This is a genomic window from Flavobacterium sp. IB48 (assembly GCF_016405855.1).
GTDB classification, from domain to species: Bacteria; Bacteroidota; Bacteroidia; order Flavobacteriales; family Flavobacteriaceae; genus Flavobacterium; species Flavobacterium ginsengisoli.
On sequence record NZ_JAEFCA010000002.1, the window covers coordinates 678,044 to 735,714 of the forward strand.

The following is a 57,671-nucleotide window of genomic DNA, read 5'->3' on the forward strand; positions in this document are numbered from 1 at the left end:
TTTATGTTTTTAACTGCAATTGCAAAATTTTATTTCTCTCGCAGATTTGGCAGATTATGGAGATTTTTTCTTCTATTTATAAAAATTTAAATCTGCTCAATCTGCCAAATCTGCGAGAGAAAATCTTTTAGATGAAACACTTTGAGGTTAAGGAAAATCTATTGCACCTCTAAAAGCTCTTTAATTTTAGCTTCTAACGCCTGTCCGTGAATGTTTTTTGCTAAAATAATTCCGTTCTTATCAATTAAAAAGTTTAATGGAACAGATTGCAACATATAATCGCTAACAACTGGAGATTGCCAGTATTTTAAATCACTAACATTTGTCCAAGGCAACTTCCCTTTTGCAATTGCTCCAGTCCATAATGGCTTTTTCGTATCCATCGAAACTCCGTAAATCGATAATTTATCTGGATAAGCATTATTCAATTTTATTAATAATGGCTGTTCTTTAATGCAAGGCCCACACCAAGAAGCCCAAAAGTCAATTAAAACTAAAGTTCCTCTTAAAGAAGAAAGTGCAATTTTTTCTCCTTTTGTGTCCGGAAGATCAATTTCTGGTGCAATATTTCCAACATCTACGCCTACAACTTGAGCTTTAGAATTGGTGATTACACAGCATAAGAATGCTAAAATAAGTACAGTTTTTTTCATAATAGATTAAGTTTTGTTTGTTTGAGGATTATTTTAATCTCATAATCAACACAATAGTTTGTCATTTCGACGAAGGAGAAATCTTCGCAAGTAACTCCGCAACGAATGTCTAATCTTTGTCGAGCTTCTCGTGGAGATTTCTCCTTCGTCGAAATGACATAAAATGAGAATAAAACTCTGCGTTTTTCTTTGATTAAAACTAAAACAAATATAATTTTTCTTTAATAAAATCTCTTTGCGTAACAAAAAGTTTCTTCCTCCCTAATCATAAAATTATCCTAAATACTTTTCTTTAAATCCATATATCGGGAAAAGTCGATATATTTGCATCATGGAAACGATAGAAATATTTAAAGCATTATCCAACAAGTCCAGATTACAAATGCTGGAATGGCTAAAAGAGCCCGAAATTAACTTTCCGGGACAGCTAGAACATGCCGGATTTGAGCATGGTGTCTGCGTTGGGCAGATTCAAGCCAAAGCTGGTTTGACGCAATCCACAGTATCCGAATACCTGTCTATTTTGCAGCGTGCTGGTTTTATTGAAGCCAAGCGTGTTGGTCAATGGACTTATTATAAACGTAACGAAGGTGCCTTTGAAGCACTTAGTAAATTAATTCAATCTAATTTGTAAAATTACTATGAGTACAAACAACCTCTTTTCTGAGTTTAACTTAAAGACGTTAAATCTGAAAAACCGAATCGTAATGGCGCCAATGACGCGCTCTTTTTCTCCTAACGGAGTTCCAACTGATGAAGTCGCAGCTTATTACCAAAAAAGAGCTGAAGGTGAAGTTGGTTTAATTTTATCTGAAGGAACTGTTATTGACAGAAAATCTTCTTCTAATGATGCTAATGTTCCTCACTTTTATGGCGATTTGGCTTTAAACGGATGGAAAAAAGTTATTGATGAAGTTCATGCTGCTGGTGGAAAAATGGGACCGCAGATCTGGCATATGGGAATTATGGACAATCACCACTCGGGATGGGTTCCGCCGGTTCCTTTTGAAGGTCCGTCTGGATTAAACCGTCCTGATTTTAGAAATGGTGTTGCCATGTCTGAAAAAGATATTGAAGAAACTATTCTTGCTTTTGGTAAAGCAGCTGCTGATGCTAAAAGATTAGGTTTTGACACTGTTGAAATTCACGGTGCACATGGTTATTTAATTGACCAATTCTTTAGAGCTGAAACAAATTTACGTGAAGATATCTATGGAGGAAAAACACTTCCTGAACGTAATCGTTTTGCTATTGAAGTGATAAAAGAAGTGAGAAAGCAAGTTGGAAATGACTTTGCTGTAATTATGCGTTTTTCTCAATTCAAACCTTCTGATTACAACTATAAATTGGCTAAAAATCCGCAAGAATTAGAAGCTTGGCTTACTCCTCTTGTTGATGCTGGAGTTGATATTATTCATGCTTCACAACGTCGTTTCTGGGAACCAGAATTTGAAGATTCTGATTTGAATTTTGCAGGATGGGCTAAAAAAGTAACAGGAGCGCCAACTATAACAGTTGGTTCTGTGGGACTTTCTGGCGATTTCTTTGGAGCATTTGCTGGCGAAAGTTCACAACCAACTTCTCTAGACGAATTAAACAGACGTTTCGATAGAGGCGATTTTGATTTGGTTGCTGTTGGAAGACCTCTTTTATCTGATCCAAATTGGGTGGCAAAAATCAAAGCAGGAAAAACTGACGAATTAAAAGGTTTTACTAAAGAGGCTCTAGGTCAATTGGTTTTAGAATAATTTTTTTTGAGGTACTAAGTACTAAGCTACTAAGATTCTTAGGCACTAAGTTTTTTTTGAATACCGTAATTAAAAAATTTATCTTTGCATTCGATATGAAATTCTTGAACAGCATATTACGTCTTCCTTTTTTCAGCACTTATTATTATGCAATAATATCTGCTCGGATAGGCTATGCATATAATTCAACGTATTCACGACTGTAAATTAAATAGATAAATTATATAAACCTTAAAGCCCGGGCATTTCGTCCGGGCTTTTTTATTTTCAAAAAAATGGAAACAATTCAAAAATTAAAAGAAAATGCTGCCATCTTTCTTCCCGAAAATGGCTTAGAAGAAAAATTAAACCTAGCTAAAAAAGAAAACAGAAAATTAATTATTAAACTGGGTTTTGATCCAACTGCTCCAGATTTGCATTTGGGGCATGCTGTTGTGCTTAAAAAACTGAAACAATTTCAAGATTTAGGACATCAAATTGTAATTGTTGTTGGAAGTTTTACGGCTAGAATCGGTGATCCGACTGGAAAAAACAAAAGCCGAAAACCTTTAAGTATTGAAGAAGTACAGCACAACGCAGAAACCTACATTTCGCAATTGTCTAAAATTATTGATGTTGAAAAGGCCAAAATTGTTTTCAACTCAGAATGGCTTGACGAACTTCCTTTTTCTGAAGTGATTCAGATTATGTCAAATGTGACGGTTGCACAATTGATGCATCGAAATGACTTTAATAAGCGTTTTAGCGAGAATACGCCAATTGCAATGCATGAATTGGTTTACCCAATTTTGCAAGGTTTTGATTCGGTTAAAATTAATGCTGATATCGAAATGGGCGGAACAGACCAATTATTTAACTGCACCATGGGGAGACAGTTACAGGAAAGTTTTAAACTTTCGGGACAAATTGTAATGTGTATGCCTTTACTTAAGGGATTGGATGGAAAGGAAAAGATGAGCAAATCGCTTCATAATACAATTGGTTTAATTGATGAACCAAATGAAATGTTTGGTAAAACGATGTCAATTCCTGACGCTCTTATTTTAGAATTTTTAGAATTGACAACCAATTTTTCATTCGAAGAAAAAGAAGAAATCAAGAAAAGATTAGAGAAAGAAAATCCGATGGATATTAAAAAACTAATTGCTAAAAATATTATCAGCCAATACCATAATCAAAATGAAGCAGAACAAGCAGAACAATTTTTCATTAATCAATTTCAAAGTAAAAATGCAGCATCAAAATCATTTATTCCTGTTTCGATTTCTTCTTTAGAAAATCAAACCAATAAAATGACTTTGATTGATCTTTGTGCAATCATTAAAAATGATATAACAAAATCAGCTAATAGAAGATTAATTGAAAGTGGTGCAGTTCAAATCAATAATGAGAAAATTATAAATCCAAACGAATTGATTTTATTAGAAAAAGAAACAAAAATCAAAATTGGAAAGAGAAATTTTTATGAATTGCAATAATTGAATCATTATTGTTTGTAAAGAGCGAACCTCTGCAATTTAATTTTACATTTCTATATTCGGGTTTCAAAAATAAATAAGAAAGGGATAAACAATTAAGTTTATCCCTTTTTGAATATCTATAACTAACAAAATTTAGAAATTCATTATTTTTAGGTTCGAGTTGCAAAGGGACAAAGTTTTTCAGCTCTGCACCTTATCTCTTTAAGCCTTTGCCTCTTTTTACTGTAAAGAAACTTTTCTTTTTTGGAATTTATTTACAAGCCATTTTCTAACTGGTTCATCGTATAATTTTAAGCATACGAAAGCTAATATTATGGTCACAATTAAAACTCCAATTCCTTCTAAATATCCATTTTCCATACTAACTTTATTATCTACGACCCAAGCTGTAAACCAATAAATTAACGGATAATGTGTAATGTAAATTGGATACGAAATGTCTCCTAGAAGTTTACAGATTTTTAATGAAAATTCATTTTTAATCTCTCCTCCTGCTCCAATTGCCACAATAAGCGGAAAAATTAAAATAATACAGATTGATTCGTATAAACCATTTATCCAAAGACTATTTTCGTCTCCAAATCTTGGCAGTGCCAAAACAATCGTGATTAAAATACTGCAAATCCAAAAGGCGTTTTTTACATGAATAAGTTTTCCTAGACGGCAAAGTAATACTCCAGCAAAAAACGGATATAATAAACGGGTAAAACCGACATTCATTTGCTCCAAATTCAATGACCAACCGCCAATTACGTCTCCTTTTGATCCGAAAACTGTATAATTAATTAGCAATCCAGCAAATATTAATACAAAGACCGACATTACTTTATTCGAAAATTTACGAAAGATTAAGGCGTACAAGATGTTTGCAATATATTCGAAAAAAAGCGACCATGCCGGCCCATTTAAAGGATGCATTTCTCCCCAACCTCTAATTTCTAATGAAGGTGGAATTGGCAAAAGTGTAAAACCTATTACCATAGTTAAAATAACTTTCCAGACTTCCATTCCCGCAATCATTGGAAATAATGCGTCTGAAGCTTGAAAATAGTAAAATATAGCCCCAATGATCATTCCTAGAATTACCATTGGCTGCAAACGAATTAAACGGCGTTTGTAAAATTCCCATTGTCCCATTTTACCCCAACGGTCGTCATATGCATAAGCGACAACAAATCCTGATAAAAGGAAAAAGAAATCTACCGCAAGATATCCGTGATTTATAATTTGTTTAAAACGGTTTCCGCCTGCAAAGGCTTCAAAAATATGGAAAGCAACAACTAAAATAGCTGCAACTCCACGCAGTCCGTCTAGAATTTCGTAATGTTTTTTTGGTTTAATATCAGATGAAATTGAACTCATTTGTTTTTGGTTTAAGGTTAAGTTAGATTGATAAAATTTTAGATTGATTGTGATCTAAAATTATTTTTTGAGTTTGGATTTTTAGATTGAAATTTAGCTTATTGATGATTTTTTAGCCATTCTGCTCTTCTCTGGTCTGGTAAATGTTTTACAGAGAAGTTTTCAAATTTTGCTTCAAAGCCTTTTCCGTCAGGAGAAGCAGCCATTAAACCTACCATAACTGGTGCGTTATCTTGTAAAGGCGCATTTCTGGTCATGATATAGTTTTTATCATCAAAAGAATAGAATATTTCAACGGCATCTAATCGTCGTACGGCTTTAATCCAAATAAAAGGAGGCACTTTATCTAAAGTTGTTACGCTCCAATCGCTTTTGTCGTGTGTTACAACGGTACTGACATTAAATTTTCCGTCTACAAACTCCACTCCTGTTTTGATGTAATTTTTCTCGTCTATACGAATCATCAAACCCATCTGGTCAAAACGAGCGATGTAGTTTCCTGTCAATTTTACTTTTGCTTCAAACTCTCCACCATAATTGGCGTAGTAAAAAGGCGCATCATCCACCGTGAATCCATAGTGCGAAATTCTCCAGTAATCGCTATTTGCGGTGACATTCATAATCAATGCATTATTTTTAATTTCCCATTTTTCAGGTTCATTAAACCATTGCATTTTGTTCAGACTCTGTGCTGAAAGGTTCTGGAACATGACAAAACCAAATGTAAATAGTAGTATTCGTTTCATTTTCAAAATTTGATTTTTATTATTAAAGCAAAACTTCTAATATTTTGTTTGTACATCTAAAATTTTAAGACAAAAGCAAAGCTGCAAATTTTTACACTTGCAGCTTTACAAACCAACCAATTTTAGAAATAAAAAAATTATTTAAGTGAGAATTTCACTTTAGATTTTATATCTGTTGATGAAGCACCAATAATTGCTTCGAAATCACCAGGTTCTGCAACCCAGTCATGTTTTTTATCATCGAAGAAACTTAAAGCCGTCTTATCAATTGTAAACGTTACTGTTTTTTCTTCTCCAGCTTTAAGAGCAACTTTCTCAAAACCTTTTAATTCTTTTATCGGACGAGGCAATGAAGATTTCACATCAGTAATGTACAATTGTACTACTTCAGATCCTTCTCTGCTTCCTGTATTTTTTACGTTAACTGAGAATGTAATTTTATCTCCTTCGTTAATTTGTTTTTTGTCAGCTGTTACTTTTCCGTAAGCAAAAGTAGTGTAGCTTAAACCGTGTCCAAAAGAGAACAATGGTTTGATTTTGTTTTTGTCAATCCAACGGTATCCAACAAAAATTCCTTCGTTGTATTTTACGTCATCGCCACCTGGAAATTCTCCTAAGGCATGAGCTCCGTTATCAGATAATTTTACTGGGAAAGTGAAAGATAATTTTCCAGAAGGATTTACATCTCCAACCAAAACATTTGCTAAAGCATTTCCTGCCTCAGTTCCTAAAAACCATCCCTGAACAATTCCTGGAACTTCTTTAATCCAAGGCATTGCAATTGCATTTCCAGAAATATTTACAAAAACAATGTTTTTATTTACTTTCGCTAATTCGCTAATTAATTTATCCTGACCATAAGATAAATTCAACTCTTTACGATCATGTCCTTCGTCATCTTGATTTTCGCTTTTGTTCAATCCTCCGATAAAAAGAACAATATCAGCATCTTTAGCTACTTTTAAAGCTTCTGCAGTCAATTCAGCTGGAGAACGTTTTTCTTCCAAACTTACTTTAGCAATAACTCCATTGTAATTACTTGTAGGATCTCCTACATAACCTCTTGCATAAACAATTTCAGCTTGGTTTCCGATTCTTTTCTTTAAACCTTCAAGTGGCGTGATTTCGTATCTTGCTTTAAGCGAAGAACTTCCTCCACCAACTGTCATCATTTTGATCGCATTTTCTCCAATTACAGCAATCTTTTTGGTTTTAGAAAGATTGATTGGAAGAATATTGTTGTTGTTTTGCAATAAAACGATTCCTTCTTCAGCAATTTTACGGCCAGCCAAAGCATGCTCTTCAGTTCCAAAAGATCCAAAAGGACGGTTTCTATCCATTGTAGTTAGGAAAGATAAACGTAGAATGCGACGTACTTTTTCGTCCAATTCTTTAGTTCCAACTTCTCCTTTTTTGATCATTTCTGCATATGGTTTTGCTAAATAGTAGTTATCATATGCATTACTTGTTCCCCAAGAAAGTCCATTTGTCCAAGAACCGAATTCCATATCCAAACCATTGTGAATAGCTTGTTTAGTATCACTAACTCCACCCCAATCTGAAACTACAACTCCTTTGAAGCCCCATTCTCCGCGAAGAATATCGTTTAATAAATATTCGTTGTGGCAACATTGCTGTCCTTTGTATTTGTTGTAAGCTCCCATAATTGACCAAACATCACCTTCTTGAACTGCAGCTTTAAAAGCAGGAAGATAAATTTCGTACAATGCACGGTCGTCAACGATTACGTTAACCGAGTTACGATTTGTTTCTTGATTATTTAAAGCAAAATGTTTTACGCAAGCTGCAACTCCATTTGCTTGAACACCTTTAATATAAGGAACAACCATTTTAGATGCCAAAAACGGATCTTCTCCCATATATTCGAAGTTACGACCGTTTAATGGGCTTCTATAAATATTTACACCAGGTCCTAATAATACATTTTTGTTACGGTAACGTGCTTCTTCTCCAATAGATTTACCATATAAAGAAGCCAATTCTTTGTTCCATGTAGATGAAAGTGCCGTAAGCGCTGGAAAAGCAATACAAGAATCGTTTGTCCATCCAGCTTGATCCCATTCGTCCCATTTTACCTCTGTACGAATTCCGTGTGGTCCATCAGTCATCCAGTTTTCGGGAATTCCAAGACGTTTAACACCTGGAGAACTAAATTTAGACTGCGCATGAATCATGGCAATTTTCTCATCAGTTGTCATTCGTTTAAGCGCATCTTCTACGCGCTCTTCAATCGGTTTTTTATCATCTAGATAAACTGGAACTTTATTCTGAGCATTTGCTCCCAAAGAACTCAGTAAAAGTAAAACAACAATTGTTTTAACGTTTTTTAACATAACAGTAATAATTAAAGCATTAGTTAGATAATATTATAAAGTCTATATAAAAACTTTTCTATCATATTGTAAAACTAAAACGTTATCGTACAAGTTACATTTTTAGACAGAAAAAAGTAGTGGTTTAAAAAATTAATACATTGATTTTTAAATATTTAAAACAAAAAACACCTTAAAAAAAGTAGTGATTTTGAAATAAACATTTACGCTTTCAAAGCCATTGAGCCAATTTTCATGACCATTTCTTCGAAATCATTTCGCGAAACTGCGGCCTTATTTCGAGCTCTTGTGCGATAGTTGTAAATTGTGCTTAAAGAATAACGCAAAAATGCTGCTATTTTAACACTGTCCGTAATTCCGAGTCTGATTAAAGCAAAAATTCGAAGTTCTGTATTTAGTAATTCATTTTGCTTTAAAACGATTTGCTCTTCTGGAATTAATAAAGCATTGAAATCTTTGACAAATGTTGGATATAAGTTTAAAAAGATAATATCGAAGTTTTTGTATAATTCTTCTAGCTCATTATCAACCAAAGTAGTTGATTTTAATATTTTGTAAATTTCATCGAATTGTTTTGCTGTTGCTTTCTTGTTTAAACTAATGCGATAATTTTCTAATTTGTTAATGTAAGTTGAGCAAAGACTGAAGAAATGTGCAATATATTCTTCTTTAACCAAATTAGATTCAGACAATTGCAGATTACTTTCTTGCAACTGCTTGTTTGTTTCAGTAATATCTTTATTTAACTCTGCTAGTTTCTGGCTGGTTTCATAAAGTTCGCTTCTAATTCTAGAAACCTTTTTCATTTGTTTGTAAACGTAAATAATTGCAACTAGTAAAAATAGAGAAAGCAAACTGATGCAAAGCAAATAAATCTGTAATTCACTTTTTCGTTGCGCTTCACGTTCCTGATAAACTGTATTAATAATCGAATATACTTCTGACATCAACAAAGTTCGAAACTGAACATTGCAATATAATGCATCTTCAATCGCAGATTGTGTGAGTTTATAAGCCATATCAACATCTCCAATTTCGTAAAAAACTAAAGCCAACTCTTGGAGTGAAGCATTGTCTTTATTGGCATTTTTAATATCTGAAGTGGCAGAAAGTGCATAGTATCTTTTTCTAGCTTCTAAGTCATGCGTAGCTTCACCTATTTTTCCTAACAAATAGGTAATCATTGCATATTCTGGACTTTCTTCTTTTGTTTTATTCAATAAAGCTAATAACTGCTTTTTGGGATCATTGTATTTTTTATCAATAAAAATATCTTGCTGGATTCTATTAATTTGATATTCTAATGTATTTGGTTTTAGAATACTTAATAATGAATCACGATAACTCCCAATCTGTTTTCTGTACTCAGGACTATAACTATTAGCCGCATAATGTTCAAAAAATTCACGATACGAAATATAATAATTTGGAAGTAAAGAAGCAGGAAGACTTTTTTTATTAATGCTTTTTAAAATTGCTTCAGATTCACGGTATTTTCCAGAAGAAGAATAAAGTGTTACCAGTTGCAATTGCGCTAAATCTAAAAGTTCTTTATTTTGAAGTTCTTCGGCAATTTTGATGTTCTTTTTTACGTATTGAATTGCAGAATCTGAGTTTAGTTTCTGATATTCAAAATAAAGTGTTTTGTTATAATTATACTCCTGCTCTTTCGTAAGATTATCCGATTTTATCTTCTTGAAATTCAGAATTCGCTCTTCTTTAATCTTTACATAATGCTGTTTATTTTTAATCGCTTCGTTTAATTCTTTCAAAATAACATCTGTACTCTCCGATGCAAAAAGTGGAAGGTTTAAAATAAAAAACAGAAATAAGTAATATTTTTTCAAAGCGATTTTAATATAAAGGAATTACAAATATAGCAAAGCGAAAATATAAAAAATGAATTATTTTGAGAGTGGTTATAATTAACCAAAAATGATATTGCAGTATTTTCTACTATAAATAATACAATGACAAAGATATAATTACTATAAATAAATTTATTAGAACAAAAGCTTTGTGAAAGTTTTTAAAATTTCACAAAGCTTTGCTATAATATATAAAACTAAAGCGCAATAGGCGCCGCTAAACAACTTTCTGGAATATTGAAAGCATTTACGAGAGCCACAGCATCTGGACGAATATCCCAACAAAGCTGATTTACCATTTTACGGACTGCTTTGGTTTTTACCGCTTCCATATAACCGTCTTCAAGATACCAACCTTTGTTTTTTTCTATCTGCGAAAGCGCATATAACTGATTCAATTTCGTCAAAATAACTTTCGAAGATTCGTCTTCAACTGCTTTTATTGCGATTTGAAATTGCTCTAAGACTATTCTTTCCAAATATGCTTCGGCCACATCAATCATTTGATGCTGCACAACGTTGAAAGCATCATAAGGTTCTAATCCTCCATCAATCAATTTTTTGATACGTCTAGCTGCTGAAGCCAAAATTGTTTTTTCTCTATGAACAAATGCCTGAAGATGAAATTCTCCATCTAACAAATGTTCGTCTTCTGTTCTACGGGTTGCAATTGGGTTTTTCTCCGCAATTGCTGTTTTTGCATTTTCGTATACATAATTGATAATTCCCAACGAACCCATTTCTCCAAATGACTTTCTGAATTCTGCTAATCTGTTTTTAGCTACTAATTGCATTAAAACGGTATTATCTCCTTCAAAAGTGGTATAAATTTCAGTATCATTTTTAAGCGCATCTATTCTATTTTCAGACAAATAGCCTTTTCCTCCGCAAGCTTCTCTACATTCTTGCAGAATATCTCTCGTGCTCCAAGTAGAATACGATTTCATTCCTGCTGCCAATGCTTCGATTTCTTGCATTTCAGCTTCGGTTCTGTTTAAAAATCTACTCGTTAAATATTGAAGTGCAAAATGAACGGCATACGTTTTAGCTAAGTGTGGCAATAATCGACGCTGATGCATTCTGTAATTTAAAATAGGAACTTCAGAACCTCCTTCTGGACCAAATTGTCTTCTTTGATCGCTGTAGCGAATGGCAATTGTTAATCCTGATTTAGCTGCAGCTAAAGCCGAACGCGGAATTCCGATTCTTCCTCCAACCAAAGTTCCTAACATCGTAAAAAATCGTCTATTATCACTCGGAATCGGGCTTTCAAATTCGCCTTTATCATTTACTGAAGCAAAGCGATCCAGCATATTGTCTTTCGGAATCACCACATTATCAAAACTTATTGTTCCGTTATCTACGCCATTTAATCCCATTTTATGACCGCAATCGCCAATTGTTACTCCGTTTAATACATTTCCGTTTGGATCGCGTAACGGAACCACAAAAGCATTTACGCCATAATCATGATCGTCAATAATTAATTTAGCAAAAACAGTTGCCATTTGTCCATGAACAGCTGCGTTGCCAATATATTCTTTTTGAGCATTTTTATTTGGCGTATGAATGGTAAAAGTCTGATCGTTATGATTGTAAGTTGCTGTTGTTTCTAGACCTTTTACGTTCGATCCGTGATGTGTTTCGGTCATGGCAAAACAGCCTGGAAGTTTCAACGAGCCAATATCTTTTAAATATTTAGCATAATGTTTTTCAGTTCCTAACGATTGAACACTCATTCCCCAAAGTCCAAACTGAACACCAAATTTAATTACCAAACTTAAATCGTGATAACTCAGCGTTTCCATGATGGCGAAATAATCTTCAATATTTCCTCCTCCGCCATATTCTTTTGGATAAGCCATGCTTCCTAAATTTTCATCGGCTAGAATTTTGCACCATTTGTAAACGGTTTGTCTAAAAACATTAATATCAGTAGACGTTTCATATGCAAATTCAGGTCTCGAAATCACAGATTTAACTCTTTCAATTATTGCAGCTTCTTTTCCGTCTAAAAGTTGAGTGATTTTCTGAATGTCAAAACTAGCATCTGTATGAGAATTGGCTGTAAAAGAATCCGCTTTGGTTTTAAAGTTTTGAAGCGCTTCTTCGCCTAAAATCCCTAAATCATTTTCTAGTTTTTTGAAATCGGATTCGATTGGTGTTAAATCCAAATCGGTTCCCGAAAGTGCTCTTGCAATATCAAAAATCGACTTAACAGAAGATTTATCCTGAATGCTTTTTTCAATATCCAATTTCCATTGTGTGAGTTCATTTCGCGAAGGCGGATTTGAAATATCTACTTTAGAAAGCAAATATTCTTTTTCTTCTTGAGACAAAACATTTAGCGAATTTATAAACTCTTTTAAGGTTGTAAACTCTTTTTGTGTCAGTAAATCATCTGACCACACTAAATAAAATAACGGAGTAAAGGCTTGAAGTTTGGTATTTTTCATATCAACAGTATTCGGTTTGGAAATAGTTTTTTTTAGCCACAGATTTCACAGATTTAAACGATTTTTTTTTCGCCACGAATTCCACTAATTTTCGCAAATTTTATTCCCTATTCTAAAAATAATTTAATTCGTGAAAATTAGTGGAATTCGTGGCGACACTTTTTTTGTACAAAGAATATAATCCTTTTAATCTGTACAATCTGTGGCTAAATATTTTTTTCAGTTTATCGCAAAAAAAACAGGAATGAAAAATACTCATTCCTGTTTAAACATCCTGTTAAGGTTCTTATAATTTTCGATTTTAAACCAATAAAAAATATGAAAACTAAGAAATTAAGAACCCTTGGATATTGAGGTCATTTTTTGCTTTATGGCAAAAATATGATGCGAATTAAAAACTAACACTGCGGTAAAAATGATACCGTATGCTGTAATCTGCAAAGGCGTAATATTTTCTTTGAAAAAAAAGGCCGCCAAACCAAATGCAATCATCGGATTAATGTTTAATAACATTCCAACTGTTGAAGAGTTGATTCCTGAAAGTGCATATAAATTGAGAAATAACGGAATTATAGTAAATACAATTGCAATGGTTTCAATGCAGAGATAAAACTTAAATTCCGTTGGAACCGGTCCCCCAAAAACCGGATAAAACGGTAATAAAAACAAGGCTGACAATGTGATATGAAAAGTCAAAACAATAAACTTATCAAAACCTCTGTTAGCACGTTGGCTTACTAAATAAGCAGCATAAGTAAGCCCTATAATAATACTGAAAAACATATCCATTATATCGGTGTATGAGAGCAATATGCATCCCGAAATACTTAATCCGACAGAAAGCCATTGTGTTTTTAGCAGTTTTTCTTTCAGTATAAAATAAGCCAATAAAGTTGTTAAAATTGGACAAACCAAATATGCCAAAGAAGCTGCTTTTACACTCACATGATTAACCACATAAATAAAGGTGAACCAGTTTGCCATCAAAAAAACACTTCCGCCAATATTCAGCAGAACCGATTTTCTTTTTTCTGATTTTGATAAAGCTTTAAAAATCTTAATCGTTTCTTTTATTTGTTTTCTTTTAAACAAAAAAGCAATTAAAAGCATTAAACCAGCACAACTGAAAACACGAAAAAACAAAATATCTAACGAAGGATATTCATGAATTGGCTTTAAAACCAAACTGAAAAGTCCCCACGTAATAAAGGCTGAAATCGCCGCGATATAATACTTTGTTGTTTTCACAAAATTGCTTTTGAATTGTTTTCTTTTGATGACGCAAATTTCTTAAAAATAAAACAGCAATACAGATACAGTTTTTGTAAATTGCAGCATAACAGTTTTATTTTTATGAAAAATTCGAATTACTTATATCTTCAATTTGCTGACCTCATCGAAAAACAGATCAAATCGGGACTTTTAAATGTAGGCGACAAACTGCCATCTATACGAGAAGTCTGTGCTGAAACAGGTTATAGCATGAGCACGGTAAGTAAAGCATATTACGAAGTTGAAAGTCGTTCTTTGATCGAATCAAGACCACAATCGGGTTATTATGTAAGTAATATTTCGGCTAGAGCAATTCCAGAACCATCGGCAAGCAAACCGCTTTTAACGCTTGAAAACATTGAACGCGAGGATTTGGTGGATTTGGTTTATGGCGATATGCGTAAAAAAGATATTACGATGCTTTCGCTTGGTTTTCCGTCAAATGAATTACTTCCGATTGCGAAACTGAATAAAGGAATGGTTCAAGCCATGCGTCAACTTCCAAACAGCGGAACGAGTTATGAGGAAATTGAAGGAAATAGTAATTTAAGAAAAGAAATTGCGCGTTGGTCGTTTACTTGGGGCGGTTCCTTGACTGAAGATGATATTATAACGACTCCAGGTTGTATTTCGGCCATTTCAGATTGTTTATTAACGCTGACAAAACCAGGAGACACTATCATTACTGAAAGTCCAGTCTACTTTGGAATTCTGCAATTGGCGAGATCATTGGGTTTGTACGTAATGGAACTTCCAACCAATATGACAACAGGAATTGAAATTGAAGCAGTTAAAAAAACGCTTTCTACAAAGAAAGTAAAAGCCTGTGTTTTGATGAGTAATTTCAGTAATCCGTCGGGAAGCATGCTGCCAAACGAACATAAAAAGGAAATCGTCCGTTTAATGGATTTTTATAATGTTCCGCTAATTGAAGATGATATTCACGGTGATTTGTATTTTGGAACAAGCCGTCCGACAAACTGTAAAACGTATGATGAAAGCGGTATTGTTTTGTGCTGCAGTTCGGTTTCTAAAAGTCTGGCGCCAGGTTATCGCGTGGGTTGGGTTTCTCCAGGGAAGTTTAAAAAAGAAGTTCTGAGAACCAAATTGTACCATACGATCTCCAATTCTACCATTACACATGAAGTTGTTGGAGATTTCTTAAAAAATGGCCGTTACGAAAATCATCTGAGAAAAATTCGCCAAATTTTGAATCGAAACTGTACCAATTACATCAATACGGTTTTAGAGTCTTTTCCTGCGGGAACTAAAGTGAGCCAACCTCAAGGTGGATTTTTTCTTTGGGTCGAATTGGATAAAAAAATCGATACAGCCGCTTTTTACCATTTAGCGCTTAAACATAATATTAGCATCGCTCCGGGAAGGATTTTTTCCTTCCAAAATCAATTTTCAAATTGTATGCGATTGAGTTTCGGACTGCCTTGGTCTAATGAATTGAGAACTGCAATTCAGACCTTGGGAAGGCTGACGAAACAACTCTAGACTCTAAAAAATCAACGCAATATTGTCATTTCGACGTAAGGAGAAATCTCTGCGAGAAGCTCAGCAAAGATTGGAAAATTGTTACGGAGTTACTTGTGGAGATTTCTCCTTACGTCGAAATGACAAACTATGAGGTAATCTATTCTTTGTAGAATTTCTTGTGTGATTTCTCCTTACGTCGAAATGACAAGACTTTGCGGTAATTTCTACATGATTAAATTTCATAAAAAAAAATTGGACAGCGCAACTACTCACTGTCCAACCAACAATTAACTCAAGACCAAAATTAAATAGTTATAAGACAAAATAAGCGTCCTTTTCGACTTTCTTAGGTTCGTCTTTTAAGTCAAATTCTTTAAGAATATCAAATTCACTTTGATATTCGTTTAGCATTTGCTTGATATTTTTTTCAATTGTATTTGCAATTGAAGTAACTGGCGTATCTGTAGGTCTGTTTTCGAACGGATCTTGCAAATGAATCGCCATTCTTTCGATTAAAAAGAAAGCAGCACCAATTGCCGTAATCAAAGGAATCGCAAACCAGCTCAACACACTTGTTAATCCGAAAGGCAATAGGAAAATAAACAAACACAAAGTCAATCTAATGTACATACTATATGTTGTTGGGAAAATCGTGTTTTTAATTCGCTCACATTTCCCCATTTCATCACATAATCTAGATAAAGTATTATCGATTTCAACCTGCTGATACATGTTGATTTTCTTTTCGTTTTTAGCCGTTCTTAAATCTCTTGCATGTAGCATCAAAATTGCATTTGGAACGTTCTGATGATTTTTGATGTATCTGATTTCTTCTTCGCTAATTAAGCCTTCAATCGGCTTTATTGCATCTCTATTTCTAAGCGACTCTCCTAAACTATAACACCATGCAATTTGTCTTTTAGCAAAATTTTCTTTGAATTCACTTGCTTCAACAGAGAAATCTGGATCGTCGTAAAATGTTAAAACCTGACGAATCAAGGTTCTAGAATCGTTTACAACAGCACCCCAAACAATTCTGGCTTCCCACCATCTGTCATAAGCCTGATTGGACTTAAAGGCTAATAATAAGGAAATAATGGTTCCGATCATGGTCGGAATGGCAATCGGGATATCTACAGGCAAATTGATGAAATAATGATGAAAAATTTCAAATAGTATGGTATAAGCCAACACTAAAACAATTTCTACTTTAATTTTCCCGAGAACGTACTTCATTGGTATTCTTTTCTTTAATAACATATTTTCGGTTTTAAATTAATAATTTTTGAGAGGCTAAGATTCTAAGTTTCTAAGGTGCTAAGAATTAAAAAACTTAGAAACTTAGTGTCTTAGTAGCTTAGAATCTCAGACTCTTAAACCATCTCTTCGTACAATGAAAGAACAGGAAGTCCTAATTTTTCATTGACATTTTCTTTTTTTGATTTTTTAAATTTGATTTTCTCGCCTTTTCTCGTTTCTACCAACATATCAATATTATGTTTAGAAATGGCTTCTGATAAAAATGGAGCAACGTTTTCGTAGTCGTCTTCAAAACTGGCAGTTTGGCTTACGATTTCGAAAGAGAAATTGGCGCTTAAGAAATCCTGAACGTCTTTTACATGAATGTTCACGCTCGAATTTTCTACATAAAGTGCTTTATGGAAAACCTCTTTATTAGCTTCTGTACTTAAATGCAGAATCGGACATTTCTGATTTCCTGCCAATTGCACTAAATATTGATGAATTCTTTTTGTTTCTTGTTTATAAGAATGAGTAAGAATGACCAATTTTACTGAAAAGACATCTATCAGTCTTTTAAAAATTGGTGCTGAAAGTCCGTATTGATTATGGACTTTTAATTTTATGTTTGAAGTGTGTTCAACAATATATCGGCAGGTTTCTAGAACTTCTTCCTGACTTCTGGTAAGTCCAGATTTCATTTCTCTTAAAAAACCAGAAGAAGAAAACGTATCAGGCGCTTCTGAAACTAATACTAAAATAATTTCTGATTCAGTATTTTTAGACTGATTTACCGCAGATTTAACAGCCGAGATTGTATCATCTTTTAAAGTCGTAGGTATAAGAAAATTTTTCATAAGTATATCTTTTAGTTTATACTTACAAAATAACTATCCGGAAATTAGACCTTTATTAATCTAAAATTAGAATTTTCTAAAATTAAACATTAGATTTTTTAATGTTGCCTTTTTTAAAAATGATCGTAACGATAGTTCCTTTATTTTGCTCAGATTGCACTTGCAGCTCTCCATCATGCATTCTAATGATTTTAGAAGCTAACGGAAGTCCTAAACCGTAACCAATGTATTTGGCAGCGATTTTACCTCTAAAGAAAGGCTCATATAAATGCGGAATATCTTCAGGCGGAATACCGATTCCGATATCATTGATCGTGATTTTAATCATTTCTTTATTAGCAGAAAGATTCACAAACACTTCATTATTATCAGAATACTTTACTCCGTTTGTAATAATATTATTGATTGCCAATTCTAAAAGCGGTTTATTACATGGCAACAATAATAAATTAGAATCTTCTGGAGCAAAATTAAGTTTAATGCTTACTCGATTGTCTGGATAAATCTTATCAAGATCAGATTTCACATCCAATAATAACTCATCCATTCGGGCAATGTCAGACACTTGTTTTTGTCCGTCATAACCTGTTTGAGTCAATTTTAGCAAGCTTTCTGTTAAGTTTCCTAATCTTGAAGCCTGACTGTATATATTTTGTAGAGATTCTACATATTCATGCTGTTGTCTTTCTTTAAGCAACATAATTTCTGCTTCGGCAATAATTGTTGTTATTGGCGTTTTTAATTCGTGAGAAGCATTATTAATAAAGTTCGCTTGAATCTCAAAAGAGGTTTCCAAACGATCCAGCATATTATTAAAAGTATTGGTCAAATCTGAAATTTCATCAGAATTTTTGACTTCTGGAAGACGATTATGCAGATTAGAAGCACTAATTCTTTTTACTTCTTTTGTAATTCTTGCTACAGGATCGATAACTCGTTTTGCTAAAAATCGTCCTAAAAGAAACGCTAGAATCACAAAACCGATTCCGCCAAAAAGCATAATTTTGACAATATAAACGGTTGTGTCTTTCCCTTTACGATCTCTCGCGCTAACAATTACAATATACTTTTGATTGTTTTCTTGAAAAATCTGTCCTAAATAATATTTATTATCTCTTTCAAAAGAATCTTTTCCTGTTTTTAAAATATTGGTGTAAAACGTATTCGGAAGATTCAGATTTGTATTATAATCAAAACTGTTATGGCTATTTATTTTTAATACATATTCTTCTTCTTCAATTAATTCCTCAAGACCATTTTTTTGAAGATTTTTATAATATTTAATTTTCTCTGGGTCTTTTTGAAAATGAATTGAAGCGACAATTTTTGCTCTATCATCTAATCGCTTTAAAAAGTGATATCTATTGTTTTCCCTAAAAAGAAAAAACACGATAATACACAATAGCGAAGTACTAAAGGTAGAAAGGGCAACATAATTGAAAGTGATTTTTTTTCTAATATCCATATTATGGCTTAATTACATAACCTAAACCCTTCATGGTATGAATCAGTTTGGTTGAAAAAGGCTTATCTATCTTTCTTCTTAAGTACGTAATATAAACATCGACAACGTTGGTATTCATGTCAAAATTAATATCCCAAACATTATCCAAAATCTGATCGCGCGAAACGATTCTGCCAGTATTTTTAGCTAAATAATATAATAGTTTGAATTCTTTGGCAGTTAAAACAATGTTTTCTCCATCTCTTTTAACCGTTTTGGCACGTCCGTTTATTTCTAAATCGGCAATTGTGATAGTATCTATTTTTTCTGTTTCCTGTTGCGATCTTCTGTAGAGCGCATTTATTCTGGCATCTAATTCGCCAAATTTAAACGGCTTTACCAAATAATCATCAGCTCCAGCGTTTAATCCCGTTACAATGTTTTCTGAAGTTCCTAAAGCTGTTAATAACAAAATAGGTACAAAGTTTTTTGCTGCACGAAGTCTTCTGCAAATTTCAATTCCGTTGACATCAGGAAGCATCACATCCAAAATTACTACATCGAAGGTATAATTATGAATCATTTCCATAGCCGTTTTACCGTCCATTGCAACGCTTACTTCATTATTATTTTCTGCAAACCCTTTACGTAATATCGATAATAGATTTGGTTCGTCTTCAACTATCAGTAATTTCATCTTAAGAAGTGTGTATATACAACAAAAATAGGAATACAATTTAACATAATTTGACACAACATTACAAATTATGATTTAATTATGAAGAATAAAAAAAGCAACCCTTACAGCCTGCTTTTTCATATTTTTTTAGGGTTAAAGCTTATTAATCTTAATTTTTGAAATAAAAGAGAAGTGTTGCGTTTAAACTAAATTGTAGTTTTTATTACATTTAAAAAGTCTCTCCAGCATTCAAATAGAATCCTTTAGAATTATTTCCCCACGCATAATCTGCAATAAGATTGGTTCTAGTTGCTTTATCAATTAAAATACGGAGTCCGAAACCGAAAGCTGGTTGAACATATTGAAAAAGTTTTGTATTAGTGTCTGGATTACTTGTTGTTACGAAGTTTGTAAAAACCGTTCCGCTGAACATTTGATCGCAACTAAGCGGAAACCTAAATTCTGTTGCTAGATAAATTAAATTTGTTCCTCTAAATAATCCCTGTGTATATCCCTCACCGCTTCGACTACGCTGATCCCAACCAATTGCTGGCAAATTCAAGTATGGAACTTTTCCTTTGGTTACAAATTGTCCATAAGTCCAAAGCGCTAGAATGTATCGTTTATCTTTTTGCGAAACCGGAATAAAATTTCGATATTCGGCATACAAAACATTACTTACTTCTTGATTGTCAAATATCTCTGGATTAAAACGGTAATTTATATTAGCAAACCAGCCGTGCGTTGCATTCACCTGATTATCTCTTGAATCGTAAACCAAATTTAGACTCACACCGTTTAAAAAATATTCTGATTCATCAAATCCATATTTCTGATTATAATTATAATGGTAAGTAAATTTTCCATTTGCAACATCAAGGTCTTTATCAACAATACTCGAATACCAATCAATATTGACACCGCCGCCGACGTAAAAATTTGGATGAACTTGAAAGGAAACTGATTGATGAAATTTAAAATAATTATAATCCATTGGTTCAGCAATAGAATCAATGCTGAAACCAGGCTCCTGATTGCGACGAGGCGGAATAATATTTGTTCCTAAACCGTAATTAGGTTGCGAAAATATATACAAACGATAATCACCACTCAAAAATATTCTATTATTTTTCAATAGAATATTATTCTTAACGTTTACAAGCCATTGCTTTTTTGTTGTGTATGTTATTCCGACATTGGCTATTGAATATTTATCGGCTTTTTCTTTTCCTTTAAAAGTATATTGAGCTACAGCGCCATAAAAGAAACCTGTGGCAGGTTGAGAGCCGATTGCTGGAATAATTAAGAAGAAGCTGTTTTTTATTGGTTTTACAACATAAATAGAATCCTTTTTTTTGAAGATTTCTAATATTGTTCTAGGAGGACAAATTTTAGAACTGTCAATCTCGGTTTGGGCATTCAAATTAAGTTGAATAAAAAAAAGCAACCATAAGATTTTAAATTTATTCTGAAAATAATTATTTTTTAAAAATTTTACCATGCGAAAGTTTTAATTTTTTATAACAATAATCAATTCATATGTAAATATATAGCTTATTTTCAACATTTTAGACTTACAATCCAATAAAATTAAAATAAAAAAAGCCGTCAGATAAATGACGGCTTGCTATTATATTTTTTATGGGAATCCTTATTTTGTGATAAATTTTGGATGAATCAGATTCTCTAGAGAATAAATTTCGTCCCATTTTTCTTGTGTAATCAGCTTTCTTTCTAAAACTGCAACTTGATGCACACTTTTACCTGTTTTTAAAGCTTCTCCAGCAATACTAGCACTTTCTTCGTAACCTAAAATTGGGTTTAATTGCGTTACAATTCCAATACTGTTCATTACCATATTATAGCAATGATCTACGTTTGCTGTAATTCCGTTAATACATTTATCGATTAAAGTCTGAATCGCATTTGAAAGATAATCCAACGAAGTAAACATTGCGAAAGCAATTACAGGTTCCATTACATTTAATTGCAATTGTCCCGCTTCTGCCGCCATTGTAACCGTTAAATCCTGACCAATTACATAAAAACAAGTCTGATTTACCACTTCTGGAATTACCGGATTTACCTTTCCTGGCATAATAGATGAACCTGGCTGACGTGCTGGAAGATTAATTTCATTAAAACCTGTTCTTGGCCCCGAGCTTAATAAACGTAAATCGTTGCAGATTTTAGAAATCTTAACTGCAGAACGTTTTAAAGTTCCCATAATCTGCACATAAGCTCCTGTATCGACCGTTGCTTCGATTAAATCTGGTGAAAGTGTCAGCGGAATTCCCACCTCATCTGCCAGATATTTTACGCAGATTTCCGGATAACCTTCTGGAGCATTTACTTTTGTTCCAATGGCTGTTGCTCCCATATTGATTTCTAACAACAATTCCTGAGCATTTTTTAAACGCTGAATGTCTTCTCCGATTGTTGTAGCGTAAGCTTTAAATTCCTGTCCTAAAGTCATCGGAACCGCATCTTGCAATTGCGTTCTTCCCATTTTTAGGACTTCTTTAAACTCCTCTCCTTTTTTAGCAAATGCGACTTCTAAACCAGCAAAAGTTTTAATAAAGCTTTCCATTTTCAAATACAAAGCAATTCTAAAAGCCGATGGATAAGCATCATTTGTCGATTGAGAACAGTTTACATGATTGTTTGGATGAAGAAAATTGTACTCTCCTTTTTTATGACCTAAATATTCTAGTCCAATATTGGCAATTACTTCATTGGCGTTCATGTTTACAGAAGTTCCTGCTCCGCCCTGAATTAAATCGCTTACAAATTCCTGATCAAATTTGCCAGCAATAACCTGATCGCTTCCGTAACAGATTGCTTCGGCAATTTTAGAATCAATTGCGCCACAGTCTTTATTGGCTAAAGCAGCAGCCTTTTTTACATATCCTAAAGCTTTGATGAATAAAGGCTCTTTTGAAATCGGAATTCCTGTAATGTTGAAATTCTCTACAGCTCTAAAAGTTTGGATTCCGTAGTATAAATGATTTGGAATTTCTAATTCTCCTAGAAAATCATGCTCTTTTCTTGTTGATTCCATATAATAAAATTGATCTGTTTTAACTTAAAAAATAAGTGTAAAGCTACATTAATTTTTTATTCTAAAGTCGTTAATAATTTCAAAATGATTCCGATTTTCATCGAAAATTCTATAGCAAATTATTAACTTTTCAACCTCAAATAATTATTGAAAAAGAATTGAAAAAAGAAAGCGAATATTTTCTTGATAAAGAATACAATACGATTGTTTACGCCAAAGACGATTTGAATTTTAAAGACTTTGAATCTTGCGTTTTTAACAATTGTAACTTTTCTGCATGCACGTTTTTAGCCGTTACTTTCATTGATTGCGTTTTTAATGACTGCATTTTCAGCGAAGCAAAAATCAATTATGTGGCATTGAGAACCGTTACTTTTAATCGATGCAAAATTAAAGAAGTGAATTTCGCTATGTGTGATAAACTAATTTTTGAAGTTCATTTTAATGATTGTGTTCTCGATTTTTCTAAGTTTTATACTTTAAAATTGAAAGGAACTCCGTTTACCAATTGCAGTTTAATTGCAGTAGATTTTATGGCCGCAGATTTAACCAGCGTAATTTTCGATAATTGTGACTTATATCGTTCTGAATTCAACAAAGCCATTGCCAACAAAGCCGATTTTAAAACCAGTTATAATTATACTATTGATCCTTCTAAAACTAAAGTGAAGAAAGCCATTTTTTCTTTGAAGGAAGTGAAGGGATTATTGTTTGCGCATGATGTGATTGTGAATTAGTTATAATCGTTTTTTTCAATATTCTTTTTCTGTTTTTGCGGGAAGAACAGAATTGGGCAACAGGAATAAAATAAGCAATACACTTGTTAAGCAAAGCAAATGAATTAATGTGCCATAGAAAAAAGCATTATAGAAATCTATATAATCTGTTTTTCCTTTTGCAAAATAGTAAAATACACCTCCTGTTAAGGTAATGCCCAATGCACCAAACAATTGCTGCAATGTAGAATAAACTCCTGATGCATTTCCAATCCTGTTTTGGGGTAAATCTTTCAGCGCAATATTAGCAAATGAAGGCAGAACCAAGGCTACACCAATACCGTGCAAAAACATGACAAAATATCCCTTGTAATCGATTGATTGATAATAAAAAAGGACCAGCTGAAAAATAAGAGAAAACATAAGAAGCAACACTCCAAAAATCAATACATTTTTACCATACTGAAGCACCAATCTAGCCGCAAAAAATGATGCTAAAATAAAACCGCATCCTTGAAATACAATAAAATATCCTGCTTGCATAGGAGAAAGTCTAATACCGTCTTGCAGAAAAATTGCTAATACAAAAAAATAAGCATCGAGCATTAGCATAAAAAGAGCAGAAGCCGAAACCGCAATATTGAAATTCTTGTGTGTAAAAAGCTCCATATTCAATAATGGCTCTTTTTTCTTTAATTTTCTTTTGATCTGTCTAAACATAAAACCTATCAGAAATACTATAGAAATTGTCAGCGTAATTGCAACCAAATCTTTTTGTTCTAATCCCACAGCCATCGAAAAAACTAGTAAAGCAAGCCCTATGCATAATATAACTGCGCTCCAATAATCCATTTGTAAAGAAGAATTGTCTCTGGATTGATTGAGATAACGAATGGCTAGAAAAATCGTTATTATACAAATAGGAATATTGATAAGGAATATATACCTCCATGATTTATCGATTAAAAATGGTTGGAGTTCTACAAGAAAACCTCCTAAAAACTGCCCCAGCATTGTACCAATTCCAATTGCAATTCCGTACCAGCCCATTGCATAAGTGCGTTCCTTATGACTGACAAAGAGAATTTGAATATAAGATAGAACTTGTGGCGCCATTAAGCTTGCACTTATACCTTGAAAAAACCTCAAAGCAATAAGCTGATTTGTAGTGGCAGCAAACCCGCATCCCGCAGAAGTGACCATAAACAAAAACAGTCCTAGAATAAAGATTTTTTTTCTTCCAAAATAATCTCCCATTTTTCCGCCAATTATCAAAAAAGAAGCAAACCCAACCATATACATAGCTACAACTAACTGAATTTTTCCATTACTTGAACCAAGCCCACGCTGAATTGATGGAATAGCAACGTTTACAATAAATATATCCAAAATAGTAAGCAAATGTGCAAGCAGCAATATAAGGAGCGAAATGTATTTTTTATTTTTCATAATATATAGAACAGTCTATCTATTTTTGGTTAAAAAAAATCAGAAAAACTGATTTATACTTTTTTTTACGGTTTTTAGATCATTCGTATTTCCGTTTATACCTGCCGAAACTACAGCTCCTTCAATCATCAAAAAAATACTGTTTTGCAGTGCTTTTTTTTCTATTAAAAGCGTTTTTACTGTACTAATTTCATCAACTAATCCATTAATATACTCACGCTGGCGCTCTTTATGTGCCTGAACAAACTGTTCTATTTTTTTATCTTCTCTACCTATTTCAGCATTTATTTTTATGAAATGGCATCCAGAAAAATTTGATTCTTCCTGAAGTTTAATACGGTAATCTATTAATTTTAGAAGTTTTTTTAAGGGAGGTTTCTCGTCTTTTAAATAGTCATTGAGATTGGCAAAATATTCTGTTTCCTGCTGTTCAAGATAATGATACAACAAATCACTTTTAGACTCATAGTGTTTGTAAAGCGAACCAATTGCAATATCTGCCTCAGCAATAATCTGATTAATTCCTGTGCTATTAAATCCCTGATGATAAAACAGACGGGATGCTGTATCGAGTATTCGTTCTTTTACACTGCTTTTCTGTTTCATTTTTTCTTTTTGCCAAAGATAAAACAAAAATAGATAGAGTTATCTATTTATTTCAAAATAAAAAAAATCACAAAAGCCGTGATTTTAAAATTCGTTAATATAAATTAACTACAAACCTTTTCCCATTACGTAATCTTCCATCAAATATCCATTTCCTATTTCGATATCAACGGTTTCTTTAATTTCGAAACCAAGTTTTTTATAGAAATTTAAAGCGGTATTAAAGCGATTTACGTTCAATAAAAGTTCGGTTGAGTTACTTTCCAAAGCCATTTTTCCAATTTCTTCAAAAACTATTTTGCCATAACCTTTCCCTTGTGTTTCTGGCATAAGATAAATTTTATGGATTTTAGTAATAGCTTCTCCTTTATAATTGTGTTCAATTCCGATAAAACCAATAACCGATTCTGAATCTGAAATTAAATAAAACAACTGTTCTTTATTCTGAATTTGCTTTGATAATGCTTCATTAGAATAAATTAGATTTAACATGTACTCTAATTGTTCCGCAGTTAGAATTTCGCCATAAGTAATAGGCCATGTTATATGTGCGATTTCTTGAATTTTAGCAATATCTTCAACAAATGCTTCTGTAATTTTAATCATATTTATTTAGTAAAAACTTGATTTTCTTGTTCGCTTACGCGGATAAAAGTCGTTCGTTTAGTCAATTCTTTTAATCTTGAAGCGCCAACATAAGTGCATGTGCTTCTTATTCCACCTAAAATATCTAAAACAGTATGAATCACATCTCCTTTAAACGGAACTTGAACTGTTTTTCCTTCGCTTGCTCTGTACTCTGCAACTCCGCCAGAATGCTTCTCCATTGCAGTTTTCGAGCTCATTCCGTAAAACTGTTTGAATTTTTCTCCTTTGACTTCTATTAGTTCACCGCCGCTTTCTGTGTGTCCCGCGAGCATTCCTCCCAACATTACAAAATCGGCTCCTGCACCAAAAGCTTTAGCAACATCGCCCGGAGTAGAACAGCCACCATCACTGATAATATGACCACCTAAACCATGAGCTGCATCGGCACATTCAATAATAGCCGATAACTGCGGATAACCAACACCTGTTTTAACACGAGTTGTACAAACAGAACCTGGTCCAATTCCGACTTTTACAATGTCTGCTCCAGCTAAAAGCAACTCTTCAGTCATTTCTCCTGTCACCACATTTCCAGCGATAATTATTTTGTCTGGATATTGTTTACGGGTTTTCTTTAAAAACTGAACAAAATGTTCTGAATAGCCGTTAGCAACATCAATACAAATAAATTTCAGTAACGGATTTTCTGCAATTATTTTTTCAATCTTCTCAAAGTCTTCTTTTCCCGTTCCAGTGCTTACAGCAATATAATCGTAGAAATCTGGAGTTACATTTTTTAAGAAATCATTCCACTCTTCTAAAGTGTAATGTTTATGGATTGCTGTAAAAAGCTTTTCTTTTGCCAAAACCTTTGCAATTTCTAAAGTTCCCACAGTATCCATATTGGCTGCCATAATTGGAATTCCTGTCCAATTTGAAGTACTGTGTAAAAACTTGAAATTTTGTTCTAGGGAAACTTCAGATCTGCTTCTTAGCGTTGATCTTTTAGGTCTAAACATTACGTCTTTAAAACCCAGTTTTAAGTCCATTTCTATTCTCATAATTCGAGATTTTGGTTACTCTCAAATGTAAGGAATTTTAGATTGTAGACTTTAGATTTTAGATTAACAAAAACTTGAACTTTTGAACAATTCAGAAATTGATTCGCTTTTGCTAAAACGCTGATTAAACGTTTTTTTGAAACTGAAATCTACTTTGCGTGGGCTTCGACTTCGCTCAGCCTGACAAAACCTGAAACCTGAAACTTGAAACAAAAAAAACTATCCGTGAATTGTTTCTCCTTTTCCGTAATTAGTAATAATTGACTCTTCAAAAGCCAGCCATTCTCTCCAACGTTTTTCAACGTCTATTCCTGTACCATATTTACGAGCGTAAGTAATAAAAGTGGTGTAATGCCCTGCTTCGCTTTCCATTAATTCTCTATAGAAAAGCGCCAATTCTTCGTCTTTAATATTTTCTGAAAGTACTTTAAAACGTTCACAGCTTCTAGCCTCGATCATTGCAGAAAATAGTAATCGTTCTACAAGACCAGAAACACGGCTTCCGTCACCGCTTCTTTTCATGTATTGATACAGTTCGTTTACGTAATCATCTTTACGCTCACGACCTAATTTTAATCCTCTTTTGATAATAATGTTGTGAACTTGCTCAAAATGATCGATTTCTTCTTTGGCTAAAGCCAATAAATCTTTCACTAAATCTTGATGCTCAGAATTGTTTGTGATAATTGTAATCGCATTTGTTGCCGCTTTCTGCTCGCACCAAGCGTGATCTGTTAAGATTTCTTCAATGTTCTTCTCAACAATATTTACCCATCTTGGGTCGGTTGGCAATTGTAATCTTAATACGCCCATTTTTTTAAGTCTTAAAGTTTGAAAGTTGAAAGTCATAAAGTCTTTGGAAAACTTTAAAAGAAAAATCGAAGATCAAAAACTAAATATAGAAATTTACTTCCATTTTTAGACTTTCGACCTTCGACTTTATGACTTTTGACTAATTTTTAATATGCAAAAATTGGTCTTTCGCTCATTAATTCGTTTACTTCTTCAGCAACTTCTTCGATAACATCCTCATTTGTATGATTAGTTAATACTTTATCGATAAGCGCTACAATAGTTTCCATATCTTTTTCAACTAAACCACGAGTTGTGATTGCAGCTGTTCCAACACGAATTCCAGAAGTGATAAATGGAGATTTATCGTCAAAAGGAACCATGTTTTTGTTTACTGTAATTTCAGCTTTTACTAATGCATTTTCAGCTTCTTTTCCAGAAATACCTTTGTTTCTTAAGTCAATAAGCATCATGTGGTTGTCTGTTCCTCCAGAGATAATGTTGTAACCTCTTTTTACGAAAGCATCAGCCATTGCATTTGCATTCTTTTTTAATTGCATTGCATAAGTAAAGAAATCATCTTTTAATGCTTCACCAAAAGCAACTGCTTTAGCAGCGATAATGTGCATTAAAGGTCCACCTTGATTTCCAGGGAAAACAGCTAAATCTAATAAAGAAGACATCATTCTGATTTCTCCTTTTGGAGTTGTTAATCCTTGTGGATTTGGGAAATCTTTACCCATTAAAATAAGACCTCCACGTGGTCCTCTTAATGTTTTATGAGTTGTTGTAGAAACAATATGGCAATGTGGAATTGGATCATTCATTAGTCCTTTTGCAATAAGACCTGCTGGGTGAGAAATATCAGCAAATAAAATTGCTCCTACGCTGTCAGCAATTTGTCTGAAACGAGCAAAATCCATATCACGAGAATAAGCCGAAGCTCCAGCGATGATTAATTTTGGCTGTTCTTTAGTTGCAATTTCTTGAATTTTATCATAATCTAAACGACCAGTTTCAGCATCTACACCGTAGAATACCGGACGGTATAAACGTCCAGAGAAATTTACAGGAGAACCGTGAGTTAAGTGACCTCCATGAGATAAATCGAAACCTAAAATAGTATCTCCAGGATTTAAACAAGCATGGTAAACCGATGTGTTTGCCTGAGAACCTGAGTGAGGCTGTACGTTTGCATATTCAGCGCCAAATAATTCTTTAGCTCTGTCAATTGCAATTTGCTCAATAACGTCAACTACTTCGCAACCGCCGTAGTATCTTTTACCAGGATAACCCTCTGCATATTTATTCGTTAAAACAGACCCTGCTGCTGCCATTACTTCATCACTTACAAAATTCTCAGAAGCAATAAGCTCTAATCCGTGAATTTGTCTTTCTTTCTCCTCTTGGATAAGATCAAAAATTTGTTCGTCGCGTTGCATTTTTTTGTTTTTCGTTAATTTCACGCAAAAATACAAAAAAACGTTTGTCAAACTGCTAGATTATGATATATTTGACATGTAATTTTTCAACAAATAATTAACATTAAAACATGCCAATAACCGCCAACGATACCAGTAGAAAATCATGGTTAGAAGTACCAGAAAATAGCGACTTCCCTATTCAGAATATTCCTTTTGGTGTATTTCTTACGAAAGAAAATGTCGTTACTGTAGGAACTAGAATTGGCGATTACGCCATAGATTTAGGGGCTTTACAGCAATTAAACTATTTTGAGGGAATAGAATTAACTGATGATATGTTTATGCAGGATACGCTAAATGATTTTATTTCTGACGGAAAAAAAACATGGCGTTTAGTTAGAAATCGTATCGCAGAGATATTCGACGAAACTAATCCTCAGCTAAGAGATTCAACAAAACACCGCGATATTGTTATATTTAAGATCGAAGATGTAGAGATGCAATTACCAGTTTTAATTGGTGATTATACTGACTTTTATTCAAGTAGAGAACATGCTACAAATGTAGGTAAAATGTTCCGTGACCCAGAAAATGCATTACTGCCAAACTGGCTTCATATTCCAGTTGGATATCATGGAAGAAGCTCTACAATTGTACCATCTGGAATTCCGGTTCACAGACCAATGGGACAAACTTTACCAGCTGGTCATGACACACCTGTTTTTGGTGCTTCGCGTTTAGTAGATTTTGAATTGGAAACGGCTTTCATTACAACAGACGTTAATGTAATGGGAGAAAATATTTCAACTTACGAAGCTGAAGATTATATTTTCGGAATGGTTTTACTAAATGACTGGAGTGCGCGCGATATGCAAAAATGGGAATATGTGCCTCTTGGACCATTCTTAGCAAAAAACTTTGCTACTTCAATTTCACCTTGGATTGTAACTATGGATGCTTTGGAACCTTTTAGAACTAAGGGACCAAAACAAGATCCTTCACCACTTCCTTATTTACAGACAAAAGGAAAAAAGGCTTTTGATATTCATTTAGAAGTTTCTTTACAACCAGAAGATCAGGAAGAAACTGTGATTTCAACATCTAATTTCAAATATATGTATTGGTCTATGGCTCAGCAATTGACACACCATACATCAAACGGATGTCGCGTGAATTCTGGTGACATGATGGGTTCTGGAACAATTTCTGGTCCAACTCCAGATAGTTTTGGTTCTATGCTAGAATTAACTTGGGGTGGAAAAAATCCGCTTAAATTAAAAGACGGAAGCGAACGCAAATTTATTGAGGATAATGATACTGTAATTATTCGTGGTTTCTGTGAAAATAAAGAAGTAAGAATTGGATTTGGAGAAGTTTCAAGTCAATTATTACCTCCTTTTACAAGACAATGAAGAGCAGATCAATCTGAAGAGATATAAAAAATAAAAAACCTTGGTCCATAGCCAAGGTTTTTTTATGCTTTTATTAAATGAAAGAAAAAGTTACTTATTCTAAAATTACTTTTACCCAAACCAAACGATGATCAGAGCTTGACTCTCGTTTTTCGACTAATTCTGACATTGGCTCACCCTTTGCAGGCCAGAACACACCACTTTTAACAATCTTAAAACCAAGTCTCGATGGCAATACATAATCTGCACGCATTCTCCAAAAAGCGGTATGATTAATTCCAAAAGGATTTTCAGGACTAAACTCAGCACCACCTTTACTAGCAGGCGTAAAGTCGCTATTAATTTTCGGACTCTCTACTAAAGACTTTATGCCTTCTCTAATAGCATCTCCTTCAACTGGCGAAGCGTTTTGATCGCCCATTATGACAAATCGAGAATTTGGAGGCAATCCGCCTTTTAAACCTTTATCATCATAAATATACGAAGCCAAATTGTCTGAAATATAATCTCTCCAGAATCTGATTTCATCGTGATTTCTTTTCCCATTGCGGTCTTCAGCACCATCAAAAGTGGGAGGAGTTGGATGACTAACTAGAACATGAACTGTTTTATTACCAATTTCTACAGGAACATCCCAGTGAGATTTTGAAGATAATGGAAATTCTTTCCATGCTTTCTTGCTATACCAATCCGATCCATCTGCTTTTTTGGTAATTAATGCTTCTGGCATATCTTTCCATTTAAAATGTTGAAAAGTACGAATTGCATTAACATCAATAGGATATTTAGACAAAAGCATCATCCCATATTGCCCAGGATACATACCAAATGCCCATGCATCATTTCCTGAATTACTCAACTTTCCGTCATTGTTCAAATCATAAGGGCTTGGCTGGCCAGTATTCACTGTCGAATAATAGTAGTAAGGATAATCGATGGCTGCTGCTCCGCCTTGGCTCACATTCAAATAATTTTTTATAAATGCCTTTACGCCAAGTTCAGGATCTTTAATATAATCAAACTCGTTCAGCAAAATTACGTCTGGTCTAACGGTCTGAATAATCTGGGCAATATTTCTGATTTGAGCATTATGCCCTGAACTAAGTTGATTAATTAACATCTGCTCCGATTTTCCCATTGCACCTTTGGGAGAATAATTATCAGATTCCATACTTACATTGTAGGTAGCAAAGGTAAGTTCATGTTTGTCTTGTGAATCGGACTGTGAAAAAAGAGCTCCGGAAGAAAGCACGGAAAGGATAAAAAATATTTTCTTCATATAAAATTAAATCTGCATTTCTGCATTATTGAACATACGAATATAAGAAGGATGTTGGGACACATGGCAAATCTGTCTGTTAAATATACAACAAAAAAAAGCTGCCACTTTTGGTGACAGCTTAAATAATACAAGAAAGTCTCTGTATATCTGATAATTTTATCACAGATTAAAAAAATCAAAACGATTATTTTATAATCTGCGACTACTATTTTTATGCAGGAATCTGCTGACTTAAACAATGTAAAGTTCCGAATCCCCAGATAAAATCGATACAGCTAATACCGATTACTTCACGATCTGGAAAACATTCTGCTAATATGTTTAAAGCAACTCGGTCGTTGCTATCGTTGAATGTTGGTACTAAAACGCAATTATTCAAGATTAAGAAATTAGCATAACTTGCCGGCAATCTTAAATCTTCAAAATCAACACGTTTTGGCATTGGTAATGCTACAATAACTGGCGATTTTCCGTTTTCTAGTTTTGCATTTTGCAGACGTTTCAAATTATCCTGTAAAGGTTTGTAGTTTGAATCGTTTTTATCTGTTTCTACAATCGTTACAATTGTATCTTCATTCACAAATCGGCATAAATCGTCGATATGTCCGTGCGTATCATCTCCTTCTATCCCGTCTCCAAGCCAAATTACGTTTGTAACTCCAAGATACTCTTTAAAAACAGCTTCATAATCTTCTTTTGTAAAACCAGGATTTCTTACTTGAATTGTTGGGTGCATCAAACACTCTTCAGAAGTCAATAAAGTTCCTTTTCCGTTTACATCAATCGCTCCACCTTCTACAATTACTGGTTTTCCTTTGTACATTACTTGAGTTAAAGGAACATCAATAAAATCTGCCACTTTACCCGGAACGAATTTGTCTAATTGGTAGTTTTTATATTTTGCCCATCCATTAAAGTTGAAGTTTAACGCTTCTCTTTTTGAACCATTTTTTACAATAATTGGTCCTGAATCGCGCATCCAGCTTCTGTTTGTTTTATGAACAATATAAGAAACGTTTTCAGTATTAACGCGAGCTCTTTCAAGCATATCAGCAACTTTTTCTTTTAGTTTTTCATCGGCAACCACCAAAAAAACAGTTTCAAAAGTCGCTACTTTTTTAATAAACTCTACAAAAGCCCATTGAACAGCTTCATATTTTCCTGGCCAATCGTTGCCATTATGCGGAAAACACAATACAATTCCTTGCTGTTTTTCCCATTCTGCTGGAAATCTTCTATTATTTGTTGACATAAATACGTTCTAATTTAGAAAGTGCAAAGATAAGCATTCGTTAGGATTTTAAAACAACTGAGCAAAAATCATCTCTAATTTCACAAAAAATATCTTGCAAAAATTAAGTTAAAGATTAAATAATACCTACTTAATATTTAACAGAAGGCTCAGAATTACTTTTGCCAAAACTAAAAACTAACACATGAAAAATTTATCAATCTCATTATTGGCTGCCCTTTTTATATTGGCAAGCTGTAACAATGACGAAAATTCAAACAGCACTCCCGAAGTTGGTGCAAATGAAAATCCTGGAACTTTTAAAGAAATTGGTTCTATTACAATTGGCGGAGAAGCCGCTGCAGAAATCTCGGCTTACTGCGAAAAAACAAAAAGACTTTTTACCGTAAATAACAGCGATGTAAATCAAATTGATGTTATCGACATCTCTGATCCGACAAAACCTCTTAAAATAGGACAAATTAATTTGGCTACATATGAAGGCGCAGCAAACAGCGTTTCTGTTTTTGACGGAAAACTTGCTGTAGCTTTAGAATCTACAGTAAACAAACAAGGAAACGGTAAAGTAGTTATTTTCAACACTTCAGATTATAGCTTAATTAAGCAAGTTACAGTTGGTGCATTGCCCGATATGATTACTTTTTCTCCTGATGGAAAATACATCATGACCGCTAACGAAGGTGAGCCAAATACTGATTATTCGCAAGATCCAAACGGAACAATTTCGATCATTGAAACTAGTACTTATAATGTAACAACTTTAGATTTTAGTTCGTTTGCAGGTCAGGCAGAAGCACTGAAAAAAGACGGATTTAGAATTTCAAAATTTGCTAAAACTAGTTTCGCTCAAGATATCGAGCCAGAATACATCACCATTTCTGACGATTCTAAAACGGCTTGGGTAACTTTACAAGAAAATAATGGTGTTGCAAAGGTCGATTTAACTTCTAAAACTATTACAGCAATTTACCCTTTAGGTTTAAAAGATTACAATACTGCTGAAAATGCAATTGATGTTAGCGATAGCGACAATAAAATTGCATTCAATCCATGGAAAGTAAAAGGTCTTTATATGCCAGACGCCATCAGCCATTATACTGTAAACAATGTTCCTTATTTTGTAACCGCTAATGAAGGTGATGCAAGAGAATATACTGCTTACACTGATGTAAAGCGTATGAAAAACATGACACTTGATGCAACGGCTTTTCCAGATGCTGCTACTTTAAAATTAGATGCTAACATGGGAAGATTAAACCTTGTTGCTGATATGGGAGATACTGACGGAGATGGAGATTTGGACGAAATGGTAAGTTTTGGAGGTAGATCATTTTCTATTTGGAATGGAAACACTGGAAAAATCGTTTTTGACAGTAAAAATGATGTTGACAAAAAAACAAATGAAATTGGCACATACGATGACAAAAGAAGCGATGACAAAGGTTCTGAGCCAGAAGCTGTGGTTGTAGCTAAAATGGGAAATCAAAATATTTTATTTGTTGGTTTAGAAAGATCTGATGCTTTTATGGTTTATGATGCAACAAACCCAACTTCTCCACAATATTTACAAACAGTAAAAACAGGAGATGCTCCAGAAGGTTTATTATTTATTCCAGCTTCAAAGAGCCCAACAAAAAGAAGTTTATTAGTAGTAAGCAGCGAAGGTGATGGAACTGTTAAAATTTATCAGCCAGATTTGAAATAATTAATATTTTTTCAGGATAGCAAAAGGACAAAATGTGAATTTTGTCCTTTTTTTTTGCTTTCTATTAGACTAATTTTAACGGATTTACATAATTAAAAGCCAAAAGATGGGAATTATGTAAGAGTATATACAACACATTCTAAGATTCGACTTCTAATTTTGTTCATGAGTTTAAAATAAAAACAATTTAATTTTTGATATCATGAAAAAGAAATTAGTATCAGCCTCTCTATTATTACTATCTTTTGCGGCAGGCGCACAAAATATGGCTACGACTTCTACAAAACCTAATGTAGAGCAAGAATACAACAAATGGTCGATTGAACTTAATGGTGGTGTTAACAAACCAACAAGAGCTATGACTCCAGGTTATACTACTGAATCATTAAACTTTTTTCACGGTGATCTAGGAGTAAGATATATGTTTAATCCAAAATTTGGTTTGAAATTAGATGTTGGTTACGACCAATTTAAAGAGAAAAAAGATACTCCAGATTTTGAAAGCCGCTATGTTAGAGCAAGTTTACAAGGGGTTATCAATGTTGGACGTGCATTAAATTTTGAAACTTGGACAAACACAATTGGTCTTTTAGCACATGGAGGTTTTGGAGTTTCTCAAATTAGCACTGAAACAGGATTTGGAGGTCAAGATTACATGGCTCACGGAATTGCTGGTTTAACTGGACAAATTAGATTAAGTGACCGAGTAGCTTTAACAGGAGATCTTACTGGAATTATAAACGGAAGACAAAACTGGAACTTTGACGGAATGGGAAACACAACAACTGGTTCTTTTGACGGTATTTTACTGAATGCTTCTGTTGGTTTAACGTTCTACTTAGGAAAAAACCAGAAACATGCTGACTGGGTTGGTGAAGAAGATAGAATTGGCGAATTGGAAAAAAGAGTGGACTTAATCGAAACTGGTCTTATCGATTCAGACAAAGATGGAGTTGCTGATTTATACGATTTAGAACCAAACTCTATTGCTGGAGTTGCTGTTAATACAAAAGGGCAATCTATTGATAATAATCAAAATGGTGTGCCAGATGAGCTAGAAAGCTATTTGGATAAAACTTACGAGAAAAAAGGCGCTGGAACAGCTACAAACAATACTGTTGAAGAATTAATTAACGGTGGTTATGTAAATGTTTATTTCGATTTCAACTCGTCTAAACCTACAAACGCTTCTTTATCTGGTGTAGATTTCTTAGTGAAATATTTGAAAAACAATCCTGGAAAATCAGCAGATATTATTGGATATGCTGACGAAATTGGAAACTCAAACTACAATGTTGAGCTATCAAGAAAAAGAGCTGAAGCTGTTAAAAAAGTGGCTGTAAATGCAGGAATTGATGCTTCAAGATTGAATGTAATTGCTAACGGAGAAGATACTTCTGTTAACAAAAATTCTAAAGAGGCACGTCAGATCGTGAGAAGAGTTACTTTCCAAGTGAAGTAATTTATATAAAGCTAAAAGCAAAAAAGGAGCTATTTCAATACGAAATAGCTCCTTTTTATTATAAAACAGTGTTTTAAAAAAATTAGATTTTGAATACTTATTTAAAGCTTCGGAGAAGCGAAATATTTATAGCAAATAATATACGTTTACGATATAAAGCTCCAGCGGAGCGAAATGTTCTTTTACAATCTAATACATGTCGCTCCGCTGGAGCTTTTTCATTTTGTTTTATTGAGGTGCTATAAATATTTCGCTTCTCCGAAGCTTACAAAAAAAAGGACAAAATGTATATTTTGTCCTTTTTTATATTTTAGATAAACCTAATTATTTATCAATTGCTCTTTTTGTAATGTCTCCAAAAGCATCAATTCTTCTATCTCTGAAGAATGGCCAGTTTTGACGAACATTTTCTTGTAAATCTAAATCAACCTCAGCAATTAAGATTTCTTCTTTATCGTGAGAAGCTTGAGCCAAAATTTCTCCTTGCGGTCCAGCAATAAAAGAAGCTCCCCAGAACTGAATTCCTTCTGTTCCTTCAAGATATTTTTCTAAACCAATTCGGTTAGCTGCCGCTACGAAAACGCCATTAGCAACTGCATGACCTTTCATAACATTCATCCAAGCGCCATATTGGTTTTCTCCGTATTGTTCTTTTTCTTTAGGATGCCATCCGATTGCTGTTGGGTAAAATAAAACCTCAGCACCTTTAAGAGCTGTAATACGAGCTGCTTCTGGATACCATTGATCCCAGCAAATTAAAGTTCCAACAGTTCCTTTTTTAGTTTCAATAGCCTGGAAACCTAAATCTCCTGGTGTGAAATAGAATTTCTCATAGAAATGTGGATCGTCTGGAATATGCATTTTACGATATAAACCAGCTTCAGTTCCATCAGTATCAATAATGTAAGCACTATTATGATAGATTCCAGCCATTCTTTTCTCAAAGAAAGGAACAATAATTACTACTCCTAATTCTTTTGCCAATTCGCTGAATGCAATAAATGAAGTGCTGTACAATGGCTCTGCTAATGCAAAATTATCCACATCTTCACTTTGACAAAAATAATGACTGCTATATAATTCAGGCAGTAAGATAACTTCTGCACCTTGACTTGCAGCATCTCTTACCCAACTGATACATTTTTTAAGATTATTTTCGGCAACATCATTCAGATTTAACTGAATAACCGATATTTTATACTTTCTTTTCGCCATGACATAAAATTTAGAGTGCAAAAGTAGTAAATTTTAAAGGAATGTCAAAGTTTGCAAATCGGTCTAATATTAAATTAAAGATCATTTCACGTTAGCGAATTCTTCTAACTGTAAACTAACATTCTCATTCTATTTGTTCTTCTGCAACTTCATTTTTATAAAATCGAAAAAGCCACTTTTCATCGATTTAAAATCTATGAAAAATGGCTTAATTTAAGATTATATTGTTTAAAACCGTTACTGGATAACTAATGTTTTAACCAAGAATTCTGTTTCTGATTTTTTGAATTTAATTTCGAAAGTTCCTTTTGACTGCGGTGAAAATGTATAAACAGTATGCAGTGCAGTTGGCGTTTGATTAGCACAAGTTTCCTTCGGATATTTAACCTCTATTTGAAATCCGCTCTCTTTACCAATAGATATATCACTAATTCTATCAAACTGCCCACAAGCGTTCTCAGCTATAAAAGAAATTTCAAAATTAATATCAACCCCTACTTTTCCTGTAGATGGACCTGAAATAGCAGTAACATCTGCAGCTTTTGAAATAGTTTGCGGTGTTTCTTTCTTATCATCATCGCTACTGCAAGCAACCAAAGAAACAGCTAAAAATAGCACTGCCAAAACTGATTGTAATCTAAAAATTCTCATATAAGTAAATTAATTGTTTTATTATGTAGATGGTGCTAAATTACAAAGGTTGCTTGAAATAATGCAAAATAATTTTAGTTTGTCAAAAAAAAGCCATTTTGCATTGATTAAAAGTAATCTTAGCAAAATGGCTTTCAACCTAAAAAAATATCAACTAAGCTTGTTGTTAGTCTATCACTACTTTTTGAGTAAGGAATTCTGTTTCCGATTTTTTAAATTTAATTTCAAAAGTTCCTTTTGCAGCAGACTTAAATTTGTATACAGTCTTTTTTGGTTCTGGCACTTGTTGCGTGCAAACTTGTGAAGGGTATTTTGCAATTACTTGTAAACCTTTTACAGACCCAATTGTTACTTCTGAGATTTTATCAAATTCTGCGCAAGCGTTGTCTACTACATACGTCACATCGTAGCTTAATTCATCATTTACTTTACCTGTTGCTGGACCTTTAATTTCGGTTACTAAAGCAGCTTTTGATGTAGGAGCTGGTGTTTTGTTGTCATCGTCATTACTGCATGAAACAAATGCAATTGATAAAAATAATACTACTAAAACTGATTTTAATCTAAAACTTTTCATATAAAATAATAATTAATTGTTAATTACTATGAAGACGGAACAAGGTTGCAATGGTTGCTTTAAGAAAAATGTTAAAAATTTCACCAAAACACTAAACAACTATAAATCAACATCTTATTCATGTAAAAAAAAGTCAAGATTTACCGATATTTCTTATATAAAATAAATATTTCTGGTTTACTTCTTATAGAAACAGCATCATTTTTTGAACATCTCAAAAGCTATCGGGACTCAACTTGATCTGAAAATATTACCTTCTGCCACAAAAAAAACATCAGCCTTTCGACTGATGTTTTTTATTAATTGGAAGCAATTTTTAAACTGCTGATTCTTTCTTTTTAAATATTTTTTTGAAAAGATTTACTATCGCCAATACAATAAACCCTATGATAAGGCCAATTGCAAATTCTTTTATAATAGAAGGAAAATTTGGTAGAAGGTGATGAAAAAATTCAATATTATGAACGAATAATCCGCCTGAAACCATAATCAAAGCAATTGTACCAATTATGGTTAAAGCTTTAATCACTTTTGGAAGGGCTTGAACTAATACATTTCCAATACTTTTTAAAAGGCTTTTTTCTTTTTTACTACTCTGAATCATTTTAAAACCTACTTCATCCATACGCACAATAATCGCTACGATTCCGTAAACTCCAATTGTTGCTATAACAGCGATGATGGAAACGGTTATAATTTGTGATACTAATGGTTTCCCTATTACAGTTCCAAGAGCAATGATCACAATTTCTACAGAAAGGATAAAATCAGTTACGATTGCCGATTTTACTTTTTCTTTTTCAACTAGCAAAATTTGTTCTTCGGTAAGCACTTCATCAGTTATTCCTTCAGATTCTTCGTGTCCGTGAGGAACTATAAATTCGTAGATTTTTTCTGCTCCTTCGTATGCTAAGAACAATCCCCCTAATACTAAAATTACCATAATCGCAATTGGAAAAAACGCGCTTAACAAAAACGCAATTGGAAGAATAATAATTTTATTTAATAAAGAACCTTTACTAATTGCCCATAAAACTGGAAGCTCTCTAGATGAAGCAAACCCTGAAGCTTTTTCGGCATTTACTGCTAAATCATCGCCTAGAATTCCGGCTGTTTTTTTTGCAGCAACTTTACTCATTACTGCCACATCATCCATAATTGCAGCGATATCATCTAATAGAGCGAAAAAACCTGAACCCATTTTTTTAAATTTATTTTTAGTGATGCGAATCTAGACATTTTGACTTAATTTGCCCAATAATATCGTATCAAAGTTTGAGTTTTTATTCGTAATTTTCTGTAATGTGCCTTTAATTGCACTGTCCTAAAAGAACCCATAAAATAATAAAAACTATGATTGTCCCGAAGCAGCCTCCTCCTAGTTTTTTAGCGCCATATCCTGCTAATAACCCTCTAAATATATTGTTCATAATTTCTAGTTTTAGTTAATAAATTGCTGATTTTTATTAATTTAAAATTGGTTCTTTTTTTCGAATTTCTTGTTATATCAAATGGCTAAAAAGTTTCAGAATTTTAGGCAAAAAAAAAAAAGCATCAGTAAAAAACTGATGCTTTTTTAAGATTAACATGAAAAAAATTAATTAGCTGTTTGGTTTCTAAAAACCAACTTGCCATCGAAAGCATCCAATAAAATGATGCTATCTGTTGTTATGGTTCCTGCCAAAATTTCTTTTGACAATTGATTTAAAACTTCTCTCTGAACAACTCGTTTTACTGGTCTTGCACCAAACTGAGGATCATAACCTTTGTCTGACAAGTATGCAATAGCTTCTGGAGTTGCATCCATTGTAATGCCTTGCAGAGCCAACATTTTGGTAACGCTCTTCAATTGTAAGCTCACGATTCTTGAGATGTTATCTGCCGTAAGCGGCGTAAACATTACGATTTCGTCAATACGATTTATAAATTCTGGACGAACCGTTTGTTTCAACAATCCTAAAACTTCATTTTTAGCCGCTTCTGTTGCTGCTTCAACACCGCCCTTTAGATTTTCGAATTTCTCCTGAATAATTTGGCTTCCCATATTAGAAGTCATAATGATAATCGTGTTTTTGAAATCGGCCAAACGTCCTTTGTTATCTGTTAAACGACCTTCATCAAGAACTTGCAATAAAATATTGAAGGTATCTGGATGCGCTTTTTCGATCTCGTCTAACAAAATCACAGAATATGGTTTTCTACGAACAGCTTCTGTCAATTGTCCACCTTCATCATAACCTACGTATCCTGGAGGTGCACCCACTAAACGGCTCACGCTGTGACGTTCTTGGTACTCACTCATATCGATACGTGTCATTGCATTTTCATCATCAAAAAGATATTCGGCCAATGCTTTTGCCAATTCGGTTTTACCCACTCCGGTTGTTCCTAAGAATAAGAATGTTCCAACAGGTTTTTTCATATCCTGTAAACCAGCGCGACTTCTACGTACTGCATCACTCACTGCTTCTATCGCTTCTTCCTGACCTACTACACGTTTGTGTAATTCATCTTCCAAATGCAATAGTTTTTCTCTTTCTGTTTGAAGCATTTTTGTAACAGGAATTCCTGTCCATTTTGCCACAACTTCTGCAATGTCTTCTCTAGTTACTTCTTCTTTAATTAAAGAGTTTCCAGATTGAAACTCTTGCAATTGTTTTTGCAATGTTTCCTGACGTTCTTGAGCTTCTTTTATTTTTCCATAACGAATTTCGGCTACCTTTCCATAATCACCATCACGCTCAGCACGTTCAGCTTCATACTTGAAGTCTTCTATTTCGTGTTTTACAGCCTGAATTCCATCAACAATATCTTTTTCTTGTTTCCATTTTGCATAGATTTCGTTTCGCTCTTCTTTCAAGTTGGCCAATTCCATACCTAAAATCTTAAGCTTGCTTTCTTCTTTTTCACGCTTAATGGCTTCAATTTCAATTTCTAACTGCATGATTTTACGATCCAAAACGTCTAATTCTTCTGGTTTTGAATTGATTTCCATACGTAGTTTAGAAGCAGCTTCATCCATTAAGTCAATCGCTTTATCTGGCAAGAAACGATTCGTAATATATCTTTGCGAAAGTTCAACTGCTGCAATAATTGCTTCGTCCTTAATTTGAACTTTATGGTGTGTTTCATATTTCTCTTTAATTCCACGAAGAATTGAAACCGCACTTTCTGTATCTGGTTCGTCAATTAACACTTTTTGGAAACGTCTTTCAAGCGCTTTATCTTTTTCAAAATATTTTTGATATTCATCTAAAGTTGTAGCACCTATTGCTCTCAACTCTCCACGAGCCAAAGCTGGTTTCAAAATGTTTGCTGCATCCATTGCGCCTTCACCTCCACCCGCTCCTACAAGCGTATGAATCTCGTCAATAAACAAAACAATATCTCCTTCTGCTGATGTAACTTCTTTTACAACCGATTTTAAACGTTCCTCAAATTCTCCTTTATACTTCGCTCCGGCAATCAAAGCTCCCATATCTAGTGAGAAAACGATCTTTTCTTTTAAGTTTTCTGGAACATCTCCATCCACAATTCTATGTGCTAAACCTTCTGCAATAGCTGTTTTACCAACACCTGGCTCACCAATAAGCATTGGGTTGTTTTTGGTTCTACGAGTTAAAATTTGCAACACACGACGAATTTCTTCGTCACGGCCAATAACTGGATCTAGTTTTCCTGTGCGTGCTAATTCGTTTAGATTTTTTGCATATTTATTTAACGAATTATATGTCTCTTCAGCAGAAGCCGAAGTTACTCTTTCGCCTTTACGTAATTCTTCTATTGCTGCTTTTAGACCTTTTCCTGTTACCCCTTGATCTTTTAAGATCTGAGAAACTTTACTTTTTGAATCAAAAATGGCTAAAATTAAATGTTCGATCGAAACATATTCGTCGTTCATTTTTTGTGCAATGATTTCTGCTTCATTCAAGGCTTTGTTTGCATCTCTCGAAAGCATAACATCACCTCCTGAAACTTTTGGAAAACTCTGAATTGTAGCATCTAAAAGCTGTAAAAATAACGGCACATTTACATTTAATTTTTTCAGAATAAATGGTGCAACGTTTTCATCAACTTCAAAAATAGCTTTGAAAATGTGTTCATTTTCAATTTGCTGCTGGCCATTTCGTTGCGCTAATTGCTGCGACAACTGAATGGCTTCCTGCGATTTAATAGTAAACTTATTTATATTCATATTTTTTCGATTTGATTGATTTAACTGTTTGAAAATTATAGGATTAAAGTTACGATTTATTGAGCTAAGTTTTTAACTCAAAATAATTTAACTTTGCATTGAAATAGACAAATTATATTCCACAGTAAAAAAACAGACAAAATGACATTTAAAATCAAGTTTTTCTTGTTTTAGCATGTCAAAAAGTCATAAATAACGCCAAATATGAGTTTTTTAAATTCAATCTTCGGAAGTTCAGAGAACTCAGAAGCATCAAAAAGTAAAGTAAACTGGACAGAATTAACAGATATGCTTCAATTAATGGAAATAGAAGCTATTTCTAATGAAAAACCAGTTGTAATTTTTAAACATAGCACAAGATGCAGCATTAGCCGAATGGCCTTAAAACAATTTGAAAGAGAATATGACCTTGAAAATGTTGTAGACGCGTACTTTTTAGACTTAATTGCACACAGAGATATTTCAAACGAAATTGCAAGCAGATTTGGAGTTTATCACGAATCTCCTCAGTTGATATTAATCAAAAACGGTAAAGCGGTTTACGATGTTTCACACAGTGATATTGATGCTGAAGCATTGAAAAGCAAAGTGTAAATTTACTTTTATGAAATGTAAAATGTGAGAAGTAAGATATTTAAATACAAATCATTACCTCTCACATTTTACTTTTTAAATTTTACCATATTAAAAACTTCCTCCGGAACCTCCTCCACTAAAACCTCCGTCTCCAAATTCCATTGGAGAAGCTTGCGGTTTTACCTCTGGTTTTATTCCGAATGTAGAAGCCACAACTAAGGCTTCAGCATTTAAAAGTGTATCTGAATGATTGATCCTATCTGGCTTAAAAGTCAAACCGCTTTCTTTTTCTTTCAGTTTTTTAATTGAAAAATAAGCTATTGCAAATAAAACCAATCCGCCAAGTGTAAGCGCAACTTCCACAGGCAAAACTGAATGATAAAATCGAATGGTATAAATTGAAAATGCAATGGCCAAAAAACTAATCCAAAGCATTATTCTATCTTTTGTTTTTAAAGCCTTAACCAGATAAAACACCGGAACTACAAAAGTGAAAGCATAAAAGAAAAATGCAAACGGAATATCGGTTCCTGGCTTTACCTCTTCTCCTAAAAGCTCTGCAGAAAGTTCTCTAACAACCAAATAATTACAAGAAAGATAAAAGAGAACTAAACAAAAACTATTTGCTAATAATAATCCATTGTAATAGTGACTTTCAGCTAAACGGTCAATTATTTTTTTAGTTATAAAATAAAAAATACCAGCAAAAATCATTACTACAAATGGCAAAATAGCTTTTCCAATATCTCCAAATTCAAACATTCCGAAAAACAAAAAAGCACTTACAGCAACACAAAAAACAAGCATTGACAATACATGCAAATATCTTAAGAACATAAATAATGAAGCTGCAGAAACAAAAAGTGCTATAATAATTTCGTAGCCTTCTGTTGTAATTGCAATTGCAGCTCCAACGTTTAAAAGTGCTCCTAAAATAAAAGCATCATCGAGTCCATGATTGTGATAATCTTGCTTGGCCAGTAATTCTATACCAACAAATCCGATTACGGCAAAAATATAACAGCATATTTCAAAAAACACACGTTCACTGCTTAAACCGACTAGAGTAATTACCCCACAAATTGAAAGATATAAAAAGCAGCCAAGCAAAAAGAATCCAATTCTAACCAAAATATTGCTTTGGCTTTTTAAATCTGGTAATTCTTTCTCTATAAACTTTTTTTGGTCTTTACTAATAAAACCGCCTTTGTACAATGTATCTGCTTGATCAATTAAAGCTCCATTGTCTATTTTTCTTTTATCGTAAGCTATCATTCTGAAATTTCTTTGTGGAAGTTTTTAATTAGTTTAATAAAAAGAACGATTGAACCAATGAAGTAGGCTGGCAAAAGAAAAACAAACAATTCCCAAATATCAGAGAAATCAATGTTTTCAAAAATCCTAAACAAAAATATATTGGCTCCGATATAAGCATAAACAATCATAAATACATACAATGACATTGCCTTATAATCGTAACTTGCTTTATAAAAATAATATGTTGAGCCAGCTAAAATTAAAGTAAACAACATCCAAGCAATTGTATCATAACTGGTCATGTTAGCTATAGAAGCAATGCTGGCAATATGCAATGCAAATGTTAGAAAAATTAAACCAAAATGTGTTTTTAAAGAAATTCTACGACTATAAACGACCCATAAAATTAATAGCACACTTAGAGCAATAGCTGAATAACTAAGATTTTGGCTTGCATAAAAATCATTGCTTTTTAATAAATCTTGTGGCGTTACCGAAAGACCGATATAAGCTGCTAAACCAGTAATTGCGATCGTTAAAACACTTCTATTATCGAAATAATAAGCACAAAAGAAACTCACTATTGTTGGAACCAAAGTAGCCAATCCGTAATGTTCTCCAAAAGGTTTATATTGAAACTGAAGATATCCTATAAAAATACAAGTCAGAATATTTCCTGCTAAAACCAGATATTCTAAAACAGGATGCTCAAAAGTTGTTTCTTCTTTCTGAAAACCTTTAGAATGTTTGAAACAATAAAAAAAGCAAACTGCAATAACAATTAAGAGCAATGATAAAATAGCGATGTGTCCTATTGAATCTATATTTTCGTAAATCAAAATTCCAATACCAGAAGTAAAAAGTATTACCGACAAATAAAGAAAAAGCTTCAATTCAGCATTCAAAGAAAAAATAGAAAGATCACGATATTCTTTTATTTCCCGAAACTGATTTTCAGTAATTAGATTTTTCTCAAAGAGACTTTGAGTTGCCTGTTCATCAAATTGCTTCATATCTTAAATTTAAATAACCTTTTTTCAAATTTATATAAATTAGGTCGAATTTTCTTAAATTTGAAAACAATATTTTGAAAACAAAAAAAACCGACTCACATCTGTAAATCGGTTTTAAGCATTCTAAAAATTGTTTCTTTATAAAACTGCTTTCATTTTATCTTTTATCGCATCTAAACATAAATTATTGATACTTCCTTCGTGCGTATGTTTGGTTTCTTTAGGAGACTTGTATGTTCCAGCTTCCAATTGTTCTGCAACAGCTTTGTAAGCATCTCTAAACGGCATTCCAGCAACAACCATTTCGTTTAAAGTATCTACAGTAAACAAATAATCGTATTTTTTATCTTCTAAAATACGATCTTTTACAGTGATATCTTTTATCGAGAAAATTGCAATATCCAGACAAGATTTCAAAGTTTGAATCGCTGGAAATAAACCTTCTTTTAAAAGCTGTAAATCTCTGTGATACCCGCTTGGAAGATTATTGGTAATTAAAGTAATTTCGTAAGGAAGCGCCTGAATCTTGTTGCATTTTCCTCTGATTAATTCGAAAACATCCGGATTCTTTTTGTGAGGCATAATGCTAGAACCTGTTGTAAGATGCGCCGGAAGACCAATAAAGTCAAAATTCTGGCTCATATACAAACAAACGTCCATTGCAAATTTTGACAATGTTCCCGCAACGCTTGTCATGGCAAAAGCAACAGTTTTCTCAGCTTTTCCACGGCTCATTTGAGCTGCAACAGCATTGTATTTTAAAGTTTCAAAACCTAATTCTTTTGTTGTAAATGTTCTATTGATTGGAAATGAACTTCCATAACCAGCAGCAGAACCTAATGGATTCTGATCTACAATTTTAGAAGCTGCGTTCAACATAGTTACATCATCAATTAAGCTTTCAGCATAAGCAGAAAACCACATTCCGAATGAAGAAGGCATTGCGATTTGTAAATGTGTATAACCTGGCAATAATACGTTTTGATGTTTTTCTGCCGATTCCATCAATAAGTCAAACAAGGTCTTTACTTGTTCTTTTATCGCTTTTAATTCATCTTTTAAATACAAATGAACATCTACTAAAACCTGATCGTTACGAGAACGTGCCGTGTGGATTTTCTTTCCTGCATCACCTAGTTTTACTGTTAAAAGATATTCGATTTTAGAATGCACATCTTCAAAACTGTCTTCGATTTCGAAATTTCCAACAACGATATCCGCAATGATTTCGTTTAATGCATCAACTAAAGATGTTGTTTCTTCTTGAGTCAATAAACCGATCTGTCCCAACATTTTGGCGTGTGCAATTGAACCTAAAGCATCATATTTTGCTAAAACCAAATCCAATTCTCTGTCATTTCCGACTGTAAATTGTTCGATCTGTTTATCTGTTGGTATTCCTTTTTCCCAAAGTTTCATAGGTCTTATTTTTACAAACCCGACAGGTTTTAAAAAACTGTCGGGTTTAATTTCATTTCAATTATAATTTAAAGAAATCAGTTAGTATTTTGATATACAAATCGATTCCTTCTTCAATTTCATTTACAAAAATAAATTCGTCTGCTGAGTGCGAACGCAATGTTTCTCCTGGTCCTAATTTTAAAGACTGACAACTTAAAACCGATTGATCTGAAAGTGTTGGCGAACCATAAGTTGTTCTTCCTAATGCGATTCCTGCTTGAACCAAACCGTGCGAAACCGGAATAGAAGAAGCATTTAAGTGCATTGATCTTGGTGTTACTTCTGCGTTTACATTTGCTTTAACCACTTCTAGAATTTCAGCGTTTGTATAACGATCTGTTACGCGAATATCTACAACCAAATCACATTCTGACGGCACTACATTATGCTGCTTTCCTGCATTAATCTGCGTTACGGTCATTTTTACAGGACCTAAAACATCTGAGATTTTGTCGAATTTATAGTTTTTAAACCATTCCATTACTGGAATTGATTTGTATAAAGCGTTGTCGTCATTTTGATGTGCGGCGTGGCTTGCGGTTCCTTTTACTTTTACATCAAGAACTAATAACCCTTTTTCTGCAACTGCCAATTGCATTAAAGTTGGTTCTCCAACAATCGCGCAATCTAGTTCTGGCAAGCTTTTTAAAACGCTGTTCAAACCATTTTTCCCGCTGCTTTCTTCTTCTGCAGAAGCTACAATTACAATATTATGAGAAAGGTTTTGATTTTCATAGAAATGAACAAATGTTGCTAGCAATGAAACTAAACATCCTCCTGCGTCATTACTTCCTAAACCGAATAGCTTTCCATCTTTTTCAATCGCTTTAAATGGATCGTTGGTGTAAGCTTGATTTGGGCGTACAGTATCGTGATGTGAGTTTAGTAAAAGTGTTGGTTTGTTTTCGTCGAAATATTTGTTGAAAGCCCACACATTGTTGTTTTCTCTCTTGAAAGGAATTTCATTCTGATTGAACCAATTTTCGATTAAAAGAGCTGTTTGGTCTTCTTCACTTGAAAATGAAGGAGTTTCGATTAAGCTTTTTAATAAACTAATTGCTTCCTGGGTAAGCGTATCTATATTTTTCATTTTGTTGTGCTCTTGCCACAAAGGCGCTAAGTCGCTAAGTTTTTTTTAAGTTTTTACTTTCTTAACTAAATAATATGCGACATTTTTAATTTGCGCAAATTTCCAAAATTAAATTTTAAAAGTACTGCGCAACTCTGTTTTTTTGCCACTAATTACACGAATTTTCGCAAATTATTTTTTGGTTTTAGATTTAAAATCAAAATGATTTTTTTAATATTCATCTAAAATTATTTTCTCTTTTAACAGATAAAATTAGTGTCAATTCTTGGCGACAATTTTTATAATGTAATCGTTGTATGCGGAATATCTGAGTTTTGAAGCATTTTATGATGTCCAATTTTGATTTTCTGTACACCTCGAGATAAACTATTGAAGCAGTTATCCAATTTTGGAATCATTCCAGAATGGATTACTTTTTCTTCTTTTAGTTTATTGTATAATGGCTCGTTGATTTCTGTTATTACAGATGAATCGTCTTCTGAATCTTGTAAAACGCCTTGTTTTTCAAAACAATATGTTAGCGTCACATCAAAAACTTCAGATAAAGCAATTGATAATTCACTTGCAATAGTATCGGCATTAGTGTTTAATAATTGTCCGTTTTTGTCGTGTGTAATCGCACAGAAAACGGGAACAACTCCAGCTTCCAATAAAGTTGCCAGTAATTTGGTGTTGACTTGTTTTACGTCGCCTACAAATCCGTAATCAATTGTTGGGTGATTCCTTTTTGTTGACTGAATTAAATTTCCGTCAGCTCCAGAAAAACCAATTGCGTTATTGTCTTTTGCCTGCAATTGCGCCACAATATGTTTATTGATTTGTCCAGCGTAGATCATCACTACAACATCAAGCATTGGAGCATCTGTAATTCGGCGTCCGTCAATCATTTGCGGAACTAAACCAATACTCTGTGCCATTTTTGTAGCCGATTTTCCTCCGCCGTGAACTAAAACTTTATAGCCTTCAATTTTAGAAAAATCGGTTAAGAATTGTTCTAATTCTGTTGGATTATCAATGATGTTTCCACCTATTTTTATTACGGTAACTTTCTTCATAAGATTCTAAGGTTCTGAGATTCTAAGATACTAAGTTTTTTTCTGCGCAAAGTTTCTTAGCATCTTAGTAGCTTAGAATCTTAGCAACTTCGAAAAATTATATTTTTTTAAGAATCTTTTGTAAAACTAATTGTGCTGAATACGTTCTATTGTTCGCTTGTTCGATTACGATTGAATTTTCTCCATCTAAAACTTCGTCACTTACAATTACGTTACGACGAACCGGAAGACAGTGCATGAATTTTCCGTTATTGGTTAAAGCCATTTTTTCGGCAGTAACTGTCCAGTTTGGATCGCTGTTGGTTACTTTTCCGTAATCGTTGAAGTTACTCCAGTTTTTTACATAAACGAAATCAGCATTTTCGAAAGCTTTGTTTTGATCGTATTCAATTGTGCAATCTTTTGTAATTTCTGGACTTAATTCATAACCTTCTGGATGTGTAATTACAAAATCCATATCTTTCTGCATCTGCATCATTTCTACAAATGAATTCGCAACTGCTTGAGGCAAAGCTTTTGGATGCGGCGCCCAAGAAAGAACCACTTTTGGTTTATGTTTTGTTTTAAATTCTTCCATTGTAATGGCATCTGCCAAAGACTGCAATGGGTGACGTACAGCGCTTTCCATGTTTACGATTGGCACTGTAGCGTATTTCAAAAATCCTGAAATTACAGTTTCCTGATAATCTTTTTCTTTATCAACCAAACCTGCAAAAGCACGAATTGCAATAATATCACAATATTGAGAAACTACTTCTGCTGCTTCTTTGATATGTTCTGAAGCACCAGAATTCATCACAGCTCCATCTTCGAATTCTAATGTCCATCCTTCGTTGGTAAAATTCATTACCATTACGTTCATTCCTAAGTTCATTGCCGCTTTTTGAGTACTCAAACGCGTTCTTAAACTTGGATTGAAGAATAACATTCCCAGAGTTTTATTCTTTCCTAAACTTTGATTTTTAAGCGGATTCTTTTTGATTTTAATCGCTTGTTTTACCCATTTTGATAATGAGTTGATGTCTTTTATTGAGATATAGTTCATGTCTTTTTGTTTAATCGGTTAATCGTTGATTTGTTTAATCGTCTTGCGAGTTAAACAAATATAACTTTCGTCCATTTTGTATTTTATATATTTAGTTTCTAATCGATTAACCGAATTAACAATTAAACGATTTTCGTAAAAGGAATTTCGTCTTTTAATGCCTTTAAAATAAAATTATCATTTAAACCATTTACAATCCAGGTTTCAATATTGGCTGCTTTTGCGATTCCTGCTGCTTCTATTTTAGATTGCATTCCTCCTGTTCCGTGTGATGATTTTGATTCGCCGATTTCTTTTTCCAGCGATTTTAAATCATTTACCAATTTAATTGTTTGAGGAACTTCATCATTAATGGATTCTTTTGTATAAATTCCATTTGTATTGGTCGCAATAATCAGAATATCAACATTTAAAAGAACTGCTGTCAAGGCAGCTAATTTATCATTATCTCCAAACCGAATCTCATCTGTAGCAACGGTATCATTTTCATTAATAATCGGAATGTAATTATTTTTGACTAATACATTAATGGTATTTACGATGTTCTTTTTGGTCTGCTCTTTTTCAAAATCAGAATAAGAAAGTAAACATTGTGAAGTATTCAATCCTAAATCCTTAAAATTCTCATTGTAAATCCGCATTAAATGTGGCTGTCCGATTGAAGCTAAAGCCTGTTTTACAAAAACATCTTTATCCTGATTATCCAGCTTCACAAACTGTTTTGCTGCTGCAATTGCTCCTGAACTTACGATGATAAATTCATATTCATCATTTAAAGCCGCAATCTGTATTCCAAGATCTTCAATCTTTCCCCGCGAAATATGATTGGTTTCTTTGGTTAAAGTATTACTTCCTATTTTTAATAAAATCCGTTTTTTTGTCATTTTATTTAAAGATACTAAGGTTCTAAGATGCTGAGATTCTAAGTTTTTTTTTAGAATTATCTAATTATCTAATTGCCTCAATTTTCATATTATCCAATTACCTAATCTGTCCTTCTCCGTAAACGTACCATTTGTTTGTTACGAGATGTTGAAGACCGATTGGACCGCGTTGATGCAATTTATCTGTACTTATTGCTAATTCTCCACCAAGACCAAATTGTCCGCCGTCTGTAAAACGGGTTGAAGCATTTTGGTAAACTGCTGCTGCGTCTATTGATTCCATAAACTGCTGTGCAGCTTCATTATCTCTCGTAATAATTGCTGCAGAATGTCCTCCGCAGTACTTATTAATCATATTAATGGCGTGTTCCTGAGAATCGATGGTTCCAATTACGATTTTATAATCTAGAAACTCTTCATACCAAATATCTTCGTTTTCGATCGTCTTGGTATTTTCGAAATACTCTAAAGATTTATCTACAATAACTTCTACTTTTGATTCAATTAAAGCTTCAACTAACATTGCTGTGAAACCTTCAAAATTGGGAAGTTTTGAATCAATTAAAACTTTATCTAAAGCATTACAAGCTGAAATTTTAGCTGTTTTAGCATTTAAAATTACTTTTAATGCTAAATCAGTGTCTGCTTTTTCATGAACGTAAACGAAATTATTTCCGCGTCCGCTTACTATTACTGGGCAAGTTGCGTGCGCTTTTACGAATTCAATTAGTTTTTCTCCGCCTCTTGGAACTATTAAATCTACTTTTTGAGTTGGTTTTTCTAAAAAAGCCTGAGTTTCTGTTCGGTTGTAATTGAGATATTCCACCCAATCTTTTGAAACTCCGTTTTCTTCTAAAGCTTTATGCCAAAGACTTACAATTTTAAGATTTGATTTTAAAGACTCTTTTCCTCCTTTTAATAAAATCTTATTTCCAGATTTAAAAGCAATTCCGCCCGCTTCAATGGTAACATCTGGACGGGATTCATAAATAATTAAAATTGTTCCAAAAGCAGCGGTTTTGTTGACCACTTTTATTCCATTATCATGCGTAAAATGAAAACGCTCAACGCCAACGGGGTCTTCCTGAGAAGCCAATTGGTTTAATGACAAAATCATCTCGTCGACTTTTTTATCATCTACTTTCAGGCGTTCTTCCATCGCTAAATCTGAGCCGTCGTAATCGGCAAGATCTTCCTGATTAGTCAAGATTATCTCATTCCGCTCCTGCTCGACCAGCTTTGCCATAGTCCGCAAAACCGCATTACGTGTTTCAATTGATAATGGTTTCATAATTTCAAGTGGGTTGGTTGTTTTTTGGTTGTTCTTTTTATAGAAACTTATTGATACCTAACAGGTTTTAAAAACCTGTTAGGATAATTGCGTGTTTAGTTTTTTAATTCTTCTAAACTTTCTTTTAAAGCTTTTACAAACGTATCGATATCTGCTTTTTTGACAGTTAAAGGCGGTAAAATTCTTAATAGATTTTTATTGTTCGCGCTACCTGTAAAAATGTGTTTTTCGATGATTAATTTCTTTCTTAAAGCTGCAACATCAAAATCAAACTCAACTCCAAGCATTAATCCTTTTCCTTTTACTTGTTTGATACCTTCAACTTCTTTGATTTTTTCTAAGAAATATGTATAAACTTCGTTTACATTTTTCTGTAAATCCAATTTTTCAATCACATCTAAAACCGCAATTCCTGCTGCACAAGATAAATGGCTTCCACCAAAAGTCGTTCCTAATAATCCGAAACTTGCTTCGAATTTTGGAGAAATTAAAATAGCTCCAACTGGAAATCCGTTCCCCATTCCTTTTGCAACTGAAATAATATCAGCGTTAATTCCGTGGTGTTGGAAAGCGAAGAATTTTCCGCTTCTTCCGTATCCAGATTGCACTTCGTCTAAAATCAAAACAACATCGTGTTTTTTACATGCTTTTTCTAAAGCTTGGAAAAATTCAGTTGTTCCTTGATCTAAACCTCCAACTCCTTGAATTCCTTCGATAATTACTGCTGTAACATCGCCTTTAGCCAATTCAGCTTCAACTAATTTGATTTGGTTTAAAGGTAAAAAAGTAACTACTTGCTGTGCATTAATTGGAGCAACAATTTTTTTGTTATCCGTAACCGCAACAGCTGCAGAAGTTCTTCCGTGGAAAGAATTATCAAAAGCTACAACTCTTGATTTTCCGTTATGGAAAGAAGCTAATTTCAAAGCATTTTCATTTGCTTCAGCTCCAGAACTGCATAAAAACAATTCGTAATCTTCAAGACCAGAAAGTTTTCCTAATTTCTGAGCCAATTCCACCTGCAAAGGATTCTGAATGGCATTCGAATAAAATCCTAAATTATCGATCTGATTCTTTAATTTTGCTACATAATCCGGCTGTGTGTGTCCGATAGAAATCACACCATGTCCGCTGTATAAATCTAAATATTCTACTCCTTTGTCGTCAATAATTGTACAATCTACTGCTTTTACTGGAGTTATGTCGTATAATGGGTAAACGTTGAATAAGTTCATTTCTTGTTTTGTTTATTTTGTTTCAGGTTTCAGGTTTCAAGTTAACTTGCAACGTGAAACTTTAAACTTGAAACTAGTTTATATTTCTTTGTATCAATTTCAAGTCACGTACAGAACGTGAAACCTGAAACTTTAAACTTGAAACTAAAAAATTAAAATCCGCTTGGTTTCAAATGTAAACCTGTGGTTTCTTCTAAACCGAACATTAAATTCATGTTTTGAATCGCTTGTCCTGAAGCACCTTTGGTTAAGTTATCGATAATTGATGTTATGAGAACCCGGTTTCCTTTTTTCAATAAACTAATAATACATTTATTCGTTTGCACCACTTGTTTCATGTTGATATTTGTTGTGGTAACGGTTACAAAAGGTTCATTTTTATAGAAATCTTCGTATTTAGCAACCAATTGCTCCAAACTATCATCGCATAATGTATATAAGGTTGCAAAAATTCCTCTTGGAAAATCTCCTCTATTCGGAATAAAAAGCAATTCGCTGTCAAAATCATCCTGCAGCTGAACTAAACTTTCTCCGATTTCTCCCAAATGTTGATGCTCAAAAGCTTTATAATGTGACATATTGTTATTTCTCCAACTGAAATGAGAAGTTTCTGAAAGACTTACTCCTGCTCCTGTGCTTCCAGTTGTTGCATTAATATGAACATCATTATTTAGCAAATTATGCTCGGCTAAAGGCAATAATGCCAACTGAATAGCCGTTGCAAAACAACCTGGATTTGCAATATAATTTGTCTTTTTGATTTCGGCTTTATTGATTTCAGGCAATCCGTAAACAAAATCTTTTCCTTCGAAATGGGCATCTTTATTCAGCCTGAAATCATTTCCTAAATCGATGATTTTAGTATGACTTGCAAACTGATTTTCTTTCAAAAATGAAATTGATTTTCCATGCCCTAAGCACAAGAAAACAACATTTACATTTGGATTGATTTCAGCTGTGAAATTCATTTCAATATCACCCATCAAATCTTGGTGCGCTACAGAAAGTGGCTTTCCAGCATTTGTTGTACTGTAAACAAAATCGATGTTTACTTTGGGATGATACATTAAAATTCTGATGAGTTCTCCGGCTGTGTAGCCCGAACCACCAATAATTCCGACATTAATCATGATCTAATTTGTTTACAGATGAGAATATGTTTTGTGCATTTCCTAAAATCTTAATAAATCCTTTCGCATCGTCAGATGTCCAAGCATTGTTCATTTCTCCGTATTGTCCAAAACCTGTGTTCATTAAATCGTTTTCAGATTCGATTCCATCAAGTGAGAAATGATATGCTTTTAATGAAACTGTTACGGTTCCATTTACTGTTTTTTGTGTGTCTTGCAAGAAAGTTTCGATGTTTCTCATTACTGGATCTAAGAACTGACCTTCGTGGAATAACATTCCGTACCAGTTTCCTAATTGCTCTTTCCAGTATTGCTGCCATTTTCCAAGAGTATGTTTCTCTAACAAATGGTGCGCTTTGATAATAATTAACGGAGCAGCAGCTTCAAAACCAACTCTTCCTTTAATTCCAATAATTGTATCTCCAACGTGAATATCTCTACCAATTGCGTAAGCGCTTGCCAGTTTTTCAAGAGCTACAATATTATTTGAAGGTTTATCTGTTTTTCCGTTTAAACCAACTAATTCTCCTTGTTCAAAATGAAGGGTTACTTTTTCTTCGCCTTCTTTTTGCAATTGCGAAGGATACGCTTCACTTGGCAATGGCTGACTTGAAGTTAAAGTTTCTTTTCCTCCAACACTTGTTCCCCAAAGTCCTTTATTGATAGAATATTGTGCTTTTTCCCAAGAATAGTGAACTCCGTTTTGAGCTAAATAATCTACTTCTTCTTGTCTTGAAAGTTTTAAATCTCTAATTGGAGTAATAATTTCGATTTCTGGAGCAATAGTTTGGAAAATCAAATCAAAACGAATTTGATCATTCCCTGCACCAGTACTTCCGTGAGCGATTGCAGTAGCTCCTACTTTTTTCGCATATTTTATAGCTTCAATTGCTTGGAAAACACGTTCAGCACTTACTGATAATGGATATGTATTGTTTTTTAATACGTTTCCGAAAATCAAATATTTGATAGCTTTATCGTAATATTTATCTAAAATTGTTAAGTTGGCGTGTTGTGCACTTCCTAACTCGTAAGCTCTTTTTTCAATAGCTGTTAATTCTTCAGCAGAAAATCCTCCTGTGTCAACAAGAACAGTATGAACTTCGTATCCTTTTTCATTTTTTAAATATTTCAAACAATACGAGGTATCTAATCCTCCGCTATAAGCTAATACTACTTTTTTCATTTTTTATAATTTTGGCTAATACTTTCGTATTTAGCAGTTTGAGATTTTTTCTAGTTAATTTGACTTAGACAAATAATGACAAGATTTTGTTTAAGAATAATGCCTGTTTAATTTTTTTAAGTCTGCTTAAAACAGCCTCGTTAAAAGGATGTCTTGGTGGCGTTTTTTGTTTTTCTTTAGGGTCGTATAACATTCCTGTACAAAGGCACATTTTGTTTTCTTTGCTTTGTAAAATCGGGAAGTTAGTACAGGTTTTACAACCCGCCCAAAAACTTGGATCGGTTGTTAATTCTGAGAACGGAACTGGTTTATAACCTAATTCAGAGTTAATTTTCATAACTGCCAAACCAGTTGTAATACCAAAGATTTTAGCATCTGGAAATCTCTTTAAAGAATAATCAAAAACTTTCGATTTTATCTTTTTTGCCAAACCATGACTTCTATAATCAGGATGTACAATTAATCCAGAATGAGCAACAAATTTTCCGTGCTGCCAGCTTTCTATATAGCAAAAACCTGCAAATTTTCCGTCAGCCAAAGCAATCATTGCATCACCATTTGCCATTTTTTTCTGAATGTACTCAGGAGTTCTTTTAGCAATCCCCGTACCTCTTAATAAGGCAGATGATTCTATCGTATCGCAGATTTCCTGCGCATACTTAAAATGTTCTTCTTGAGTTACAACAATAGAGATCTTCATTTCAATTATTGAAGTTAGAGTTAAAAATTAAAGCATATTGATTCGCTTGAAATCCAGAATTGAATCCAATAAAATTAAGCATAAAAGAAGTAACATTCTCAAAATCAAAACATTGATTAAGAAAATTCACAAAATAATAAATACTTTTAGGATGTGTTTGTCCAATGGACAAATTATGTGATTTCAAAATGAAAAATGGATATGAATAAATATACGGCTATAAAACTCAGTGAACACTATAAAGATAGTGTCCGTACTTCGGGAGAAGTAATCGGTGAGTTTGTCCGTGACAAAGAAGTTATATGTAAACTTATTTTATTCATCGGTGCAAAAGTACATTATTTTTTTATTTCCAAAACAAAAAATTTAAATTCTAACATTTTTTTTACGTTTTGTGAATATAAAGAAAAACAAAACCCGATAATTATTTATAATTATCGGGTTTTGAATATTTTACAAAAGTGAAATTACTTTTTCGTAAACTGCATAACTTGACCGTTTCCTAAGATCGTCATGTCAAAACCAGTTTTAGCTTCGTTAAATTTAAATTTTAATCCAGCTCTAGGCGATTCAAAAGTATCTTTTTCATTTGGAACAGGATCTAAAGAAAAATTCGGATAATTTGGAAGTTCAGCTGTTAAAACACTATTTCTGTC

49 protein-coding genes (1 of these 49 cut by a window edge) are annotated in these 57,671 nt (G+C 33.4%); 10 read left to right on the top strand and 39 right to left on the bottom strand.

Translation table 11 applies throughout. From position 1 onward, the window contains the following. Positions 1-158 precede the first annotated feature (158 nt). A complete protein-coding gene (locus JC605_RS09960) occupies positions 159-653 on the bottom strand; it encodes a TlpA disulfide reductase family protein (RefSeq protein WP_198856029.1) in 495 nt (164 codons plus the stop codon). A gap of 331 nt (positions 654-984) precedes the next feature. Between JC605_RS09960 and JC605_RS09965 the strand changes: the two genes are divergently transcribed. The 3 genes from JC605_RS09965 to tyrS all read left to right on the top strand — a co-directional run bounded on the left by JC605_RS09965 (position 985) and on the right by tyrS (position 3,879). Continuing rightward, complete coding sequence (locus tag JC605_RS09965) at positions 985-1,287, top strand: helix-turn-helix transcriptional regulator (protein ID WP_091496855.1); 303 nt, start codon at positions 985-987, stop codon at positions 1,285-1,287. A 7-nt stretch (positions 1,288-1,294) separates the two neighbouring features. Continuing rightward, positions 1,295-2,401: an NADH:flavin oxidoreductase gene (locus JC605_RS09970; protein ID WP_198856030.1), complete on the top strand. Its 1,107-nt coding sequence runs from the start codon at positions 1,295-1,297 to the stop codon at positions 2,399-2,401. Positions 2,402-2,676: 275 nt separating this feature from the next. Continuing rightward, positions 2,677-3,879 carry a tyrosine--tRNA ligase gene (gene tyrS / locus JC605_RS09975; protein WP_198856031.1) on the top strand — a complete coding sequence of 401 codons (1,203 nt, stop codon included), beginning with the start codon at positions 2,677-2,679 and terminating at the stop codon, positions 3,877-3,879. Between the two features lie 222 nt (positions 3,880-4,101). On the opposite strand, the gene JC605_RS09980 is transcribed toward tyrS, so the two are convergent. The 6 genes from JC605_RS09980 to JC605_RS10005 form a co-directional block, all read right to left on the bottom strand. Continuing rightward, positions 4,102-5,244, bottom strand: a complete 1,143-nt coding sequence (locus JC605_RS09980) for an acyltransferase (protein WP_198856032.1) — start codon at positions 5,242-5,244, stop codon at positions 4,102-4,104. 98 nt (positions 5,245-5,342) lie between these two features. Further along, positions 5,343-5,990: a DUF1349 domain-containing protein gene (locus JC605_RS09985; RefSeq protein WP_198856033.1), complete on the bottom strand. Its 648-nt coding sequence runs from the start codon at positions 5,988-5,990 to the stop codon at positions 5,343-5,345. Between the two features lie 137 nt (positions 5,991-6,127). Further along, positions 6,128-8,344 carry a glycoside hydrolase family 3 C-terminal domain-containing protein gene (locus tag JC605_RS09990; protein ID WP_198856034.1) on the bottom strand — a complete coding sequence of 739 codons (2,217 nt, stop codon included), beginning with the start codon at positions 8,342-8,344 and terminating at the stop codon, positions 6,128-6,130. Between the two features lie 203 nt (positions 8,345-8,547). Further along, positions 8,548-10,191, bottom strand: coding sequence for a DUF6377 domain-containing protein (locus tag JC605_RS09995; RefSeq protein WP_198856035.1), 1,644 nt, complete (start codon positions 10,189-10,191; stop codon positions 8,548-8,550). A 218-nt stretch (positions 10,192-10,409) separates the two neighbouring features. Then, the gene (locus JC605_RS10000; protein ID WP_198856036.1) at positions 10,410-12,668 is read right to left on the bottom strand and encodes an acyl-CoA dehydrogenase; all 2,259 of its coding nucleotides are present in this window, start codon (positions 12,666-12,668) and stop codon (positions 10,410-10,412) included. A gap of 333 nt (positions 12,669-13,001) precedes the next feature. Beyond that, positions 13,002-13,916 (bottom strand): EamA family transporter, encoded by a 915-nt coding sequence (locus tag JC605_RS10005; protein WP_198856037.1) that lies wholly within the window; start codon positions 13,914-13,916, stop codon positions 13,002-13,004. Between the two features lie 105 nt (positions 13,917-14,021). On the opposite strand from JC605_RS10005, the gene JC605_RS10010 reads away from it, so the two are divergent. After that, entirely contained in the window at positions 14,022-15,443 is a 1,422-nt protein-coding gene (locus JC605_RS10010) for a PLP-dependent aminotransferase family protein (protein ID WP_198856038.1), read from the top strand. 294 nt (positions 15,444-15,737) lie between these two features. Here JC605_RS10010 and JC605_RS10015 read toward each other — a convergent pair whose 3' ends face one another. The 6 genes from JC605_RS10015 to aspA all read right to left on the bottom strand — a co-directional run bounded on the left by JC605_RS10015 (position 15,738) and on the right by aspA (position 22,705). Further along, positions 15,738-16,685: a bestrophin family protein gene (locus tag JC605_RS10015; protein ID WP_198856039.1), complete on the bottom strand. Its 948-nt coding sequence runs from the start codon at positions 16,683-16,685 to the stop codon at positions 15,738-15,740. Between the two features lie 113 nt (positions 16,686-16,798). Then, positions 16,799-17,521, bottom strand: a complete 723-nt coding sequence (locus tag JC605_RS10020; protein WP_198856040.1) for a hypothetical protein — start codon at positions 17,519-17,521, stop codon at positions 16,799-16,801. A gap of 82 nt (positions 17,522-17,603) precedes the next feature. Continuing rightward, on the bottom strand, positions 17,604-18,986 hold the full coding sequence (locus JC605_RS10025; RefSeq protein WP_198856041.1) for a HAMP domain-containing sensor histidine kinase: 1,383 nt from the start codon (positions 18,984-18,986) through the stop codon (positions 17,604-17,606). 1 nt (position 18,987) lies between these two features. Then, positions 18,988-19,662, bottom strand: a complete 675-nt coding sequence (locus tag JC605_RS10030) for a response regulator transcription factor (RefSeq protein WP_198856042.1) — start codon at positions 19,660-19,662, stop codon at positions 18,988-18,990. Positions 19,663-19,873: 211 nt separating this feature from the next. Continuing rightward, entirely contained in the window at positions 19,874-21,145 is a 1,272-nt protein-coding gene (locus tag JC605_RS10035; protein WP_198856043.1) for a BamA/TamA family outer membrane protein, read from the bottom strand. Between the two features lie 150 nt (positions 21,146-21,295). Next, a complete protein-coding gene (gene aspA / locus JC605_RS10040; RefSeq protein WP_198856044.1) occupies positions 21,296-22,705 on the bottom strand; it encodes an aspartate ammonia-lyase in 1,410 nt (469 codons plus the stop codon). Positions 22,706-22,863: 158 nt separating this feature from the next. Here aspA and JC605_RS10045 point away from each other — a divergent pair, with 158 nt between their 5' ends. Then, entirely contained in the window at positions 22,864-23,442 is a 579-nt protein-coding gene (locus JC605_RS10045) for a pentapeptide repeat-containing protein (RefSeq protein ID WP_198856045.1), read from the top strand. Between the two features lie 15 nt (positions 23,443-23,457). Here JC605_RS10045 and JC605_RS10050 read toward each other — a convergent pair whose 3' ends face one another. The 6 genes from JC605_RS10050 to glyA all read right to left on the bottom strand — a co-directional run bounded on the left by JC605_RS10050 (position 23,458) and on the right by glyA (position 29,359). Beyond that, positions 23,458-24,870, bottom strand: a complete 1,413-nt coding sequence (locus JC605_RS10050) for an MFS transporter (RefSeq protein WP_198856046.1) — start codon at positions 24,868-24,870, stop codon at positions 23,458-23,460. 39 nt (positions 24,871-24,909) lie between these two features. Beyond that, complete coding sequence (locus tag JC605_RS10055; protein ID WP_198856047.1) at positions 24,910-25,476, bottom strand: TetR/AcrR family transcriptional regulator; 567 nt, start codon at positions 25,474-25,476, stop codon at positions 24,910-24,912. Positions 25,477-25,584: 108 nt separating this feature from the next. Continuing rightward, positions 25,585-26,082: a GNAT family N-acetyltransferase gene (locus JC605_RS10060; protein WP_198856048.1), complete on the bottom strand. Its 498-nt coding sequence runs from the start codon at positions 26,080-26,082 to the stop codon at positions 25,585-25,587. A 2-nt stretch (positions 26,083-26,084) separates the two neighbouring features. Next, complete coding sequence (locus JC605_RS10065; protein WP_198856049.1) at positions 26,085-27,125, bottom strand: GMP reductase; 1,041 nt, start codon at positions 27,123-27,125, stop codon at positions 26,085-26,087. 219 nt (positions 27,126-27,344) lie between these two features. Then, positions 27,345-27,938: a tRNA-(ms[2]io[6]A)-hydroxylase gene (locus JC605_RS10070; protein WP_057122755.1), complete on the bottom strand. Its 594-nt coding sequence runs from the start codon at positions 27,936-27,938 to the stop codon at positions 27,345-27,347. Positions 27,939-28,084: 146 nt separating this feature from the next. Further along, positions 28,085-29,359, bottom strand: coding sequence for a serine hydroxymethyltransferase (gene glyA / locus JC605_RS10075; protein WP_198856050.1), 1,275 nt, complete (start codon positions 29,357-29,359; stop codon positions 28,085-28,087). Positions 29,360-29,469: 110 nt separating this feature from the next. Here glyA and fahA point away from each other — a divergent pair, with 110 nt between their 5' ends. Further along, a complete protein-coding gene (gene fahA, locus JC605_RS10080; protein ID WP_198856051.1) occupies positions 29,470-30,753 on the top strand; it encodes a fumarylacetoacetase in 1,284 nt (427 codons plus the stop codon). 94 nt (positions 30,754-30,847) lie between these two features. Here fahA and JC605_RS10085 read toward each other — a convergent pair whose 3' ends face one another. Together JC605_RS10085 and JC605_RS10090 are read right to left on the bottom strand one after the other, a co-directional pair. Then, positions 30,848-32,032, bottom strand: coding sequence for an endonuclease/exonuclease/phosphatase family protein (locus JC605_RS10085; protein ID WP_198856052.1), 1,185 nt, complete (start codon positions 32,030-32,032; stop codon positions 30,848-30,850). 214 nt (positions 32,033-32,246) lie between these two features. Beyond that, complete coding sequence (locus JC605_RS10090) at positions 32,247-33,287, bottom strand: agmatine/peptidylarginine deiminase (RefSeq protein WP_198856053.1); 1,041 nt, start codon at positions 33,285-33,287, stop codon at positions 32,247-32,249. Positions 33,288-33,471: 184 nt separating this feature from the next. On the opposite strand from JC605_RS10090, the gene JC605_RS10095 reads away from it, so the two are divergent. Further along, on the top strand, positions 33,472-34,992 hold the full coding sequence (locus JC605_RS10095) for a choice-of-anchor I family protein (protein ID WP_198856054.1): 1,521 nt from the start codon (positions 33,472-33,474) through the stop codon (positions 34,990-34,992). 202 nt (positions 34,993-35,194) lie between these two features. Beyond that, complete coding sequence (locus tag JC605_RS10100) at positions 35,195-36,454, top strand: OmpA family protein (RefSeq protein ID WP_198856055.1); 1,260 nt, start codon at positions 35,195-35,197, stop codon at positions 36,452-36,454. A gap of 324 nt (positions 36,455-36,778) precedes the next feature. Here the strand turns inward: JC605_RS10100 and JC605_RS10105 are convergent, their stop codons facing one another. From JC605_RS10105 to clpB, 5 genes are all read right to left on the bottom strand, one after another. Continuing rightward, on the bottom strand, positions 36,779-37,669 hold the full coding sequence (locus JC605_RS10105) for a carbon-nitrogen hydrolase (protein WP_095927649.1): 891 nt from the start codon (positions 37,667-37,669) through the stop codon (positions 36,779-36,781). Between the two features lie 237 nt (positions 37,670-37,906). Further along, on the bottom strand, positions 37,907-38,320 hold the full coding sequence (locus JC605_RS10110) for a hypothetical protein (RefSeq protein WP_198856056.1): 414 nt from the start codon (positions 38,318-38,320) through the stop codon (positions 37,907-37,909). A 166-nt stretch (positions 38,321-38,486) separates the two neighbouring features. Then, complete coding sequence (locus JC605_RS10115) at positions 38,487-38,897, bottom strand: hypothetical protein (RefSeq protein ID WP_198856057.1); 411 nt, start codon at positions 38,895-38,897, stop codon at positions 38,487-38,489. 316 nt (positions 38,898-39,213) lie between these two features. After that, the gene (locus JC605_RS10120; RefSeq protein ID WP_198856058.1) at positions 39,214-40,098 is read right to left on the bottom strand and encodes a DUF808 domain-containing protein; all 885 of its coding nucleotides are present in this window, start codon (positions 40,096-40,098) and stop codon (positions 39,214-39,216) included. 396 nt (positions 40,099-40,494) lie between these two features. Then, positions 40,495-43,092, bottom strand: a complete 2,598-nt coding sequence (clpB, locus tag JC605_RS10125) for an ATP-dependent chaperone ClpB (protein WP_198856059.1) — start codon at positions 43,090-43,092, stop codon at positions 40,495-40,497. A 204-nt stretch (positions 43,093-43,296) separates the two neighbouring features. On the opposite strand from clpB, the gene ytxJ reads away from it, so the two are divergent. Further along, on the top strand, positions 43,297-43,686 hold the full coding sequence (gene ytxJ, locus JC605_RS10130) for a bacillithiol system redox-active protein YtxJ (protein WP_198856060.1): 390 nt from the start codon (positions 43,297-43,299) through the stop codon (positions 43,684-43,686). A 90-nt stretch (positions 43,687-43,776) separates the two neighbouring features. Here ytxJ and JC605_RS10135 read toward each other — a convergent pair whose 3' ends face one another. The 12 genes from JC605_RS10135 to JC605_RS10190 all read right to left on the bottom strand — a co-directional run bounded on the left by JC605_RS10135 (position 43,777) and on the right by JC605_RS10190 (position 57,015). Beyond that, entirely contained in the window at positions 43,777-44,943 is a 1,167-nt protein-coding gene (locus JC605_RS10135) for a hypothetical protein (protein ID WP_198856061.1), read from the bottom strand. Then, positions 44,940-45,938, bottom strand: a complete 999-nt coding sequence (locus tag JC605_RS10140; protein ID WP_198856062.1) for a DUF2157 domain-containing protein — start codon at positions 45,936-45,938, stop codon at positions 44,940-44,942. The genes JC605_RS10135 and JC605_RS10140 overlap by 4 nt, the downstream gene beginning before the upstream one ends. A 138-nt stretch (positions 45,939-46,076) precedes the next feature. Next, positions 46,077-47,357, bottom strand: a complete 1,281-nt coding sequence (gene argH, locus JC605_RS10145) for an argininosuccinate lyase (protein ID WP_198856063.1) — start codon at positions 47,355-47,357, stop codon at positions 46,077-46,079. Between the two features lie 61 nt (positions 47,358-47,418). After that, positions 47,419-48,489 carry a M20 family metallo-hydrolase gene (locus JC605_RS10150; RefSeq protein WP_198856064.1) on the bottom strand — a complete coding sequence of 357 codons (1,071 nt, stop codon included), beginning with the start codon at positions 48,487-48,489 and terminating at the stop codon, positions 47,419-47,421. Between the two features lie 278 nt (positions 48,490-48,767). Beyond that, positions 48,768-49,544, bottom strand: coding sequence for an acetylglutamate kinase (gene argB / locus JC605_RS10155; RefSeq protein ID WP_198856065.1), 777 nt, complete (start codon positions 49,542-49,544; stop codon positions 48,768-48,770). Positions 49,545-49,641: 97 nt separating this feature from the next. Continuing rightward, a complete protein-coding gene (locus JC605_RS10160; RefSeq protein WP_177209974.1) occupies positions 49,642-50,589 on the bottom strand; it encodes an N-acetylornithine carbamoyltransferase in 948 nt (315 codons plus the stop codon). A 122-nt stretch (positions 50,590-50,711) separates the two neighbouring features. Continuing rightward, positions 50,712-51,473: a glutamate 5-kinase gene (proB, locus tag JC605_RS10165; protein ID WP_198856066.1), complete on the bottom strand. Its 762-nt coding sequence runs from the start codon at positions 51,471-51,473 to the stop codon at positions 50,712-50,714. Between the two features lie 97 nt (positions 51,474-51,570). After that, positions 51,571-52,764 carry a glutamate-5-semialdehyde dehydrogenase gene (locus tag JC605_RS10170; RefSeq protein ID WP_233074082.1) on the bottom strand — a complete coding sequence of 398 codons (1,194 nt, stop codon included), beginning with the start codon at positions 52,762-52,764 and terminating at the stop codon, positions 51,571-51,573. A gap of 95 nt (positions 52,765-52,859) precedes the next feature. Beyond that, entirely contained in the window at positions 52,860-53,999 is a 1,140-nt protein-coding gene (locus JC605_RS10175) for an aspartate aminotransferase family protein (protein ID WP_198856067.1), read from the bottom strand. A gap of 152 nt (positions 54,000-54,151) precedes the next feature. Continuing rightward, positions 54,152-55,129: an N-acetyl-gamma-glutamyl-phosphate reductase gene (argC, locus tag JC605_RS10180; protein WP_198856068.1), complete on the bottom strand. Its 978-nt coding sequence runs from the start codon at positions 55,127-55,129 to the stop codon at positions 54,152-54,154. Continuing rightward, on the bottom strand, positions 55,122-56,315 hold the full coding sequence (locus JC605_RS10185; protein WP_198856069.1) for an argininosuccinate synthase: 1,194 nt from the start codon (positions 56,313-56,315) through the stop codon (positions 55,122-55,124). The genes argC and JC605_RS10185 overlap by 8 nt, the downstream gene beginning before the upstream one ends. A 64-nt stretch (positions 56,316-56,379) precedes the next feature. After that, positions 56,380-57,015: a GNAT family N-acetyltransferase gene (locus JC605_RS10190; protein ID WP_008463114.1), complete on the bottom strand. Its 636-nt coding sequence runs from the start codon at positions 57,013-57,015 to the stop codon at positions 56,380-56,382. 201 nt (positions 57,016-57,216) lie between these two features. Between JC605_RS10190 and JC605_RS10195 the strand changes: the two genes are divergently transcribed. Beyond that, positions 57,217-57,480, top strand: a complete 264-nt coding sequence (locus tag JC605_RS10195; RefSeq protein ID WP_198856070.1) for a hypothetical protein — start codon at positions 57,217-57,219, stop codon at positions 57,478-57,480. A gap of 2 nt (positions 57,481-57,482) precedes the next feature. On the opposite strand, the gene JC605_RS10200 is transcribed toward JC605_RS10195, so the two are convergent. After that, a protein-coding gene (locus JC605_RS10200) for a M1 family metallopeptidase (protein ID WP_198856071.1) crosses the window boundary here: on the bottom strand, positions 57,483-57,671 show its 3' end. It continues 2,082 nt past the right edge of the window; the window shows 189 of its 2,271 coding nt (coding positions 2,083-2,271); the start codon falls outside the window, past its right edge; it ends in the stop codon at positions 57,483-57,485.

What these genes read in the sequence shown, in the direction of transcription:
- JC605_RS09960 (WP_198856029.1), bottom strand. Translation starts at nt 653, where the DNA reads ATGAAAAAAACTGTACTTATTTTAGCATTCTTATGCTGTGTAATCACC.
- JC605_RS09965 (WP_091496855.1), top strand. Translation starts at nt 985, where the DNA reads ATGGAAACGATAGAAATATTTAAAGCATTATCCAACAAGTCCAGATTA.
- JC605_RS09970 (WP_198856030.1), top strand. Translation starts at nt 1,295, where the DNA reads ATGAGTACAAACAACCTCTTTTCTGAGTTTAACTTAAAGACGTTAAAT.
- tyrS (WP_198856031.1), top strand. Translation starts at nt 2,677, where the DNA reads ATGGAAACAATTCAAAAATTAAAAGAAAATGCTGCCATCTTTCTTCCC.
- JC605_RS09980 (WP_198856032.1), bottom strand. Translation starts at nt 5,244, where the DNA reads ATGAGTTCAATTTCATCTGATATTAAACCAAAAAAACATTACGAAATT.
- JC605_RS09985 (WP_198856033.1), bottom strand. Translation starts at nt 5,990, where the DNA reads ATGAAACGAATACTACTATTTACATTTGGTTTTGTCATGTTCCAGAAC.
- JC605_RS09990 (WP_198856034.1), bottom strand. Translation starts at nt 8,344, where the DNA reads ATGTTAAAAAACGTTAAAACAATTGTTGTTTTACTTTTACTGAGTTCT.
- JC605_RS10000 (WP_198856036.1), bottom strand. Translation starts at nt 12,668, where the DNA reads ATGAAAAATACCAAACTTCAAGCCTTTACTCCGTTATTTTATTTAGTG.
- JC605_RS10010 (WP_198856038.1), top strand. Translation starts at nt 14,022, where the DNA reads ATGAAAAATTCGAATTACTTATATCTTCAATTTGCTGACCTCATCGAA.
- JC605_RS10015 (WP_198856039.1), bottom strand. Translation starts at nt 16,685, where the DNA reads ATGTTATTAAAGAAAAGAATACCAATGAAGTACGTTCTCGGGAAAATT.
- JC605_RS10020 (WP_198856040.1), bottom strand. Translation starts at nt 17,521, where the DNA reads ATGAAAAATTTTCTTATACCTACGACTTTAAAAGATGATACAATCTCG.
- JC605_RS10025 (WP_198856041.1), bottom strand. Translation starts at nt 18,986, where the DNA reads ATGGATATTAGAAAAAAAATCACTTTCAATTATGTTGCCCTTTCTACC.
- JC605_RS10030 (WP_198856042.1), bottom strand. Translation starts at nt 19,662, where the DNA reads ATGAAATTACTGATAGTTGAAGACGAACCAAATCTATTATCGATATTA.
- JC605_RS10035 (WP_198856043.1), bottom strand. Translation starts at nt 21,145, where the DNA reads ATGGTAAAATTTTTAAAAAATAATTATTTTCAGAATAAATTTAAAATC.
- aspA (WP_198856044.1), bottom strand. Translation starts at nt 22,705, where the DNA reads ATGGAATCAACAAGAAAAGAGCATGATTTTCTAGGAGAATTAGAAATT.
- JC605_RS10050 (WP_198856046.1), bottom strand. Translation starts at nt 24,870, where the DNA reads ATGAAAAATAAAAAATACATTTCGCTCCTTATATTGCTGCTTGCACAT.
- JC605_RS10055 (WP_198856047.1), bottom strand. Translation starts at nt 25,476, where the DNA reads ATGAAACAGAAAAGCAGTGTAAAAGAACGAATACTCGATACAGCATCC.
- JC605_RS10060 (WP_198856048.1), bottom strand. Translation starts at nt 26,082, where the DNA reads ATGATTAAAATTACAGAAGCATTTGTTGAAGATATTGCTAAAATTCAA.
- JC605_RS10065 (WP_198856049.1), bottom strand. Translation starts at nt 27,125, where the DNA reads ATGAGAATAGAAATGGACTTAAAACTGGGTTTTAAAGACGTAATGTTT.
- JC605_RS10070 (WP_057122755.1), bottom strand. Translation starts at nt 27,938, where the DNA reads ATGGGCGTATTAAGATTACAATTGCCAACCGACCCAAGATGGGTAAAT.
- glyA (WP_198856050.1), bottom strand. Translation starts at nt 29,359, where the DNA reads ATGCAACGCGACGAACAAATTTTTGATCTTATCCAAGAGGAGAAAGAA.
- fahA (WP_198856051.1), top strand. Translation starts at nt 29,470, where the DNA reads ATGCCAATAACCGCCAACGATACCAGTAGAAAATCATGGTTAGAAGTA.
- JC605_RS10085 (WP_198856052.1), bottom strand. Translation starts at nt 32,032, where the DNA reads ATGAAGAAAATATTTTTTATCCTTTCCGTGCTTTCTTCCGGAGCTCTT.
- JC605_RS10090 (WP_198856053.1), bottom strand. Translation starts at nt 33,287, where the DNA reads ATGTCAACAAATAATAGAAGATTTCCAGCAGAATGGGAAAAACAGCAA.
- JC605_RS10095 (WP_198856054.1), top strand. Translation starts at nt 33,472, where the DNA reads ATGAAAAATTTATCAATCTCATTATTGGCTGCCCTTTTTATATTGGCA.
- JC605_RS10100 (WP_198856055.1), top strand. Translation starts at nt 35,195, where the DNA reads ATGAAAAAGAAATTAGTATCAGCCTCTCTATTATTACTATCTTTTGCG.
- JC605_RS10105 (WP_095927649.1), bottom strand. Translation starts at nt 37,669, where the DNA reads ATGGCGAAAAGAAAGTATAAAATATCGGTTATTCAGTTAAATCTGAAT.
- JC605_RS10110 (WP_198856056.1), bottom strand. Translation starts at nt 38,320, where the DNA reads ATGAGAATTTTTAGATTACAATCAGTTTTGGCAGTGCTATTTTTAGCT.
- JC605_RS10115 (WP_198856057.1), bottom strand. Translation starts at nt 38,897, where the DNA reads ATGAAAAGTTTTAGATTAAAATCAGTTTTAGTAGTATTATTTTTATCA.
- JC605_RS10120 (WP_198856058.1), bottom strand. Translation starts at nt 40,098, where the DNA reads ATGGGTTCAGGTTTTTTCGCTCTATTAGATGATATCGCTGCAATTATG.
- clpB (WP_198856059.1), bottom strand. Translation starts at nt 43,092, where the DNA reads ATGAATATAAATAAGTTTACTATTAAATCGCAGGAAGCCATTCAGTTG.
- ytxJ (WP_198856060.1), top strand. Translation starts at nt 43,297, where the DNA reads ATGAGTTTTTTAAATTCAATCTTCGGAAGTTCAGAGAACTCAGAAGCA.
- JC605_RS10135 (WP_198856061.1), bottom strand. Translation starts at nt 44,943, where the DNA reads ATGATAGCTTACGATAAAAGAAAAATAGACAATGGAGCTTTAATTGAT.
- JC605_RS10140 (WP_198856062.1), bottom strand. Translation starts at nt 45,938, where the DNA reads ATGAAGCAATTTGATGAACAGGCAACTCAAAGTCTCTTTGAGAAAAAT.
- argH (WP_198856063.1), bottom strand. Translation starts at nt 47,357, where the DNA reads ATGAAACTTTGGGAAAAAGGAATACCAACAGATAAACAGATCGAACAA.
- JC605_RS10150 (WP_198856064.1), bottom strand. Translation starts at nt 48,489, where the DNA reads ATGAAAAATATAGATACGCTTACCCAGGAAGCAATTAGTTTATTAAAA.
- argB (WP_198856065.1), bottom strand. Translation starts at nt 49,544, where the DNA reads ATGAAGAAAGTTACCGTAATAAAAATAGGTGGAAACATCATTGATAAT.
- JC605_RS10160 (WP_177209974.1), bottom strand. Translation starts at nt 50,589, where the DNA reads ATGAACTATATCTCAATAAAAGACATCAACTCATTATCAAAATGGGTA.
- proB (WP_198856066.1), bottom strand. Translation starts at nt 51,473, where the DNA reads ATGACAAAAAAACGGATTTTATTAAAAATAGGAAGTAATACTTTAACC.
- JC605_RS10170 (WP_233074082.1), bottom strand. Translation starts at nt 52,764, where the DNA reads ATGAAACCATTATCAATTGAAACACGTAATGCGGTTTTGCGGACTATG.
- JC605_RS10175 (WP_198856067.1), bottom strand. Translation starts at nt 53,999, where the DNA reads ATGAACTTATTCAACGTTTACCCATTATACGACATAACTCCAGTAAAA.
- argC (WP_198856068.1), bottom strand. Translation starts at nt 55,129, where the DNA reads ATGATTAATGTCGGAATTATTGGTGGTTCGGGCTACACAGCCGGAGAA.
- JC605_RS10185 (WP_198856069.1), bottom strand. Translation starts at nt 56,315, where the DNA reads ATGAAAAAAGTAGTATTAGCTTATAGCGGAGGATTAGATACCTCGTAT.
- JC605_RS10190 (WP_008463114.1), bottom strand. Translation starts at nt 57,015, where the DNA reads ATGAAGATCTCTATTGTTGTAACTCAAGAAGAACATTTTAAGTATGCG.
- JC605_RS10195 (WP_198856070.1), top strand. Translation starts at nt 57,217, where the DNA reads ATGAATAAATATACGGCTATAAAACTCAGTGAACACTATAAAGATAGT.